This window comes from Halonotius sp. F2-221B (assembly GCF_046719765.1).
Classification (GTDB): Archaea; Halobacteriota; Halobacteria; order Halobacteriales; family Haloferacaceae; genus Halonotius.
In genome coordinates, this window is sequence record NZ_JABEBY010000003.1 from 111,475 (window position 1) to 166,068 (window position 54,594).

Annotated in this window: 61 protein-coding genes (2 of these 61 cut by a window edge); 36 read left to right on the forward strand and 25 right to left on the reverse strand. The window is 63.5% G+C overall.

Annotated elements, in window-relative coordinates; translation table 11 throughout:
• The 4 genes from HKK80_RS02920 to HKK80_RS02935 form a co-directional block, all read left to right on the forward strand.
• On the forward strand, window positions 1–210 hold the 3' end of the coding sequence (locus HKK80_RS02920) for a pyridoxal phosphate-dependent aminotransferase (protein ID WP_411798115.1). Its footprint begins 894 nt before the window's first position; only the last 210 of its 1,104 coding nucleotides appear in the window; its start codon lies off the left edge, out of view; the stop codon is at window positions 208–210.
• 71 nt (window positions 211–281) lie between these two features.
• Window positions 282–1,454 (forward strand): ArsA family ATPase, encoded by a 1,173-nt coding sequence (locus HKK80_RS02925; protein WP_411798116.1) that lies wholly within the window; start codon window positions 282–284, stop codon window positions 1,452–1,454.
• A gap of 49 nt (window positions 1,455–1,503) precedes the next feature.
• A complete protein-coding gene (locus HKK80_RS02930) occupies window positions 1,504–1,884 on the forward strand; it encodes a MarR family transcriptional regulator (RefSeq protein ID WP_411798117.1) in 381 nt (126 codons plus the stop codon).
• Window positions 1,881–2,252 (forward strand): hypothetical protein, encoded by a 372-nt coding sequence (locus tag HKK80_RS02935; protein WP_411798118.1) that lies wholly within the window; start codon window positions 1,881–1,883, stop codon window positions 2,250–2,252. Before HKK80_RS02930 ends, HKK80_RS02935 begins: the two co-directional genes overlap by 4 nt.
• Window positions 2,253–2,267: 15 nt before the next feature.
• Here HKK80_RS02935 and HKK80_RS02940 read toward each other — a convergent pair whose 3' ends face one another.
• The 3 genes from HKK80_RS02940 to HKK80_RS02950 all read right to left on the reverse strand — a co-directional run bounded on the left by HKK80_RS02940 (window position 2,268) and on the right by HKK80_RS02950 (window position 4,918).
• Complete coding sequence (locus tag HKK80_RS02940; RefSeq protein WP_411798119.1) at window positions 2,268–3,092, reverse strand: SDR family oxidoreductase; 825 nt, start codon at window positions 3,090–3,092, stop codon at window positions 2,268–2,270.
• A gap of 75 nt (window positions 3,093–3,167) precedes the next feature.
• Window positions 3,168–3,923 (reverse strand): endonuclease V, encoded by a 756-nt coding sequence (locus tag HKK80_RS02945; protein WP_411798201.1) that lies wholly within the window; start codon window positions 3,921–3,923, stop codon window positions 3,168–3,170.
• Window positions 3,924–3,979: 56 nt separating this feature from the next.
• On the reverse strand, window positions 3,980–4,918 hold the full coding sequence (locus HKK80_RS02950) for a rhomboid family intramembrane serine protease (protein WP_411798120.1): 939 nt from the start codon (window positions 4,916–4,918) through the stop codon (window positions 3,980–3,982).
• Window positions 4,919–5,410: 492 nt separating this feature from the next.
• Between HKK80_RS02950 and HKK80_RS02955 the strand changes: the two genes are divergently transcribed.
• Complete coding sequence (locus HKK80_RS02955) at window positions 5,411–5,764, forward strand: PadR family transcriptional regulator (RefSeq protein ID WP_411798121.1); 354 nt, start codon at window positions 5,411–5,413, stop codon at window positions 5,762–5,764.
• Between the two features lie 18 nt (window positions 5,765–5,782).
• On the opposite strand, the gene HKK80_RS02960 is transcribed toward HKK80_RS02955, so the two are convergent.
• On the reverse strand, window positions 5,783–6,382 hold the full coding sequence (locus HKK80_RS02960; protein WP_411798122.1) for a rnhA operon protein: 600 nt from the start codon (window positions 6,380–6,382) through the stop codon (window positions 5,783–5,785).
• On the reverse strand, window positions 6,375–6,965 hold the full coding sequence (gene rnhA, locus HKK80_RS02965) for a ribonuclease HI (protein WP_411798123.1): 591 nt from the start codon (window positions 6,963–6,965) through the stop codon (window positions 6,375–6,377). Before rnhA ends, HKK80_RS02960 begins: the two co-directional genes overlap by 8 nt.
• 140 nt (window positions 6,966–7,105) lie before the next feature.
• On the opposite strand from rnhA, the gene HKK80_RS02970 reads away from it, so the two are divergent.
• A complete protein-coding gene (locus HKK80_RS02970) occupies window positions 7,106–8,068 on the forward strand; it encodes a transcription initiation factor IIB (RefSeq protein ID WP_411798124.1) in 963 nt (320 codons plus the stop codon).
• A gap of 213 nt (window positions 8,069–8,281) precedes the next feature.
• Window positions 8,282–9,556, forward strand: coding sequence for a DNA repair protein NreA (gene nreA / locus HKK80_RS02975; RefSeq protein ID WP_411798125.1), 1,275 nt, complete (start codon window positions 8,282–8,284; stop codon window positions 9,554–9,556).
• On the opposite strand, the gene HKK80_RS02980 is transcribed toward nreA, so the two are convergent.
• A complete protein-coding gene (locus HKK80_RS02980; RefSeq protein ID WP_411798126.1) occupies window positions 9,553–10,002 on the reverse strand; it encodes a DUF302 domain-containing protein in 450 nt (149 codons plus the stop codon). The two genes, nreA and HKK80_RS02980, sit on opposite strands and share 4 nt — an antisense overlap.
• A gap of 39 nt (window positions 10,003–10,041) precedes the next feature.
• On the reverse strand, window positions 10,042–10,329 hold the full coding sequence (locus tag HKK80_RS02985; RefSeq protein ID WP_411798127.1) for a DUF5789 family protein: 288 nt from the start codon (window positions 10,327–10,329) through the stop codon (window positions 10,042–10,044).
• 215 nt (window positions 10,330–10,544) lie between these two features.
• On the opposite strand from HKK80_RS02985, the gene HKK80_RS02990 reads away from it, so the two are divergent.
• Window positions 10,545–11,666, forward strand: a complete 1,122-nt coding sequence (locus HKK80_RS02990; RefSeq protein WP_411798128.1) for a ribonuclease BN — start codon at window positions 10,545–10,547, stop codon at window positions 11,664–11,666.
• 32 nt (window positions 11,667–11,698) lie between these two features.
• On the opposite strand, the gene HKK80_RS02995 is transcribed toward HKK80_RS02990, so the two are convergent.
• Both HKK80_RS02995 and HKK80_RS03000 read right to left on the reverse strand, forming a co-directional pair.
• Complete coding sequence (locus HKK80_RS02995) at window positions 11,699–13,483, reverse strand: helix-hairpin-helix domain-containing protein (protein WP_411798130.1); 1,785 nt, start codon at window positions 13,481–13,483, stop codon at window positions 11,699–11,701.
• Window positions 13,484–13,554: 71 nt separating this feature from the next.
• Complete coding sequence (locus tag HKK80_RS03000) at window positions 13,555–13,992, reverse strand: DUF5788 family protein (RefSeq protein ID WP_411798131.1); 438 nt, start codon at window positions 13,990–13,992, stop codon at window positions 13,555–13,557.
• Between the two features lie 147 nt (window positions 13,993–14,139).
• Between HKK80_RS03000 and HKK80_RS03005 the strand changes: the two genes are divergently transcribed.
• The 8 genes from HKK80_RS03005 to HKK80_RS03040 all read left to right on the forward strand — a co-directional run bounded on the left by HKK80_RS03005 (window position 14,140) and on the right by HKK80_RS03040 (window position 22,227).
• Entirely contained in the window at window positions 14,140–15,492 is a 1,353-nt protein-coding gene (locus HKK80_RS03005; protein ID WP_411798132.1) for an alkaline phosphatase family protein, read from the forward strand.
• Between the two features lie 390 nt (window positions 15,493–15,882).
• Window positions 15,883–17,223 (forward strand): ATP-binding protein, encoded by a 1,341-nt coding sequence (locus HKK80_RS03010; protein WP_411798133.1) that lies wholly within the window; start codon window positions 15,883–15,885, stop codon window positions 17,221–17,223.
• 244 nt (window positions 17,224–17,467) lie between these two features.
• Window positions 17,468–17,899, forward strand: coding sequence for a DUF5791 family protein (locus HKK80_RS03015; protein WP_411798134.1), 432 nt, complete (start codon window positions 17,468–17,470; stop codon window positions 17,897–17,899).
• 1 nt (window position 17,900) lies between these two features.
• Entirely contained in the window at window positions 17,901–18,791 is an 891-nt protein-coding gene (locus tag HKK80_RS03020) for an SDR family oxidoreductase (protein ID WP_411798135.1), read from the forward strand.
• Window positions 18,792–18,884: 93 nt separating this feature from the next.
• Window positions 18,885–20,063, forward strand: coding sequence for a DHHA1 domain-containing protein (locus HKK80_RS03025; protein WP_411798136.1), 1,179 nt, complete (start codon window positions 18,885–18,887; stop codon window positions 20,061–20,063).
• A 101-nt stretch (window positions 20,064–20,164) separates the two neighbouring features.
• Window positions 20,165–21,268: an aldo/keto reductase gene (locus tag HKK80_RS03030; protein ID WP_411798137.1), complete on the forward strand. Its 1,104-nt coding sequence runs from the start codon at window positions 20,165–20,167 to the stop codon at window positions 21,266–21,268.
• 42 nt (window positions 21,269–21,310) lie between these two features.
• Window positions 21,311–21,682 carry a methylglyoxal synthase gene (locus tag HKK80_RS03035; protein WP_411798138.1) on the forward strand — a complete coding sequence of 124 codons (372 nt, stop codon included), beginning with the start codon at window positions 21,311–21,313 and terminating at the stop codon, window positions 21,680–21,682.
• A 35-nt stretch (window positions 21,683–21,717) separates the two neighbouring features.
• Complete coding sequence (locus tag HKK80_RS03040; RefSeq protein ID WP_411798139.1) at window positions 21,718–22,227, forward strand: hypothetical protein; 510 nt, start codon at window positions 21,718–21,720, stop codon at window positions 22,225–22,227.
• Here the strand turns inward: HKK80_RS03040 and HKK80_RS03045 are convergent.
• A complete protein-coding gene (locus HKK80_RS03045; RefSeq protein WP_411798140.1) occupies window positions 22,224–22,718 on the reverse strand; it encodes a hypothetical protein in 495 nt (164 codons plus the stop codon). The two genes, HKK80_RS03040 and HKK80_RS03045, sit on opposite strands and share 4 nt — an antisense overlap.
• Before the next feature lie 69 nt (window positions 22,719–22,787).
• Window positions 22,788–23,210 carry a DUF371 domain-containing protein gene (locus HKK80_RS03050; RefSeq protein ID WP_411798141.1) on the reverse strand — a complete coding sequence of 141 codons (423 nt, stop codon included), beginning with the start codon at window positions 23,208–23,210 and terminating at the stop codon, window positions 22,788–22,790.
• Between the two features lie 146 nt (window positions 23,211–23,356).
• On the opposite strand from HKK80_RS03050, the gene truD reads away from it, so the two are divergent.
• A complete protein-coding gene (truD, locus tag HKK80_RS03055; protein ID WP_411798142.1) occupies window positions 23,357–24,733 on the forward strand; it encodes a tRNA pseudouridine(13) synthase TruD in 1,377 nt (458 codons plus the stop codon).
• Between the two features lie 56 nt (window positions 24,734–24,789).
• On the opposite strand, the gene HKK80_RS03060 is transcribed toward truD, so the two are convergent.
• On the reverse strand, window positions 24,790–25,626 hold the full coding sequence (locus HKK80_RS03060) for a universal stress protein (RefSeq protein WP_411798143.1): 837 nt from the start codon (window positions 25,624–25,626) through the stop codon (window positions 24,790–24,792).
• Window positions 25,627–25,991: 365 nt separating this feature from the next.
• On the opposite strand from HKK80_RS03060, the gene HKK80_RS03065 reads away from it, so the two are divergent.
• The 4 genes from HKK80_RS03065 to HKK80_RS03080 all read left to right on the forward strand — a co-directional run bounded on the left by HKK80_RS03065 (window position 25,992) and on the right by HKK80_RS03080 (window position 28,601).
• A complete protein-coding gene (locus HKK80_RS03065; RefSeq protein ID WP_411798144.1) occupies window positions 25,992–26,141 on the forward strand; it encodes a hypothetical protein in 150 nt (49 codons plus the stop codon).
• Window position 26,142: 1 nt separating this feature from the next.
• Window positions 26,143–27,174, forward strand: coding sequence for a sulfite exporter TauE/SafE family protein (locus HKK80_RS03070; RefSeq protein WP_411798145.1), 1,032 nt, complete (start codon window positions 26,143–26,145; stop codon window positions 27,172–27,174).
• Between the two features lie 222 nt (window positions 27,175–27,396).
• Window positions 27,397–27,801 carry a helix-turn-helix domain-containing protein gene (locus HKK80_RS03075; RefSeq protein ID WP_411798146.1) on the forward strand — a complete coding sequence of 135 codons (405 nt, stop codon included), beginning with the start codon at window positions 27,397–27,399 and terminating at the stop codon, window positions 27,799–27,801.
• Between the two features lie 89 nt (window positions 27,802–27,890).
• Window positions 27,891–28,601 (forward strand): type 1 glutamine amidotransferase, encoded by a 711-nt coding sequence (locus tag HKK80_RS03080; RefSeq protein ID WP_411798147.1) that lies wholly within the window; start codon window positions 27,891–27,893, stop codon window positions 28,599–28,601.
• Here HKK80_RS03080 and trxA read toward each other — a convergent pair whose 3' ends face one another.
• Window positions 28,602–29,039 carry a thioredoxin gene (gene trxA / locus HKK80_RS03085; protein WP_411798148.1) on the reverse strand — a complete coding sequence of 146 codons (438 nt, stop codon included), beginning with the start codon at window positions 29,037–29,039 and terminating at the stop codon, window positions 28,602–28,604.
• A 199-nt stretch (window positions 29,040–29,238) separates the two neighbouring features.
• Between trxA and HKK80_RS03090 the strand changes: the two genes are divergently transcribed.
• On the forward strand, window positions 29,239–30,150 hold the full coding sequence (locus HKK80_RS03090) for an NAD(P)/FAD-dependent oxidoreductase (RefSeq protein WP_411798149.1): 912 nt from the start codon (window positions 29,239–29,241) through the stop codon (window positions 30,148–30,150).
• A gap of 27 nt (window positions 30,151–30,177) precedes the next feature.
• Here the strand turns inward: HKK80_RS03090 and HKK80_RS03095 are convergent, their stop codons facing one another.
• The 4 genes from HKK80_RS03095 to HKK80_RS03110 form a co-directional block, all read right to left on the reverse strand.
• Window positions 30,178–31,611: an ATP-binding protein gene (locus HKK80_RS03095; RefSeq protein WP_411798150.1), complete on the reverse strand. Its 1,434-nt coding sequence runs from the start codon at window positions 31,609–31,611 to the stop codon at window positions 30,178–30,180.
• Window positions 31,612–31,711: 100 nt separating this feature from the next.
• Window positions 31,712–32,242, reverse strand: coding sequence for a DoxX family protein (locus HKK80_RS03100; RefSeq protein WP_411798151.1), 531 nt, complete (start codon window positions 32,240–32,242; stop codon window positions 31,712–31,714).
• A 244-nt stretch (window positions 32,243–32,486) separates the two neighbouring features.
• Window positions 32,487–32,717: a hypothetical protein gene (locus HKK80_RS03105; RefSeq protein ID WP_411798152.1), complete on the reverse strand. Its 231-nt coding sequence runs from the start codon at window positions 32,715–32,717 to the stop codon at window positions 32,487–32,489.
• 299 nt (window positions 32,718–33,016) lie between these two features.
• A complete protein-coding gene (locus HKK80_RS03110) occupies window positions 33,017–33,853 on the reverse strand; it encodes a hypothetical protein (RefSeq protein WP_411798202.1) in 837 nt (278 codons plus the stop codon).
• A gap of 105 nt (window positions 33,854–33,958) precedes the next feature.
• Between HKK80_RS03110 and HKK80_RS03115 the strand changes: the two genes are divergently transcribed.
• Complete coding sequence (locus HKK80_RS03115; protein WP_411798153.1) at window positions 33,959–34,348, forward strand: CopG family ribbon-helix-helix protein; 390 nt, start codon at window positions 33,959–33,961, stop codon at window positions 34,346–34,348.
• Between the two features lie 178 nt (window positions 34,349–34,526).
• Window positions 34,527–35,408 (forward strand): ZIP family metal transporter, encoded by an 882-nt coding sequence (locus HKK80_RS03120; RefSeq protein ID WP_411798154.1) that lies wholly within the window; start codon window positions 34,527–34,529, stop codon window positions 35,406–35,408.
• Window positions 35,409–35,420: 12 nt separating this feature from the next.
• Here HKK80_RS03120 and HKK80_RS03125 read toward each other — a convergent pair whose 3' ends face one another.
• Together HKK80_RS03125 and HKK80_RS03130 are read right to left on the reverse strand one after the other, a co-directional pair.
• The gene (locus tag HKK80_RS03125; protein WP_411798155.1) at window positions 35,421–35,996 is read right to left on the reverse strand and encodes a DUF1684 domain-containing protein; all 576 of its coding nucleotides are present in this window, start codon (window positions 35,994–35,996) and stop codon (window positions 35,421–35,423) included.
• A gap of 79 nt (window positions 35,997–36,075) precedes the next feature.
• Entirely contained in the window at window positions 36,076–37,767 is a 1,692-nt protein-coding gene (locus tag HKK80_RS03130) for an FAD-dependent oxidoreductase (protein WP_411798156.1), read from the reverse strand.
• Between the two features lie 206 nt (window positions 37,768–37,973).
• On the opposite strand from HKK80_RS03130, the gene HKK80_RS03135 reads away from it, so the two are divergent.
• Window positions 37,974–39,218, forward strand: coding sequence for an FAD-dependent oxidoreductase (locus tag HKK80_RS03135; protein WP_411798157.1), 1,245 nt, complete (start codon window positions 37,974–37,976; stop codon window positions 39,216–39,218).
• A 180-nt stretch (window positions 39,219–39,398) separates the two neighbouring features.
• Here HKK80_RS03135 and HKK80_RS03140 read toward each other — a convergent pair whose 3' ends face one another.
• Complete coding sequence (locus HKK80_RS03140) at window positions 39,399–39,971, reverse strand: DsrE/DsrF/DrsH-like family protein (protein ID WP_411798158.1); 573 nt, start codon at window positions 39,969–39,971, stop codon at window positions 39,399–39,401.
• Between the two features lies 1 nt (window position 39,972).
• The gene (locus HKK80_RS03145; RefSeq protein WP_411798159.1) at window positions 39,973–40,218 is read right to left on the reverse strand and encodes a sulfurtransferase TusA family protein; all 246 of its coding nucleotides are present in this window, start codon (window positions 40,216–40,218) and stop codon (window positions 39,973–39,975) included.
• Window positions 40,219–40,488: 270 nt separating this feature from the next.
• Between HKK80_RS03145 and HKK80_RS03150 the strand changes: the two genes are divergently transcribed.
• Genes HKK80_RS03150 through HKK80_RS03170 form a run of 5 tightly spaced genes read left to right on the forward strand, consistent with a single transcriptional unit; the run spans window position 40,489 to window position 44,672 of the window.
• A complete protein-coding gene (locus HKK80_RS03150) occupies window positions 40,489–41,682 on the forward strand; it encodes an MBL fold metallo-hydrolase (protein WP_411798203.1) in 1,194 nt (397 codons plus the stop codon).
• An 8-nt stretch (window positions 41,683–41,690) separates the two neighbouring features.
• On the forward strand, window positions 41,691–42,182 hold the full coding sequence (locus HKK80_RS03155) for a YeeE/YedE family protein (RefSeq protein WP_411798160.1): 492 nt from the start codon (window positions 41,691–41,693) through the stop codon (window positions 42,180–42,182).
• On the forward strand, window positions 42,179–42,655 hold the full coding sequence (locus HKK80_RS03160; protein ID WP_411798161.1) for a DUF6691 family protein: 477 nt from the start codon (window positions 42,179–42,181) through the stop codon (window positions 42,653–42,655). The genes HKK80_RS03155 and HKK80_RS03160 overlap by 4 nt, the downstream gene beginning before the upstream one ends.
• 30 nt (window positions 42,656–42,685) lie before the next feature.
• Window positions 42,686–43,885, forward strand: coding sequence for an anion permease (locus HKK80_RS03165; protein WP_411798162.1), 1,200 nt, complete (start codon window positions 42,686–42,688; stop codon window positions 43,883–43,885).
• Between the two features lie 55 nt (window positions 43,886–43,940).
• Window positions 43,941–44,672, forward strand: a complete 732-nt coding sequence (locus tag HKK80_RS03170) for a DUF2103 domain-containing protein (RefSeq protein WP_411798163.1) — start codon at window positions 43,941–43,943, stop codon at window positions 44,670–44,672.
• Between the two features lie 6 nt (window positions 44,673–44,678).
• On the opposite strand, the gene HKK80_RS03175 is transcribed toward HKK80_RS03170, so the two are convergent.
• Window positions 44,679–45,251: a hypothetical protein gene (locus tag HKK80_RS03175; protein WP_411798164.1), complete on the reverse strand. Its 573-nt coding sequence runs from the start codon at window positions 45,249–45,251 to the stop codon at window positions 44,679–44,681.
• Window positions 45,252–45,513: 262 nt separating this feature from the next.
• Between HKK80_RS03175 and HKK80_RS03180 the strand changes: the two genes are divergently transcribed.
• Both HKK80_RS03180 and HKK80_RS03185 read left to right on the forward strand, forming a co-directional pair.
• Window positions 45,514–47,286, forward strand: a complete 1,773-nt coding sequence (locus tag HKK80_RS03180; RefSeq protein ID WP_411798204.1) for a cbb3-type cytochrome c oxidase subunit I — start codon at window positions 45,514–45,516, stop codon at window positions 47,284–47,286.
• Window positions 47,287–47,337: 51 nt separating this feature from the next.
• Window positions 47,338–47,844 carry a hypothetical protein gene (locus HKK80_RS03185; protein WP_411798165.1) on the forward strand — a complete coding sequence of 169 codons (507 nt, stop codon included), beginning with the start codon at window positions 47,338–47,340 and terminating at the stop codon, window positions 47,842–47,844.
• 14 nt (window positions 47,845–47,858) lie between these two features.
• Here HKK80_RS03185 and HKK80_RS03190 read toward each other — a convergent pair whose 3' ends face one another.
• Complete coding sequence (locus tag HKK80_RS03190; protein ID WP_411798166.1) at window positions 47,859–48,053, reverse strand: hypothetical protein; 195 nt, start codon at window positions 48,051–48,053, stop codon at window positions 47,859–47,861.
• On the opposite strand from HKK80_RS03190, the gene HKK80_RS03195 reads away from it, so the two are divergent.
• Together HKK80_RS03195 and HKK80_RS03200 are read left to right on the forward strand one after the other, a co-directional pair.
• Complete coding sequence (locus HKK80_RS03195; protein WP_411798167.1) at window positions 48,046–48,363, forward strand: cox cluster protein; 318 nt, start codon at window positions 48,046–48,048, stop codon at window positions 48,361–48,363. The two genes, HKK80_RS03190 and HKK80_RS03195, sit on opposite strands and share 8 nt — an antisense overlap.
• Before the next feature lie 102 nt (window positions 48,364–48,465).
• Window positions 48,466–48,735, forward strand: coding sequence for a DUF5816 domain-containing protein (locus tag HKK80_RS03200; protein WP_411798168.1), 270 nt, complete (start codon window positions 48,466–48,468; stop codon window positions 48,733–48,735).
• A 33-nt stretch (window positions 48,736–48,768) separates the two neighbouring features.
• Here the strand turns inward: HKK80_RS03200 and HKK80_RS03205 are convergent, their stop codons facing one another.
• Window positions 48,769–50,448, reverse strand: coding sequence for an ATP-binding protein (locus HKK80_RS03205; RefSeq protein ID WP_411798169.1), 1,680 nt, complete (start codon window positions 50,446–50,448; stop codon window positions 48,769–48,771).
• Window positions 50,449–50,570: 122 nt separating this feature from the next.
• Here HKK80_RS03205 and HKK80_RS03210 point away from each other — a divergent pair, with 122 nt between their 5' ends.
• A complete protein-coding gene (locus HKK80_RS03210) occupies window positions 50,571–51,491 on the forward strand; it encodes a MinD/ParA family protein (RefSeq protein WP_411798170.1) in 921 nt (306 codons plus the stop codon).
• A 44-nt stretch (window positions 51,492–51,535) separates the two neighbouring features.
• Here the strand turns inward: HKK80_RS03210 and acs are convergent, their stop codons facing one another.
• A complete protein-coding gene (gene acs, locus HKK80_RS03215; RefSeq protein ID WP_411798171.1) occupies window positions 51,536–53,527 on the reverse strand; it encodes an acetate--CoA ligase in 1,992 nt (663 codons plus the stop codon).
• A 153-nt stretch (window positions 53,528–53,680) separates the two neighbouring features.
• Between acs and HKK80_RS03220 the strand changes: the two genes are divergently transcribed.
• Window positions 53,681–54,594, forward strand: partial view of an FIST signal transduction protein gene (locus HKK80_RS03220; protein WP_411798172.1) — the 5' portion only. The gene runs 184 nt beyond the window's last position; 914 of the gene's 1,098 nt are visible here — the first part of the coding sequence; its start codon is at window positions 53,681–53,683; its stop codon lies off the right edge, out of view.

Here is a 54,594-nt window from a genome sequence, read left to right on the forward strand (position 1 = left end):
ACACCCGACGGCGCGTTCTACGTGCTCGCGCGGTTCGACGACTTCCCCGGCACGATGGCGAACGTGAAGACGCTGATCGACGAGGCCGGCGTCGCGGGGATGCCGGGCGCGACGTTCGGGACGGCCCGCAAGGAGTGGATTCGGTTCGCGCTGGTCACACCGCGCGTCGAGGCGGCCGCCGAGTGCCTGGTCGACTATTTTGCTGACTGAGGAGTGACGACCCCGCTCGCCGACTGTGCCCAACCGACGGCTACACAAGTCCACGCTGTCTGGAGGGGGATATGAGCGATATCGATGTCGAGGCGGTCGAGGAAGTCGACGACGAGGGCGACGAAATTGACGAGTCAGTTGCCATTGACGCCACCGACAGCGACGACACCGAGGTCGAAGTCACGGCCACGACGACTGACCTCCCGGACGGCGTCGACGCCCCCGAGTACGTCCTCTACGGCGGGAAGGGCGGCGTCGGCAAGACGACGATGGCCGCCGCGACCGCGCTATCGAGTGCGGCCGGCGGCGAGGCGACGCTCGTTGTCTCGACCGACCCGGCGCACTCGCTGTCGGACACGCTTGACACCGACATCCCGGCGCGGCCGACTCGCATCCGCGAGGGGATCCCGTTGTGGGCCGCCGAGATCGACCCCGACGCCGCGATGGAAGACGGCGTCTTTGGGGCCGACGGCGAGCCGATGGGCGGGATGGGCGACCTCGGCGACCAGCTCGGCCCGATGGCCGAAATGCTCGGCGGGATCGACGATGACGACGAGGCTGGCCTCGGGGCGATGATGGGGATGGGCGGGTCGATGCCGGGAGCCGACGAGGCGGCGGCGATGCGACAACTGCTGGAATACCTCGATGATCCACGGTTCGACCGCGTCGTCGTCGACACCGCGCCGACCGGCCACACGTTGCGCCTGCTTCAGCTTCCCGAAATCATGGACTCGATGGTCGGCCGGTTCATGAGCATTCGCCAGCGCATGAGTGGGATGGTTGACGGGCTCAAGGGCATGTTCGGCGGCGGCGAGGACGACCCCGACCCCTCGGCCGATCTCGAAGACCTACGCGAGCGGATCGAACGGCTGCGGGCGGTCCTGCGCGACCCCGACCAGACTGATTTCCGGGTCGTGATGATCCCCGAGGAAATGAGCGTCGTCGAGTCCGAACGGCTCGTCGGCCGCCTCGGCGAGTTCGGGATTCCGGTGCAGACGCTGGTCGTCAACCGCGTCATGGAGAGCGTCGACGACATCACCGACGCCGAGATCGACCCCGAATGGATCGTCACGCCGAACCTCGAAGACTGCGAGTTCTGCCAACGACGGTGGCAAGTCCAGCAGGACGCGCTACAGGCAGCGACCGACCTCTTCCGCAGTCGGACGGTCAAGCGGGTACCATTGCTCGCTGACGAAGTCCGTGGTGAGGCTGCGTTGCGCGTTGTAGCGGCCTGTCTGCGGTAGTCGGCGCGACCAAAGCTATTTTCGTTACGGCTCGTTACAGACTGATACAATGGCGATCCCGAAAGACGAGTTCGACCGGCTCAAAGACCGCGACGACGATCGCGCAGTCTACGAACAGGGGACGAACGCCCACACGATCCTCCAGTTCCTTGCGACCCACTCCGAGCAGGCGTTCCCGCCGAAGGAGATCGCTGACGAAACTGGTATTCCACCGGGCAGCGTCCGCGGGACGCTCTCCCGGCTCGCGGAGACGGATCTCGTCGAACACGCCGACAAATACTGGTCGATCAACGAGGCCGAACTCGCCACGCATCGGGCCGCACTCGTGAGCCAGCAGGCTATCGACACCGATCGGTACGGCGGCTACGACCGCGAGGCCGAGGCCGACAACGCCGAACTACCGCCGGATCGAGAGCGACGCGCGGAATGACTCGCGGCCAGCTCCCGAATCGCATCCGACGCGGCGATGTCGTCTGGGCCGAAGACCCGTTCGGCTTCGAGGCGAATGACGGAACGAACGATCCAGATGATCACCCCTACGTCATCATCAGCACGGACGCTCACTCGTTCCACGGCACGGAATATCTCGCTATGCTCATCACGACGACGGAGCGAGACGAGGCTATCAGCATCCAGAACAAGGACTGGAAACACGGCTCGCTCTCAAAACCGCCGTATATTTCGCCGTGGACGGTCGTGACGGTGAAGGATTCCGATCTATTCGGTTACCAGGGGCAGATAGAAACCGTCGTCGTTGATTCCGCCGTCGAACAGTTGCCACCGTACGTCGGGCTGTAAACAGCAATCAGTCTGTCAGCCCAGCCGGCGTAACCACGACCACAGCGCGTCGCGCGCGCTGTCGGGGATGAACCGGGCGAGAACGGAAGCGGACGCGAGTGTCCCAACCGGAATCCGTGCTGGCGGTTTGGTCGAACTCGCGGCGTTGACGATATCCTCGGCGACACGCTCAGGTTCGACCGATCCCGGCCCATCACCGCCGATGGCTTGGGTGTCGTCGAACATCGTGTAGAACTCCTCGTAGGCTCCCGAACGGTCGATGGTGTCGACCTCGTCTTCGGCGCGCTCGGTGAACCCCGTCTTGACCGGGCCGGGTTCGATGACAACCACGTCGATATCGAAGGGGTCGACCTCGGCGCGCAACGCGTCGGACATCGCCTCGATGGCAGCCTTCGAGCCGCAGTAGACGCCGCCGCCGGGGAAGGCGACGCGGCCGGCGACCGAGGAGACGTTGATGATCGTGCCGTCCTCCTCGCGGCGCATATGCGGGAGGACAGCCTTGATGAGGCGGTGGGGGCCGTAGACGTTGACCGCGTACTGCTGTTCGATCTTCTCCATCGGCACGTCCTCAACGGGGCCGAACTGGCCGTAGCCCGCGTTGTTGACGAGACAGGAGATGACGCCCTCCTCGTCGAGAATCCGATTGACAACGCGGTCGATGTCGGCCTCGTCGGTCACGTCAAGCGCGGCGGTCTCACAGCCGGCGTCGGCAAGCGGTTCGATGTCGTCGGGATCGCGCGCTGTCGCATACACCGTCCACCCCTCCGCGGCGAACGCCAGCGCGGTCGCCCGCCCGATCCCGGATGAACAGCCGGTGATGAGTACCGTCTTCGGTTGCACACTCTCACGTTGCTGCCAGGGGTGTTAATTATGCGGCTTCTTCGAGCCGTCGACGCACCTCCGCCGACACCGCGATTACGATAACTCAGCCTTGATCTCGGCGGCGTAGCTGTCAGCCAGCCGTGTTGGCTCGGGGAGCTTGTAGCCATCACAGAGCGCGGCGACGAGGTCGGTGGTCGTCTCGGCGGCGACGCGGTGCCCAGGACTGACGTACAGTGGGTTGATGTGGCGGCTGGGTGAGTCGTACTGTCTCGACTGGTAGGCGTAGCCGATGACCGTGCCATCGGTGCAGTCGACATCGTCGTCGGCTTCGATTGGCGTCCGCCAGCCGGTCGGTCGCCCGTCGACCGACTCGTGGGGCGTCCCACAGAGCAGGCTCTTGGCGATCCCGATACTCGGGGTGTCGAAGCCGACGCCGATGTGGGTCGCCAGTCCAGCCTGTCGGTAGTGGATGCGGCCGCTGCCGTCGAGACAGAGCAGGTCGGGCGTCCGATCCAGTGTTTCGAGTGCAGCCACGATGGGGCCACCCTCACGAAACGCCAGCAACCCCGGGATGTAGGGGATCGAGAGGTCGGTCACGGCGTGGGCGCGCTCGACGACGTCGCCGGCTTGCAGGACGACGACCGCGCTGATCGCTCGATCATCGAGAAAGGCTTGGTCGACGCCAGCGACGAGCGGGGCGTCGACGGATGCGGTGCTGTCAGCATCACGTGCGGTAGTGGTCAGTTGTTGCTGGGACGGCTCCGAAGGAGTTCGAACTGTGGCCGGGTCGAACCCGAAGCGATCCGCGAAAACGGCGTTGTCGGCAATCTCCCGCTGGAGCGACTCCATTTCTGCCTGCGACAGCGACGCGTCCGGCAGAAATTCGGGGCGAACGAACTCCACGATTAAAACCGTCCGCGACCGGGGCCACCAGGGCCGCCCGGCCCACCGGGCCCACCCGGGCCGCCAGGGCCGCCACCGAACTGGAGTTGGTTCGGCACCCGAACCTCGCCTTTGAGTTTGCGGCCGTACCACAGTCCGATGACGAGGCCGACGAGGTGGGCGAAGTGGGCAACGTTACCCATCCCGGCCGAACCGGCCGCATCTGGGTTGACAAAGAACAGCACCGAGATGAGCGCGAAGCCCGCGGTGAGGATGTACAACGGGAGCGGAATCACGAAAAACAGCAGTACCTTCAGATCCGGTTTGAGGACGGTGAGGACACCCATAATCGCAAAGACCGCGCCGCTGGCCCCGAGCACGCGGGAGGTCTCACTCATGACCAGCGAGATGCCGACATGGCCCAAGCCAGCGAGGGCACCCGCCGCGAGGAAGAGGGCGACAAACTTCTTTGAGCCGGTGTAGCGTTCGACCAGCGGGCCGAAGAAAAACAGCACGATGCTGTTGGCCGCGAGGTGGTAGAGCCCGCCGTGGGCGAAGATCGAGGTAATCCACGTCCAAATGTACTCCGGATGAACCGTTGAGAGCGTGAACAGCGCGTAGGAGACATCGCGGCCGGCGAAGACTCTGACAAGCCCTTGCAACAGGAACGTAATCCACATCAGCCCCAGCAGCGTGTAGGCCGCGTTGCCGCGGAAATAGCCAAGCGGGCCACCGACGCTCCGCAGTTTGTTGAGGAGTCCCTGTGTCGTCGATGTTCCCCCTTGGTTCGCAACCGAGTCATCGAATCCGCTGTCGAAGACCCCATCGGGATCGTTCCAATCATCGAGCCCCGGACAGTCGTGGTTCTCCGGCAGCCGATGGTCAGCACAAAAGGTGTGGCCACACCGCTGGCACTGATACGGCATGTTCACCTCGGCACCACACTCGTCGCAGTTGGCCATTACCAGTAGCTAACAGCGGTGGGATAAAATGCGTTTGGCTCTGTGGTATCGTCGACATCACCGGGCGAACGACGGGATCACGACTGCGTCGTGTCGTCGCTGTCGGCCGTCGGCTGCTCGGCGGTCGCCGACTCGAAGTTCGTCGGGACGACCGTCAGATGCTGGATGCCGAGTGAATCAGTGCTCGCACTCATACCATAGTAGTGTAGCCGCCACACGCTAAAATAATTACCCATGCGCATATCGCATGCGGCCCCGGAGAGGATATGCACACAAAGCATACCAGCAGCAGGTGTTTTCGCGGTGCGTCCAAAAGCGAGGATAACAAAACACAATCTATTGTACTAATTCAATGAAAAGCTACTATGAACCCCGGTTCTGGACAACAATCTATAGTATTTTGCTGTTATACCGCCGAGTTGTGAGATAACGGGCGGTTCGAATTGTTGGTTTTGCAAACTGTTAAATAGATACATGACATATCAATAGAGGATGTCAGAGGCACAATCAATCAGCGACGGTTCGGGCAAAGTGCGGGATCTCACCGCGTTCCAACAGAACATTCTCGCCATCCTCGCCGAGGAGGCACGCTATGGGCTGGCGATCAAACGAGAACTCGAAAACTACTACAACACGGAAGTTAACCACGGACGACTGTACCCCAACCTTGACGACCTCGTCGAGGAGGGGCTCGTCGAAAAGAGCGAACTCGACAAGCGAACAAACGAGTACGAGCTCACCGACGCCGGCTACGATGCCATCCTCGATCAGTTCGAGTGGACGCTCTCGAAGTTCGTCACCGACGAGGAGCGCGCCGACGACGTGCGCGCGCTGATCGATCGGTAACGCGTCACCGACAGTCACCTACGTTTTCGCCGACCGTTCCGGGCACTCCGTGTCGGCGACCGCAAACAGATACTCCAGAGAGGCATCCAACGCGGCCTGCTGGTCGGCGTCAGCCCAGACGTTTCGCGGATAGTACTCCTCACGAAACTCGGTGAGATGCTCGGCCGTCGCGGTCTCGATGCGTTGACAGTAGTGGTTCCCCATAAAATCCGCAAACGCCTGGGCGTTGGCCTCGTGAATCGGCCCATAGGCATCGCCGACAGCGTCGACAAGGGCGGCGTTATCGGCCGCAACGGCGGCCCAGTCATCGTCGCCGCCACCCGAAAGCGGGATTTCAACCGCACGGTCGGTGTCATCGATGCGTTCGAGTTGGACGGTATCGCCGTCGAGCCACTCGTCGGGGTACAACACAAGCGTATCATCTTCCTCACGAACCCGGGCCGTGTAGTCGTGGGCCGCAAGCGTCTCATCGCGGTCAGCACGGTATGCCTCCCGTTCGGGGTCGGCAGCGGCCTCGCGGGTTAGCCGCGTCAGCCGCTCGGCGTCGTCGATGACGGCGTCCGGAAGCGGTGCCGCGTCGTCGGACTCAGTGTCAGCTGTTGGATCTGTATCAGTCATCGAAGGCCTCGTTTGCGAGCTCGTCGGCGCGTTCGTTTACCTCCCGCGGGACATGGGCGATCGACCAGCGGTCAAACTCGGTGAGCAGTTCGCGGACGCGGACACGCCGCTCCCGAAGCGCGGGATCGTTCGTCTCCCACTCACCGCGGATCTGCTTGACGATCAGCTGGCTGTCACCGCGGATGTCGGCTTCGTCGATCCCAAGATCGCGGGCCGCCTCGACCGCCCGAAGCAACGCGGCGTACTCGGCTTGGTTGTTCGTCGCCTCGCCGATCTGTTGGCCGCCCTCGGCGGCGATCCCGTCGCCGGTGACGATCACCCAGCCGACCGCCGCCGGGCCGGGGTTGCCGCGGCAGGCCCCATCAAAGTAGACGTGGGCGCGACCGCCGCCGTCCTCCAACAACAGCGTCAGGTCGACCGGGTCGGCACCCTGCACCACAACCTTGTCGTCGTAGGCGACGGCGACCGCCGCGCCGCGTTCGGCCCGCCAGCGCTCGTGGTCGGTGTTCCCCGACTCGACGCTGACGCCGGCCGCCCGGAGCTTGTCGGCCGCCGCGTCGGGATCGCAGCTGATCGTCGGCATAGCTGTGGGGTCGGTCGGGAGGCTAAAAGATAGTTCGCTCTCGGCAGAAAAATTTGGGGTTTTGAGAACATATCTACGGGATGGTATCCCACCACATACACAAGGTTTAACAATAATCAGTCGACAACCATATAAGTGTAATGACACGGTCCAGCCGCCAGCGATCCAACCGGGAGTCCCAACGTCAGGAGACCGAGGCCGACGAGGAGGAGATCGACCTCGACAACGTCGATCCTGACGAGGTCAAGCGCACGGCCGACGACGAGCTCATCCACGAGCCGACCGGTCTCATTCTCGAAGAAGATCAGATCGATCGCGGCCCGGAGTGGCGGGCGTTCAACCACTCGGAACGACAGGAGAAATCCCGTGTCGGCGCGCCGACGACGAAGACGATGCACGACAAGGGGTTGACGACGACCATCGACTGGCAGAACAAGGATGCCTACGGCCGGTCGCTGTCATCGGAAAAGCGGAGTCAGATGCACCGGCTCCGCAAATGGCAGGAGCGCATCCGCACGAAGGATGCCGGCGAACGGAACCTGCAGTTCGCACTCAGCGAGATCGACCGCATGGCAAGTGCGATCGGCGTCCCCCGCTCGGTACGGGAGGTTGCCTCAGTCATCTATCGCCGCGCGCTCAACGAAGACCTGATCCGTGGCCGTTCCATCGAGGGCGTCTCGACGGCCGTGCTGTATGCGGCCTGCCGAAAGGAAGGCATCCCGCGCAGCCTCGAAGAGATCGCCGAGGTATCCCGTGTCGAACGCAAGGAGATCGGGCGGACATACCGCTACATCTCCCAGGAACTCGGCCTCGAAATGCGACCCGTCGATCCGAAGAAGTACGTCCCCCGCTTTTCCTCACAACTCGAACTCAGCGAAGAAGTCCAGGCGAAAGCCAAGGAGATCATCGACACGACCGCCGAGCAAGGACTCCTCTCCGGCAAATCGCCGACCGGCTTTGCCGCCGCCGCGATCTACGCTGCCTCGCTGCTGTGCAACGAAAAGAAAACCCAGCGTGAAGTCGCCGATGTTGCCCAAGTGACCGAGGTCACGATCCGCAACCGATACCAGGAGCAGATCGAGGCGATGGGCATTCCGACCTGAACGACTGGCTCTGTTTTCGCGGCAGTATTCGGACTGACAAGCAGGCAACTAGATCGGCTGGCCAATCAGCCGCCTCCCTGGCGGAATGAAAGGGCGAGTCCCGGGAGCCGACAGCGACGAGGGCTTTCAACACGATACAGCAGATTCGTAGCTGGACACGACTTCACTGACTGACCGAATATTGAAGCCGACTGCCGCCCCACCATCGTATAGATGCGGCTCTCGGAGTTCATCGAGATCGAGAAAAACGAGCGCGCCGAGCGTCGCCGCCTCGCTGGCGAGAAGTCCTACGAGATCCTCGACCGCCTCGACGGGGTCGGCGACCAGTTCGCCGACATCAGCGGCGGCGACGCTGTCGGCAGCGTCTCGCCGTCGATCTTCGTTGGCCGCTCCGGCTACCCCGAGGTCTCGACAGGTCTCCTCTCGCCGGTCGGCAACGAAAGCGACGCCGGCCAGTTCGTCACCGACGGCGCGTGGTACGAGGAGGGCGTCAGCATCGGCGACGTGTTCGAACGCCGTACCTCGCTGCTGAACGCGAACCAGACCGCGCCCGTCGAGACCAACGTCCACGACACATGGGAGGGCTTCCTCGGCGTCCAACGCGAGGTCGCCCTCTCCGACCGACCGGTCGGGATCGAAGTTGGCCTCGGCGGCACGCCCGAACTCGATCTCGCCAACAGTGTCGACGAGGTGTCGGCCCCGACCGGCCCGCGAGCGCGGGCCAACGACGCCACCCTGACCGAGAACCCCCACGTCCCGCGACCCGTCAAAAAGACGCTCGAAGACGACGACTGGCGGGCGAGTGGCGCGATGAACTACCTCTACAACCGCGGGTTCGACGTGTATGAGATCAACACGATCCTCTCGGCGGGCGCGCTCGGCCAGCAAGCAAATCGGCGGCTCGTCCCAACGCGGTGGTCGATCACCGCCGTCGACGACACGGTCGGCAAATATCTGCGTGGCTCCCAACGCAACGCCACGAGCGTCGACACCGTGTCGGTCTGGCACAACGAGTATCTCGGCAACAGCTTCTGGATCGTTCTCGCATCGGGCCAGTGGGAGTTCGAACTCGTCGAGTTCAAAGCTCCCGGCAGCGTCTGGAACCCCGATCCGACCGCGGGCGTCTGGCTCGCCAGCGACTACGAGGGCAGCGAGGGCCGCACCGGCTACGTCGAGGAGACAGCAGGGGCGTACTACGCCGCCCGACTGGCCGTCCTCGAATACCTCGATTCGATCGATCGGCAGGCGAAAGTCCTCGTCCTCCGGCACGTCTCCGATGACTACTGGGGGCCGGTCGGCGTCTGGCAGGTTCGGGAGGCGATCCGGCATGCCTTCGACGGCGACCACGCCGAAAGCGAGACGTTCGACGACGCCGTCGCCGGCATCGCCGAGCAGCTCCCGGTGAGCCTCGCCGACCTGCGGCGGAAATCGACGCTTGCTGCGGGCCGACAGACCGGCCTCGACGCATTTGGCGGATCGCCGGATTAGCTGGCGGCCAACTCTGTGAAGACGGCCTCGACCATCTCGCCGGTGTCGTCGATGATAGCATCCATGGCCTCGTCGTCGGTCGGCAACCCAAGCAGGCGGGCGATCTTCATGATACTGAGGTGGTAGACGCGCTGAACGCCCGGTGCTTCCTCCCAGATGATCATGTTGCAGGGAAACAGCGCGCCCATCCGCTTGTCGGTCGCATCAAGCGCGCGGTCGGCCATCGCGGGATTGCAGGCCCCCAACACGTAGTAGGGGTCGCGGTCGGCAGCGACCTTCGCGTTGAGCAGCTCCGAGGGCGAAAACTCGACTGGAACCCCGAACCCGTTGTCGAGACAGACCTCGCGGATGTATTCGATGGCGTCCTCGTGTTCCATCTCGAGGGTTGCCTGGTTTTCGCCGTACTCAGCGGGATCGATAGCTGCGGGATCGAATGGGAGTGTCATACCTAGTCGTCGTGGCGCGGATACAAAAGCTGGCGGCTGCTATTCGGTGGCGACGGGCTCGTGGCCGACCACGTCGCGGACAGCAGCGATGAAGGTCTGTCGGCGGTCGAAGTAGGTGTCATCGACCGACGCAAGGATCGTCGCCAGCGACTGGGGGCCATCCGGCGTTCGGATGTCGGTCTCGCCAAACTTTTCGAGTATGTCGCTTTTTGTCTGGGGCCATGTAAGCCGGGCGGCAACGCGGGCGATCGGCGCGCCCTCGACGGCACGGCCGTCGCCGAGCTGCACCGCCGGCGTCGCCTCCTCGTCGGCGTCCTCGTCTGACATGGCCGCGAGTTTGATCGGTATCGTCCTAATCGTTTCGATCATCCTCGTCCTAATCGTTTCGATCATCCCACACCACCCGACCCCTGACAGACACCGCCACAGAAGCCGAGCAAATCACCGGATGGCGGTCACCGCGCGCCTCACAGCCAGCTGATGTATTGTGCGTGCCAACTGTCTGACGTACTGTTTTGTACCAGGCCCACATACGTCCGGTCATGACCGCGCTTTCGGACGCCTATGCGGGAACCGTCGCCGACCAGCGAGGGCGGGGACGGCTGTATCTCGGTGTGGGACTCTTCGTGGCCGGCGCGATCCTCGTCGTCGCTGGCATCGTCGCCGCCGGGTCGGGGCTGTTGACCGCTCAGGGCTACTCGCTGGGCGAGGCCCGGTGGCTCGCCGGGATCCTCGGCGGCGTCGGCGTCCCGGCGGTCTTCCTTGGGATCTTTACCATTCTGCCGGCCGGCCGGACAACACGGGGGGCCGCGCTCATCGGCGCGTCGATCGCCATGTTCGGCGTCGCGCTGTTTGCCTACGCCTACCCCTGTCAGTGGATCGGCAACACCTGCGCGACAGGCGGCCCGAACCTGACACTGCCGACCGCCGGCATCTACTTTCTCGGCACGCTGACGACCTTCTGGTGTCTGTTCACCGGGGTTGCCAACTTCAAAACGCGCAACGATCCGGGCGGGACGGTACGGATGGAGATCCGCAACATCACCCAGCAGGGCGACGCTGGCGACGACGACGATGGCTTCGGCGGCCTCGGCGGCGTCGGCTTCTTCGGCACCGACCCCGACGGCGACGTGGCGACCCAGACCAACGCCCCAGGATCGGCACCAGCCGGTGGGGCGGCCGCCACCAGCGACGGCGGCGCGGCGACCGAGCAGCTCTCGACGCCGGCGGGGAGCGACACGGCACAACCGGGGTCGACAGCGAGTGCGTCGACAACGGGTACGTCGACAACGCCAAACACGGGGTCGCCGACGAGCAGTCAGTCCGAGGCGACGAGCAGCCAGTCAGCAACAACGAGCAACCAGTCCGCAGCGACGACCAACGCACAGTCAACAACAGGTGGGTCGACCACGACTGACAGGACAGACGGGTCGACAACGACCACCAGCAGCGTCGACAAGGTGCAACCGAACGCCAGCCGCGGGCCGACCAGCGGGGTACCGTCCCGCTCCGACGACAGCACCGAGGCGTCGATCGACCGCTACTGTGGCAGCTGCGCGCAGTTCCAGTACGTCCGCACCGACAGCGGGATCCAACCCTACTGTGCCCACCACGACGAGCTGATGGACGACATGGAGTCCTGCGAGTCGTGGGAACCGCGGTGAGGTATCGGTCTCTTTTGCGGCGGCGTCGCTGATCAGTGAAGGAAGGCTGCGAGTTCGTCGCTGGAGTTTGTGTTGAGTACGTCGGCCGCTTCCGCCCAGCCGCGGCGGGCCGTTCGGACACCGTAGCGGACGTGCTCGAAGTCAGCGGGCCCGTGGGCGTCGGTGTTGATCGCCACCGTCCCGCCGGCCTCAACGACCGCCCGCACCGCCTCGCCGTGGAGATCGAGCCGCATCGGGTTGGCGTTGACTTCGAGGGCGGTGCCGTGCTCGGCAGCCGTTTCGGCAAGCGCGGTGAGATCGACCGAGAGCCCCTCGCGGCTGTTGATCATCCGGCCCGTTGGGTGGCCGATGATGTCGACGGCGGGGTGTTCGGCAGCCCGACAGAGTCGCTCGGTCGCTGCCTCGGTGTCCTGATCAAGCGCGCTGTGTGGGGAGGCGACGACGAGATCCAGTTCCGCGAGTAGGTCGTCGTCGGTGCTCAGCGAGCCGTCGGCGGCGATGTTGGTCTCGACACCGTGGAACACGTCGATCGCGGCGTCGTCGCGTGCCTCCTCGACGGTGGCCATCTGCTCGCGGAGGTCGTCGTCGGTAAGGCCGATCGACTCGATGATTCCCGGTCCAGAGGCGTGGTCGGTGACGCAGTGGTAGTCGTAGCCACGGTCGGCGGCGGCCGCCACCATCTCGGCGATCGAGTGTCGGCCGTCCGACCACTCGGAGTGGGTGTGGCAGTCGCCGCGAATGTCGTCGGTCTCGACGAGCGTCGGGAGCGTGCCCTCGGCCGCGGCTTCAACCTCGCCGGTGTCCTCGCGAAGTTCCGGCGGTACCCAGTCGAGACCGAGTTCGTCGTACATCGCGGTCTCGGTCTCACCGGCGAGGCGAACGCCCGCGCGTTGGCTGTCGGCTTCGCCTGCTGCGTCGGCGTCAGCGTCGGCGTCATCGCTGTCATCGATATCAGAGACATCGAACAGGCCGTACTCGTTGAGCTTGTACCCCTGGTCGATGGCGACGTTGCGGAGCGTCACGTTGTGATCTTTGCTACCGGTGAAATACTGGAGGGCCGCGCCGAACTCCTCGGGGACGACGACCCGAAGATCGATCCGGACGTTGTCGGCGCGGACGCTGGATTTGTGGCTGCCGGCCTCGATCACGTCGTCGGCGTCGTCCCACGCGGTAAAGGCGTCGACGACGGCCTCGCTCTCGTCGCTGGCGACGAGTACGTCGATGTCGCCGACAGTGTCCTTCCAGCGGCGGATCGAGCCGGCGACATCAACGCGGTCGACGGCGTCGTGGGCGGCGAGATAATCGGTCACCGTATCAGCAACCGGCCGGGCGTCGCCGAGCCGTTCGCGCTGCTGGCTCTGGCGGGCAAAGGGGATGTTGTCGAGGATGTTCTGTTCGGTCTTTGCGCCGAACCCCGTGATCTCCTGGATCTCGCCGGCCTCGGCGGCCGCCTCCAGTTCGTCGAGATCGGTGATCCCGAGTTCCTCGTAGAGCGTGCCGACTGTCTTGGGGCCGACGCCTTCGACGCTGGTGAGGGCGTCCATATCGACCGGCATCGACTCCCGGAGGTCTTCGAGCTCGCTGATCTCACCGGTCTCAACGTATTCGACGATCTTCGAGGCGATGGCGTCGCCGACGCGGTCGATCTCGCTGACGGCGTCCTCGCCGGTCGCCGCGAGCTGTTCGATCGGTTCCGGATACTCGGCGACGTTTTCGGCCGCCCGGCGGTAAGCGGTCGGCTTGTACTCGGCGCCCGTCGCTTCGAGGCGGTCGGCGAACTCAAACAGCAGGCGGGCGACCTCGTCGTTGTAGCTCATTGCGTGTGGGTTGTGGAGCCGGGCACTTAGCTCCGGCCGCTGGACTAGTTCGGGACGACGCAGGACAGTTGCTATCGCCGATTCCGGCTGTTGTCGTCTTCGTGACCGAGTGCCTTCTTGAGAAAGTTCGTCCAGCGCTTCTTGTCGGCCGCCTCCTGTCGCTTGGCTTCGGCTTCGAGATCGACCGGCTCCAACTGATCGAGGGCGTTGAGCGCGCGGTCGATGCCGACGATGGCCTCGACCTGATCTTGGCCTTCCTCGTAGCTGACCTCGTTGTTCTCGATCAACTCAACGCGCTCGACGCGCTCACGGCGGAGATTGCGTTTTGCGGTCTCGACCCGTTCGCGTTCGCCCGACGGGATCGTCTCGCGGCGTTTGATCTCGAAGACAAACGCCCGGAGATCGATCGTCTCCCCTTGGATCTCGATCCCCTCCGGCAGCTGGTGGCCAACCGTTGCCCCGTCGCGGCCGATCCGTTCGAGGAGCTGTTTTTGCTGGTAGGCCTTCACAGTCGCACTCAGGGCTCGGGGTACTTGCCTCCACCGCCACACGACTCGACAGGGGGTACCTCCACCGCCAAACAGCAGCTGTCACCGACAGCGGCCCAAATGAGCCGAAAACTGAACCTTCTTATGTGACTCACCAGTAGACAGCATATGGGTTTGTTCGAACGGCTACGCGGTGATGACGGCCCCCGCGTTGCGTTCATCGGTATCGACGGTGTGCCGTACAGTCTTCTTGCGGAGCACAGCGACCGCTTCCCGAATCTATCCGCGCTGATCGAGGAAGGGTCGGCGGGGCCGATCGACAGCATCGTCCCGCCGGAGTCGAGTGCCTGCTGGCCCGCGCTCACGACGGGCGTCAACCCCGGCGAAACCGGTGTGTATGGCTTCCAGGATCGGGAAAACGGCTCCTATGAGACCTACGTGCCAATGGGCCGTGACGTGCAGGCAACCCGGCTGTGGGATCGCGTCACCGAGGCCGACCGGGAAGCAACGGTGATGAACGTGCCCGTGACGTTCCCGCCACAGCGCAACGTCCAGCGGATGGTTTCGGGCTTTCTCTCGCCGAGCGTCGAGAAGGCCAGCCACCCCGAGGAGCTAACCCAGACGCTGGAGGATGGCGACTACATCATCGATGTCAACGCCAAACTCGGCCACAAAGATGATAAAAGTGAGTTTGTCGACCACGCCCACAAGACCATGGATCGGCGGTTTGATGCCTTCGAACACTATCTGTCGGCCGACGACTGGGATCTCTTCTTTGGCGTCTTCATGACGACCGATCGGATCAACCACTTCCTGTTCAAGGATTACGAACACGACGGCGAGAACCGGGAGGCCTTCTTCGAGTTCTACGAGCAGCTCGACGACTACATCGGCCAGATCCGGGAAATGCTGCCGGATGACGTGACGCTGATGATCGCCTCCGACCACGGCTTTACCAGCCTCGATTACGAGGTACACTGCAACACATGGCTCGAAGAGGAGGGCCTGCTGTCCTACGAGGACGACGACCACAGCGAACTCGGCGATATCGCCGACGATGCGACCGCCTACTCGCTGATCCCGGGGCGGTTCTACATCAACCTCGAAGGCCGGGAACCCCGCGGAAGCGTTCCCGAATCCGAGTACGAGGCGGTTCGAGCGGATCTCAAAGAGCGGCTCGAAAACCTGGAGGGCCCCGACGGCACGCCGGTTTGCGAACGGGTCGTCGAGAAGGAAGACGCCTTCCGCGGCGACCACGACGATATCGCCGCCGATCTCGTGGCGATCCCGAACCACGGCTTCGATCTGAAATCCGGGTTCAGCGGCCACGACGCGGTCTTCGATACCGGCCCGCGCAACGGGATGCACAGCTTCGATAACGCGACACTGCTGATCGACGACCCGGAGGCAACGATCGAGGACGTGGATCTCTACGATATCGCGCCGACGATCCTCGATCTGATGGAGATCGACTACGAGCGCACCGACTTCGACGGCGCGAGTCTGCTAAAACAGGCCTGATACTGTATATTGGAGACGGTTGCCGGCTCGACCGCCCACCGGGCGGCGGTCGAACGGGAACGTCCGACAGCAACCCGTATGAGACGACAGCGATACCGTTGACGCGTGGCTCCGTCGTTCGATCCGACGCCGCTGAAACCGCCGAAAGCAATATCCTGTGGATGCATCTCTGTTACTCTCGCTGAGAGATACATGGTTAGCGGCGTTGTGTGATGTGTCTACGCAGAGTATATAAACTATATACCCAAAAAGCGGTAATATTATACTCTGCGCTGATAATAGATACGGGACTCATCACGCTGATGCTGGAAAAACAGGTACCGCTGACCGGAGTGTCCACAAAGAACCACCAGCCGGGGCGGTGGCGAACTCGCCAGGGAACCACGCTGTATGGATTCACATAACAGCGACTCGCTGAGCGAGACCGAACGAAGGATCATCGATCTCTCGGTAGAGACCCCCACGATGACCAACGCGGAGATCGCTGATGAGGTTGGTGTCCGGGTGGCATTCGTCCGCGATGTCCGTGATGAACATCTGGATGTGTCCAACGACGACGCGGTGGCTGTACCGTGGTTGGATGCCGATGCTTCTGCACCGTATACTGTCGCCAACGGCGAGACGGAGCGTGACACCACCGAGGCGGAGGCCACTGCAACGGAGGAGTTCAACCACCAGCCACAAACGAGGTACAGACTAAAACATCTCTTTACATCCCTTCCGGATCCCGTGGTCGAAACCGAGTTTGTGGGCGGCGACCCGATCGTTCGTCGCGTCAATACCGCATTCGAAAACGTCTTTGAGTACGATGATAGCGAGATCATCGGACAGCCGCTAACGGAGTTTGTCGTGCCGACGGGTTCCCACGGGGATGCAGTGGAGTGTACACGCCAGAGCGACGACGAAACGCATACCGAACGCATCGTGACACGGGAAACGGCAACTGGTGTCCGGCCCTTCCTGCACCGACACGTTCCCTACGAACATCGGGGCGATCAGTACGCATTCGAACTCTACAGCGACGTAACCGAACAGCAACGCCGAAAGGCGGAACTCGAACGACGGAACGAGCGGATCCGAGAGAGAAAAGAGCAGTTCGAGCAGTTCGCCTCGATTCTGTCGCACGACCTCCGAAACCCGATCAACATTGCGTCAGGCTATCTCGAACAGATAAAGACCGACGCAAACGCCGATCAGGTCGAGGTTATCGAACGCGCCCACGAGCGGATGCGAACGCTCATCGACGAAACACTCACCCTCAAAGAGGAGTCGGAACTGGTTGCGGAGACGACCTCGGTGTCGATCACGGCACTCGCTGATTCGGCGTGGGATCTCGTCGAAACGGGCGATTCGGAACTCTGTGTCGTTGACGAATTCGAGTTGCAGTGTGACCGCGATCGGCTGTCACGACTGTTAGAAAACCTCTTCCGGAATGCGATCGACCACAACGAGCGGCCAGTGACCGTCCGGATCGGGATCCACGACGAGATGACAACGTCAACACGGGCCGACACCCGAAACGCGTTCTATGTGGCAGACGACGGGTGTGGGGTTCCGGAAGCCAGACGCGAGCGGGTGTTCGACGTCGGGGAAACGGACGCACGGGACGGAACTGGGTTGGGATTGGCGATAGTAGAGCGCATCGCCGACTCCCACCAGTGGGATCTACAGCTCATCGAAAGCTTCGATGGCGGTTGCAAGTTCGTCATTTCGAACGTGGATATAGCGTGAGCCATCGCACACGGTACGGTATCTTGCGGCGATGCTCAGTGGCTGATCGTACGCTGTACACGTAGTGGATTGCGACTCAATACGGTAGCCCAACATGCTGGTTGCTGCTGCCGGCGAACGGGATGCGGACTGCTGCCGGAGAATAGAACCGACGAACTGTTTCGGCGCTTCGGTAAAACCGACCGCCAGAACAGCGATTCCGACGAGCGACAAGGGTTTTCACCGTGCTGGCGCAACGCAGAGTATGTTACACACTGTTGCCGACGACACCGACGACCTCTCTCCGGACGGCTTACTCGGGGCCTACGGGCGGTACCTTCGAACCGTCCTCGATGCGGTCGGCGTCGACATCGCGGTCGCCGAAACCGACCTCGACCGCGAGACCATCGAGGCCGTCGCCGACGGCGAGGTCGCCGACCTGACGCTCACCGAGGCGGCCGCCATCGCCGCCCTCGACGACGACGCGCCCGACGCCGAGGCCGTCGTCCTCGAAACCCGCGACCACCTGCTGATGGGGATGACGACCGCCGTCCTCGATGTCGACGCCATCGCCGCCGAACTCACTGTCGACCTCACCGGCCAGGAAGTCCAGCAGGCCATCGAAGGCCGCATCGAGATGAGCCTGACCGAACTCGCGGCGATCCAGTCGGTGATCGAACAACGGCTGGAGGCGTGAGATGCGGGTCGTCATCCTCGGCTGTGGCTACATCGGGATCGAACTCGGCCGCCAGCTCACCACGGCAGGCCACGACGTGATCGGCGTCCGCCGATCGGAGTCGGGCTGTGAGGCGATCGAAGACGCCGGCTTTAGCCCCCATCAGGCCGATCTCACGGAGGGCGACGACCTTGCGGGGCTCCCGGACGCCGACTGGGTCGTCTTCGCCGCCTCCTCCGGTGGGCGAGACGCCGCAGCAGCACGAAAGATCTACGTCGACGCGCTGGGCGACGCGATCGACAGCTACGGGGCCCGCGAGTCGCCGCCGGATGGCCTCATCTACACCTCCTCGACCGGCGTCTACGGCGACCACGATGGCGAGTGGGTCGACGAGGAGACGCCGCTGGAGCCGACGACCGCCAAGACCGAGGTGCTCGTCGAGGCCGAACGCATCGCCCGCGAGCGCGCCGCCGCCCACGGGATCGACGGCACCGTTGCGCGTTTTTCCGGGCTGTATGGCCCGGATCGTTACCGATTGGATCGGTATCTCGACGGGCCGGTGACGGAAGGCTATCTCAACATGGTACACCGCGTTGACGCCGCCGGTGCGGTCGCCTTCCTGCTGACCGAGGATTGTGCGCGCGACGAGGTCGTGCTTGTCACTGACGACGAACCAGCCGACAAATGGGAGTTCGCCGACTGGCTGGCCGACCAGTGTGGTGTCGAGACACCACCCAAACAAACCACGGAAGAACGCCTCGCGGAGAGTGACCTCTCGGATGCGGGTCGCCGGCGCGTGCTGACGAGCAAACGCTGTTCGAACGACTACCTCCGCAAGCTTGGCTACGAGTTCACGTATCCGACCTACCGCGAGGGGTATCGGGACGCGGTCGACACCTACACCGCCGAGTAAGCCACCAGCGTCGTCGGTTGGCGGGCAGGTTCGGTGTCAACAAACAAGAGACCGACACGAACGTTCTTCATGTCGGCCGCAGATAGGCGTGGTATGGAGCAGTCTATGGCCGTCGAGGGAGCCCTCTCGGCGGCGGCAACGGTCGTCGAGAGCCGGCCGCTGCTTGTCGCCATCGCGCTCGTCGTCATCGCCGGGCTGGCGGTGGCTGCCTACCGCTGGCTGCGGACGACCCCCGGCGAGCGGTTCGCCGAGCTGGTGGCCGACCGCGAGGCGGCGGTCGTGCTCATGCACCCAAACCCCGATCCCGACGCGATGGCGGCGGCGATGGGTGTCGCCGCCCTCGGCCAGCAGGTCGACACCGAGATGACGATCCAGTACCCCGGCCAGATCCGCCACCAGGAAAACCGGGCGTTCCGAACCGTCCTCGAACTCGATATCGAGGCTGTCGACCACGTCACCGAGCTGGCCGCCGAGGATGTGATCCTTGTCGATCACAACGAGCCCCGCGGCTTCGATGGCTGCGATGGGATTCTCCCGTTGGCGGTTGTCGACCACCACCCTGGCGACGGCAGCGGCGAGCAGTTCACCGACGTGCGTACAGATTACGGCGCCTGTGCAAGCATCATTGCCGAGTATTTCCGGGACATCGGCGCGGTGCCGGTGCCGGCCGACGAACACGCCAGCGAGACCAACGCCACCCGTGTCGTCCCCTCCTTTACCGCGACCGGCCTGCTGTATGGGATCTTAGCGGACACCCAACATCTAACCGTCGGGGCGTCGGCCGCCGACTTCGACGCCGCCGCCTACCTCCAGCCCGGTGTCGACGAGGACAAACTCGACCGGATCGCCAACCCCGAGGTCGACGCCGAGGTGCTGGAGATCAAGGCCCGCGCGATCGCCGGCCGCCAGACCCAGGGCTCGTTTGCGGTCTCGGATGTCGGCACCGTCACCAACGCCGACGCGATCCCACAGGCCGCCGACGAACTCATCCGCCTGGAGGGGATCACCGCGGTCGTCGTCATCGGCGAGCGCGAGGGGACGATCCACCTCTCGGGTCGCTCCCGGGATGACCGCGTCCACATGGGCCGGGCCTTAGAGGAGGCGACCGCCGACGCCAAAACCGCGAGTGCCGGCGGCCACGCCCGGATGGGCGGCGGTCAGATCGCCCCCCAAACCGAGGTCACCGATGGCGGCGAAACCGACCAAGAGCCGGCGATGAACCGGGATCGACTCGTCGAGGAGATCTTTGCCTGCCTCTCGGGGGACGTGTGAGCGGCCGCGGCGCGGCCAGCATGTGAGCTGTCGCAGGACGACGGCTGACACGCGCTGACCGCGATCCCGACGCTTATTCGCCATGGGCCGAAAGCGAGGGTATGGCAACCGAACGCGGGACGTGGAACTACCGAGACCGCTTCGGCGACAGCTTTGGCCGCACCTACTTCCGGCGGTTCCCGCCCGGCGTCGCCGGCTCCATCGGCCTCGGCACCTATCTCGGCGAGCCGACCGACGCCGTCGACGACGACTACCGCGAGGCGATCACCGCCGCCCTTGAGAATGGGATCAATCTCATCGATACGGCGATCAACTACCGCTGTCAGCGCAGCGAGCGCGTTGTCGGCGACGCCCTCACCGGAAGCGATGTCGACCGCGATGAGATCGTTGTTGCCACGAAAGGCGGGTTTCTCCCCTTCGACGGCGAGCGACCCGCCGAGCCGGGGCAGTACATCCGCGAGCAGTATGTCGAGCCCGGGATCGTCGATCCCGAGACCCTCGTTCGGGGCAGCCACAGCATCGAGGCCGGCGTCATCGACCACCTGCTCGACCGGTCACTGTCGAATCTCGACCTCGACCGGATCGACTGCTACTACGTCCACAACCCCGAAACACAGCTACTCGACCGCGAGCCGGAGGCGGTCTACGACAGCCTCGAAGCCACCTTCGAGCTGTTGGAACGGCGGCGGGCGGCCGGCGATATCGGTTGTTATGGGGTGGCAACGTGGGAAGCGTTTCGGGTCGAGCCAGAGGCTGAGCAACATCTCTCGCTGCCGACCCTGCTGGATCGAGCCGCGCAGGCCGCCGAGACAGTCGGTGTCGACGACCACGGCCTCCAAGTGTTACAACTGCCGTTCAACGTTGAGATGGCCGACGCCTTCAGGCGGGCGACCCAGCCGGCCCCACCCGACGCCGACGCGGAGGGGCCGGTCAGTGTATTGGAGTACGCCCACGCCGCCGGGCTCCACGTTGTCACCAGCGCGAGCCTCGGGCAGGGCGCGTTGGCAGCGTCGCTGCCGGCGGCGATCGCCGCGGAGTTGGCCGGCGATACGACCGCCCAGCAGGCGATCAACTTCGCCCGGAGCGCGCCCGGCGTGACGACCGCCCTCGTTGGCATGGCCTCCCCGTCCCACGTCGCCGAAAACGCCGCCGCCGGCACGTTCGATCCGCTGGGCGCGAGTGCGTTCGACGCGATCTTTGAGTAACACCGGGAAGTTTCAAGCCCCCGGCGAGCACAGCGACAGTCGATGCGATTGGCACTGATCGCCCACGATGAAAAGAAGGATGACCTGATCGAGTTTGCTCGGGAACACGAAGACTGGCTCTCTGAGGCCGAACTGATGGCGACCGGCACGACCGGCAAACGGCTGATGGAGGCGACCGACTTAGAGGTCGAACGGAAGGCGTCGGGCCCCCTCGGCGGTGACATGCAGATCGGCGGCGAGATCGCCGACGGCGACTGCAAGGGGCTGATCTTCCTTCGGGATCCACTGACCGCCCAGCCACACGAGCCGGATGTCTCCGCGCTGTTGCGGATCTGCGATGTGCATGACACGCCGCTGGCGACAAACGAGGCCTCAGCCACGTTCCTGCTGGAGGGACTGTTTGGGGATCGCTGAGGAAGCTTTTGTACACGCGCTCATAATACGCTGCTATGGTCGCCCCGAGGACGCGCCGGCTGTGGGCCGTGGCGGTGAGCCTCCTGCTCGCCACAAGCCCGGTTGCGGCCGTCGGTGCTGGAGCCGGCGGTGCGGCGGCGATCAGCCCGTCACCGGCCGACCCCACCATTCCGCTCCAGCAGACCGACGCCCCCGACAACAACGCCTGCTTCCCGGAGGGTGGCTACAATTTCACGATCGGCACACTCGGCCCACAGATCGAGATGGTCGTCCACCTCTCGTTGCTGACTAATCTTGGCGGGCCGGGCACCCTTGGGGTTGAGCTTGCGGGGACAACCGCGGAGGACGTGCCGCCGATGATCGAGCTTCGGACGGGCGTCGTCTTCCGTGGAGTGACCGATGTCGATCGGTTCCTCAGCGACCCCTTCGGGCTGTTTGCGATCGCCTACGAGTACCGGTTTAATCTCCCGCTGGGCGGCAGCGGCGTCGACTACGAGTCCGATGAGCCGCCGATCTCCGGGCCGGTCGGCGACGCCGACTGCTAGTCTGAGCCGCTGAGAACCGCCCGAACGTCCTCACCCGAGTAGGTGGCAAGCTCCGCGAAGTTCGCATCGAAATCCCCGACCTTGGCGTTGATCGTAAGCCGTGTGAGTCGGTCTTGTACCGACTGTGATAGGAGAATCCCGCCGTCGCGGAACCCGACGCGTTCTTCGACACCAGGCCGCAGATCGAACACGCGATCGACGGTTCGAAGCGGCTCGGACTCTGACTCCCCGTACAGAAACGCTCTGAGCGTGATCGGCTGTCGTTCATTGCTGGTGTTTTCGGCGGTCACGCGAAAATCAACGGCTGATCCGCGATCACGGAGTGTCGCATCACGAAACACAATCCCGGAAAACGGATCGGTCTCCGCGGTCTCATTTTCCGCATCCTCAAAGCCCGGAAGTTGTGGATCGAGTTCCGGCGGCTCGCCGAGACAGCCGGCCAGCCCGGCCGACGCCCCGAGGGCGGCGAGAACCGCACGTCGACGTGGCATATGGGCGGCTATGACCGCGGGCGGTAAAACAACAGCGTCGTCAGCTGGCAGCCCTCGGCCGTCAGTGGGCTACGTTGTCACGCGGAATTCGACGGTCGCTGTCGCGCCGTCGGCGAGTGCCGCCACCAGTTCGCGGTCGATGTCGGCGGCCGCGGCGTCGGCGTCGATCATGACGGTGCGGTCGTCGGTGTACGTGGAGGTGCGGGCAACCATGCTGCGGTCGTCATCGAAGGTTAACTCGGGGTGGCCGCGGCCGGTGATCGTCTGGCTGTGGTCGCCGGCCTCGATGGTGACCGTGATCTCAGCGTCAGCCGATTGGGCTGCCGCGACAAACGCGGGATCGAAGTCGGCTGGCACCTGATCGGCCTCGATCCCGAGGATGCAGTCGCCGGCAGGCGTGAGCCAGTCGTCGCTGGTGAACTCAAGGGTCGACTCGTGGGTCGCTTTGACGTGCTCGTGGCCGTGAGCGGTGATCGTCTCTGTTGCTGCCATATCCGGGCTCGCTCGGGACGCCGCAAGTATCGCTCGGTTCGCTATCGCCGCACGCTGCCGCCTCCGCCGAAAGGGACAGATCGATGTGGGAGCCCGGTCGACAGGAGGTATGCACAACAACCGCCGGTCGCCCGGAGTGGTCGGCGATGCGTGAGGCCCACCCCATCGAACAGGCAGTCGGCATCGACTACTACGTCAGCGACGCCGACGGGATCGGTGGTCGACTCCGCGTCGAGCCCGAGGATTTCCAGGTTGAGGAGATCGAGAACTTCGAGCCCGAACCGATCGACGCCGACCCCGGAGCCTACCCCGAGATCCTGCTGCGGGCGACGCTGCGGTCGTGGGACACCAACGATTTCGCCAGCCGACTCTCGGATGCCCTTGAGATCAGCCGCGAGCGGATCTCGTGGGCCGGCACGAAGGACAAACACGCGGTGACGACACAGCTCTTCTCCGTGAGCAACGGCGATTCCGAGGCCATCGCCGACCTCGATATTCAGGCCGCCGATATCGACGTGCTCGGTCGAACCGGCCGGCCGATCTCGTTCGGTGATCTCCACGGCAACCGATTTCAGATCCGGGTGCGGGAGGCTGCCACCGACGCAGCCGAGCGCGTCGAAAAGATCACCGATGATCTGCGAGCCTTCGGTGGGAACAAGAAAACGAGCGACGAGGGCGACGACACCGCTGTCGCCGGGATTCCCAACTGGTTCGGCCAACAGCGGTTCGGTAGCCGCCGGCCGGTGACCCATGAGGTCGGCCGCAACATCGTTGCCGGCGAGTGGCGTGAGGCGGTGTTGTCGTACGTCGCCAATCCGTTTGAAACCGAACCCGAAACAACGCAGGCGGCGCGGGCGTTCGTTGCCGCGGAGGCCGAAAGCGACGATCCCGACTGGGCAGCGTGCCTCGATGAGATGCCGGGCCAACTCGGCTACGAGCGGTCGATGCTGCATCGGCTCGCCGAGGACGGCGCGTCCACAGCCGCCGATTTCCGGCACGCACTCGAAGCCGTTCCCTGGAACCTCCAGCAACTGTTTGTCAACGCCGCTCAGTCGTCTCTGTTCAACCAGATGCTTTCGGAACGCCTGCGCCGCGGGCTGCCGTTTGACCGCCCGGTCGCCGGCGATGTCTGCTGTTTCGTCGACAGCGACGCTCCCGAGGGGGTGTATGCCCCGGACACCGACCGCCTCCAGCGCGTCGCCGACAACCGGGTCGACGTGATGGAACGCCACTGCGATCGCGGGCGGGCGTTCGTGACCGCACCGCTGGTCGGCACCGACACCGAGTTGGCCGACGGCGAACCCGGCGAGATCGAACGAGAGGTGCTTGCGGATGCGGGCATCGAGCCGAGCGACTTCGAACTGCCGGGAGAGTTCACGTCAAGTGGAACCCGGCGGGCGATTTTGGTGCGTACCGATCTCGCTGTCGATCCCGACGACCTGACGTTTGCGTTCGCGCTGCCGAGTGGCTCGTATGCGACCGCGGTGCTGCGAGAATACCAGAAACGCGGGCCGATGGAATAGAGGGGTTGTGTTGAGGAAGCAGAACGGACGACCGCAAATCGGTCGCTACCGCGGTCTCAGGCTGTTCGCGGCGGCGGCACCATGTAGACGTTGCTTGACGCCTGGGCGATGATCGTCTCGGAGACGCTGCCGATCAGCAGCCGCCGGAGGCGACTTTGGCCACGGGAGCCAAGCAGGATCGTCGTCGGCGTCACCTCGGCTTCGGCTGCGAGGATCTCCTCGGCCGGATCGCCGTACCGAACCTGGGTGTCGGTGTCGATATCCCACTGGTCGAGGCGACCTTCGAGTGTCGCCAACTGGTCGGCAGCATCGGTCTCGTCGGGCTCTTTCGGCGATTCGACGTGAACCAGTGTGGCCTCCTGAGTCGCATGGCGGAGATACGAAAACGCGTCGAAGGCGCGGTCGGCGTTCTCCGAGAAATCCGTCGCATACAGAACGCGCTGAAAGAGGTGTTCCCGAAGCACGTCGGGATCGTCGGCCTCGCGTTCGATCCGGTTGACCAACAGCGGGACGACCGTCGTCCGGGAGAGGTTGCGCGCGGTTGAGCCGAGCACACGGTTTGCCAGTGGGCTCTGCCCGCGAGAGCCAACGATCGTCATGTCGGCGCGTTCGGCGTCGGCGATACCGTTGATCCGGCGGTGTGGCGTGCCGCGCACCACGTGGGTCTCGGTGCTGAAGCCGGCTTCTTGCATCACGCGCTCGTATCGATCGAGCCCCTCGCGTCGCCGCTCCTCGAAGTTCATCCCCGGCATGCCGGCATGCATATTTGAGGGGATAACCGTGACCAGATGGATCGCCTCGACGCCGATGCGTTCGAGACACTCCAGACAGGTTTCGTTGTGGATCGCCGCCTCGCTGGCCGCCGAGAGGTCGGTCGCGTAGATCGCGCGCATACCAGCAGCTACACCGCCGATCCTTAATATTGTTTCTATTGATCAAGACTAACGGGCCTGTGAGCGGTTTGTGCGCTCGCCCGAGGCGCGGCGTCAACAACCGGTATCGACCAACGTCGGTGGCAACAGGAGATATGTCAGCGCGCGTAATTGAGAGGTCGGCGGTTTGGAACCCGATTTTTGCGACACGCCGCGGCGGCTGTATTTTGATAACGTATGGAGATATTCACGTGGGATAGCCGTTGCCGCCGCGTTAGTAATATTGTTCAGTGAACCCAAAACTATTATCACGCTGCTCCGACTACGAGCTACTGAGCAGAACAGTATGTACCACACAAGACTACGGAGCAACGGGGTGCAGCGCGATGATTGAGGCTGGGTCGCTGTCAGCCGGCGTCGACGGTGCGATGCTGATCGGCGCGGTGCTGCTAGAGGCGATCATCCTCTATGGCGTCTACGGCGTCGTTGAGGATCTGCTTGGCCAGCGCGTTGTGAACCGACTCAGGACAACATAAGATGGAGCTACTCGGGCTTAGTTTGGCGATGGTGGGGCTGTTCGTCGGGTTCGGCCTCCTGATCGGCGTGCTGTTTGGCTTCTTCGGGATGGGTGGGTCGTTCCTCGTCACCCCGGCCCTGTTGGTCATGGGGTATCCAACGCGTGTGGCCGTCGGGAGCGGGCTCGCGTTCGTGTTCGGTACCTCGGTGATCGCCACGCTGAAACACCGCGATCTCGGCCAGGTCGACTACAAACTCGGGCTGTTGATGATCGTCGGCACGACCGCGGGCATCGAGGTAGGCAAGGAGATCGTCGTCCATCTCGAAAGCCTGGGGCTTGCTGGCTCGATCATCAGCGTGACCTACGTCTTCCTGCTTGGCGGGATCGGCGCGTTCGTCACCTACGAGGCGGTTAAAGGCGACAGCGACGGCGGGATCGACCATGACGCCGCCGAGGAGCCGGCCGACGCCGACGACATCCCCGATATCGCCAAGACGATCCAGTCGTACCGCGTCCCCCCGATGATCGATCTTCGGGGTGGGATCACCGTCTCGCTGTGGATGATCCTCGGGGTCGCGTTTGCGACCGGGCTGCTATCTGGCTTTCTCGGCGTCGGCGGTGGCTTCATCCGGATGCCGGCGTTGTTCTATCTCATCGGCGTCCCGGTGCCGATCGCCGTCGGGACGGATCTCTTCGAGATCGTCTTCTCCGGTGGGTTGGGGAGCTTCCTCTACGCGCTCGACGGGGGGGTCGATCTCTCGATCGTCGTCCCGCTGTTGGCCGGGAGTGCCTTCGGGGCACGGGTCGGCTCGGCGGCAACCAGCATTGTCGACGAGGAGGAGATCAAGGTCTACTTCGGGCTGATGCTGCTCGGTGGCGCGCTGGCGGTGGCGATCCGCGAGATCGGCAAGATCTACGAGCTGCCGATCCTCAACCGTGTGAGCCTGGTACTGATCCTTGGCTCCGCGCTGCTGGTCAGCGGGGCGGTCGTCTACAGCAGCATCACCGCACTGCGGGAGGAAAGCCGAACCTCCTCGCCAACCGTGGAGTGAGGGTTCGACGATGAAGTGACGGCGACGACGGATCGGCGTTGACGACGGCGAGAGGGTGTCGGCGACGAATCGGCGTTGACAGCGGCCAGAGGGTATCGAGGACACCGAGCGGTCACGGGTACGCCACCGCTCTCGATCGATTCGATCGAATGACGCCTTTGTGTATAGAATTGTATTTTGTGCACAACACTTTTGCTGCCACAGCGAGTAGTCTGTACCACGATGGTTGATTCAATGGCCGAGCAACTCCGGTCAGATATGCAGTGTGAGGATCTCCTGGCCTGTTTCCACGGCCTGAAGCCGCTTGATCGGGAGTGTTTTCAGGCGTTCGTGACGGCCGAGAAGCCGCTGACGGTCGATGAGGTTGCCGACGCTGTCGATCGGGAGCGGTCAACCGCCTACCGGTCGGTACAGCGACTGCTACAGACCGGGTTCCTGGAGAAAGAACAGATCAACTACGACGCCGGCGGCTACTACCACGTCTATATCCCAACCGACCCTACCGTCATTGCCGACGAGATGCAGCGACTCCTCAACGACTGGTATGCCCAGACCGGCCAACTGATCCAGGAGTTCGAGGAGAAGTACGCTGACGCCACGCCGCCCACAGCCGAGATAGAATCCTGAACGCCCGGCAGCGACCCTCACACCACAACCACGGGCGCACAACCTGGCCAGCGCAATCCCCGACCCGCAACGAGATCGATCACAGACCCATGGATCCGCATATCGCCATCGTCGATGCCTCACTCGGCGAGACACCGGCCGAACGAAACCTGACCCGCGAGATCGACGCCGAGACGGCGGTCTACAAGGCCAGCGAGGGCGAGCGGCCGCCGATGCCGGGGCACCGCGATCGAAGCTACGACGCTGTCGTCATCAGTGGCTCCCAGACCTCGGTCTACGATGACCACGACTGGATTCACGAGTTGACCGCGTGGGCTCGTACCACACAGCGGGCGGACGTGCCGATGCTCGGGGTGTGTTGGGGCCACCAGTTTCTTGCCCAAGCCTTTGGGGGGCGGATCGTCGATATGGGCGCGTATGAGATCGGCTACCGATCGATCGACCAGCGCGGCAACGACCCGCTGTTTGCCGGCATCGACTCGCCGATGACGGCGTTTGAGACCCATTCGGATCGTGTCGCCGAGCTGCCGGCCGGAGCCGTCGAGTTGGCACGCAACAACTACGGGGTACAGGCGTTCCGACTGGGGGCCAGCTACGGGGTTCAGTTCCACCCGGAGTACGACCGCCAAACAGCCGAGTGGATCCTTGACTCAAAGGATCTCGACGAGGAAACACACGCGGACGCCGCCGCAACAGTCACCGACGACGCTATCGCCGCAGCCACCGAGGCAGCCGGCGTGTTTGATACCTTTCTCGACATCGTCGCCGACCACAGCCGCCAGCCTGGTCGGTCGTGGTAGCTACTGGACAGATTCGATCACGTTCGTCAACTGGGCCGCGCTCTTGACACCGACCAGACGCTCGGCCGGCTGTCCGTCGCTGAAGACGACCATCGTCGGGACGCCTTGGACGCCGTGCTGTTGGGCGAGTCGCTGATGGCGGTCGATATCGACCTTTGCGACGGCGGCGTCCGTCTCGGCGGCAACCTCCTCGACGATCGGTTCAAGCTGTTGACACGGGCCACACCAGTCCGCATAGAAATCGACGAGGACGACAGCATGTCGGGCCGTTACCTCGTTGAAATGGTCAACACCGTCAATATGGATCGGTGTCTCCGGGGCGGCGTCTGAACTCACATCGGTGTCGGCATCGCTCGACGGCTCGCCGTCTTGGAGGCTTTCCATCAGTTCCTGTCGCTTCTGTTCGCGGATCTCCTCGATCGAATCAGCGTCGCTCATCACCGTTGGATAGGGGTTTATGATATATTATGTTTGTGCTCAAAACATGCAAGATAGTGTTAATGAGAAATAGCCAAACAGGTGCATAGCCGGATTTAAAGCCATAAAATGACTCAACGGCGAGGTTATACCGGCTTAGTTGTGCGCGAGTGGTGAAACACAGGGACTAAGTCAATCCACGGTCTTGTATAGTGTACGCATGTCTGGAGTCGCAATCATCGGTGGTGGCCCGGCTGGGTTGAGTGCAGCGATCTACACGGCGCGTGCCGACAAACGGACGCTCGTCTTCGATGACGGCGGCGGCACGACGCGGGATGTCAGCCGGATGGAGAACGTCTACGGGTTCCCCGATGGCGTCACCGGCCCGGAGTTGGTCGAAGTTGGCCAGGAACACGCCGAAAAGTACGGTGCCGAGCGGATCAGCGAGGAGGTCGTCCATATCGAACGCACCGACGACGGCTTCCGCGTCGAGACGACCGCCGACGAGTACGCTGTCGACGGGGTGATCCTGGCGACCGGTGCGGATTACGAACGCCCGGCGATCGCCGATGTCGAGGCCTACGAGGGCCAGGGCGTCTCCTACTGTGTCGAGTGTGACGCCTACTTCTATCGTGATCGACCGGTTGCCGTCGTCGGCAACGGCAACTACGCCGCAACGGAAGCCCTGATGCTGCTGGATTACACCGACGATGTGCGGCTGCTTACCAACGGTTCCGACTTCGACGCTGATCCGGAGCTCCAAGCAAAAGTTGACGCCGCGGAGATCCCGGTTCGCACCGATCGACTCGATCGGCTGGTTGGCGACGACGGCTTAGAGGGAATTGTCACCACCGACGGCGAGACGATCGCTGTCGACGGGCTGTTTGTCGCCCTCGGGACGGCCGGCGGGACTGATCTCGCCGAGATGCTCGGGATCCCGGTCGACGGCGATGAGATCGTCACCGAACCGGATCAGTCGACGACCGTCGACCGCGTGTATGCGGCCGGCGACGCCACCGGCGGCCACCAACAGATCGCCACCTCCGTCGGCGAAGGGGCCCGCGCCGCGATCAACCTCTTAGAGGCGTTCCGCGGGGCTGACTACGTCGATTACAAGAAGGTACCAGCCTGATTGAGTTGCTGCTGGGAGGCAGCCATCTCACTCCGCGCGTGGGAGCGTCACGGCAAAAACCGCACCCTCGGGATCGTTGTCAGTGACCGACACCGAGCCGTCGTAGGTCGACACAAGCGTCTCGACCAGATAGAGGCCAAGACCGGTACCAGCACTGTCAAGGCCGGTTTCACCCTTCCCGAAGATTTCGGCCTTTTGATCGTCGGGAACGCCGGGGCCGTTGTCCGCGACCTGCACGGTCACCGTGTCGGCTTTGGCGGCGGCTGAGACCGTGACCTTGGGTACCGGCTTATCGTTGTGCTGGATCGCGTTTTTCAGGAGGTTCCGGAACACGGAGCCAAGCATCTCGTTTCCGGCGACGGTGGCATCCGGAATCCTGCCGTCAACGGTGATGCTGGCGGCGTCGTGTGCATCCCGGATGCTGTCGACCTCGCCGTCGAGAACCGGTCGCAGCCGAACCGTCCCAACTGAGGTGTCGGTATCGAGCAACACATCCGACATCTCGCGGGCGGTCTTCGTGAGTTCGATCGCGTGCTCCGCGCTTTCACGGATCGTCTGGACGTGCTCGTCGTGGTCGGCTGTGGCCCCATCTGTGAGCACATCGCTGTACGCTAAGATGAGTTGGAGGTCGTTGCGGATGTCGTGGCGAAGCACCTGGTTGAGCGTCTCAAGATCGTCGCGCTGGCGTTTGAGCCGCTGCTCGTAGGCGACCCGCTCGGTCGTGTCGATGAGGCTTTCGACCAACTGAACGACCTTCCCGTCGTCGTTGACGATCGGGGCGGCATGCACCTCATGGACGCGCTCGGTGCCATCGGCGTCGTAGTGGGTGTGCTCGACAGTCGTTGGCTCCCCAGTTTCAACGACCTCTTGGAGCGGACAGGGTACCGGATCATCCCCCTCGTCACACGGCCGGTCGCGGTCGTGAGTCACCGAGTAGCAGGTCGTGCCGGGATGGCCGTCGGCCAACGAGTTCGCGTGCTGGATGGTGTAATCGTCGACGTTGAGGACGTAGAGGGGATGGGGAACGGCTTCGATAACCGTCTCCATCGAGGCGGGCCCATCGTCGTCAACGACCGGGGTGGCTGTCTCACGGTCGTGGAACCCCCAGTGGGTGGCACAGAGCGTCCCGCTGTCGTCGTAGGTGGCCTGGCCGCGCAGCGAGATGGGAACCGTCCGCTCGTCGGCCGTGGTGAGGATGGCCGGGCGGTCGTCGACACGGCCCGTGTCGGCACACGTCGCCAGCGTGTCGGCGACGCTATCGGCTGGAACCGAGAGAATCGTCGTCAGATCGCGGCCGACCAGTGTGTCGCGGTCGATCTCAACACGGTCGATCAGTCGATCGTTGACGGCGGTGATCTCACCGTCGGGATCGACCGCAACGTACGGATACGGGATGGCAGCGGTTGACGACTCAACGGAACCAGCATCGCCGCTACACGTCGAGTCGGCCGTCTCTGTCATATTTGAACCAATGGTCGATAGAAAAAAGCAAGCGGCGGCTGTTCTCAGCTATCGGGAACGAGACGGCGAAAAACGGTCAAACGCCGGAACCCGCAGCCGGCTACCCGAGGAGGTAGCGCAGCCACGGTCGTTGCCTGACGAACTCGGTGTCCTCGATGACGCCGTCAACGCCGACCACGCGGCCAGCGGCGAAGATGCCGACGATGGCGAACAGGAGCAGTCCCATCAGATCGCCGTTGACGTAGCCGTGGGCCCAGTCGGCGTTCCCGAGGTAGAACAGCACCATCAGGAAGCCACCGAAGAAGGCGGCCAACCGCGTCAGCGCGCCGAGGATGATCCCAAGGCCGATGAGGAATTCCCCAAGTGGGATCATGACGTTGGTAACCTCAAGCAGCCACGGCGTCTCGGCGACGAAGCCGAAGAGCCACGCGATCGGGCTGTCGGCGTTGGCGAGGTAGCCCGTCGCGTCGAACGGTTCGCCGGCGACAAAGGCGAACTTCGTCCAGCCGGCATGGAGGAACCAGTAGCCGGTGATGAGCCGCACCGCCAGTAGTAGATAGGTCGCAGCCGATCCGGCATCATCGAAGGCATCTGTCCGGCCGAACAGCGACGTGGATTGTGTTGTTGTCATTGGGTCTCCCTCACAGGTACAGCTTCAAGCTGTATTGTATAAACGTACTAGACCGATTCCCGACAGATGGGAATATAGGCAACAGAACACAAATCGGCAGGAAACCGGCTGTACAGCGGAGTATCGCCACCCACAAAAAAATCAACCGCGTTTTTCCACATACATATAAGAAAAACGACTAATAGAACCGGTACGTATGCGTGGCTGGAAGGGCGGAAAGAAAGTATGGTGAAACCGGCAGCGATCAGTCTTCGAGGCCGAAATCCGCAAGCGAGTGGGTGTGGTGCCACATCGAGACGACCTCCTCAACGTCGAACGTGAGGACACCGTCGGTCAACTCGATCCGAACAGTATCATCGCTGATCTCCGTATCGTGGAGATGCATCTCCAGTGGCTCCTCAAACTCCGAGACGGCAAGCATCAGTTCACCTTTCGATTCGAGTTCCGCCTGTAGTTCGTCAGCTTCGACTACCATTGCAGTTACTCAAAGGGTATAGATAAAATAAACTCTTTTTTGCTTTCCCAAAAATATATTTTCGTCGTAACGTATTAGTATAGGAAGTAAGTCATGATATAAATATTCTTGTGATTTAGACACAAGACTATCTTTAGATTGCCGAGCACCGAGGTTGCCAGAGAGCAGTCGCCGGGGGGCGGACAGCGGGGGACACATCCCTGAGAGCCATCATGAAGAAGAGCAGCATTGCGACACCGGTTTCGAACGCATATGCCGGGCGAATCGACAGCAGACGGTGGAGTAGACAACACTCAGAGTCAGAACACGCCGGCAATGAAGCCAAGACCCATGATGATGAGCACGGCAGCGGAGACAACCGGGAGGTACGGCGTGTACTGTGAGACGGTCTCCTCGTGGTGTTGATAGCCCGCAATCAGCAGCATCGTCAACCCGACGATACCACAGATAACGGTTATTGCGTACGCGCTCATCAACGAGAGACAGTGATTCGAGCCAGCACAGAGGGCAATGATCTCGAACTCCTCCTCATGGGCGAACCCAAGCAGGAAGGCAAACCACGCAATCCCGAACAGTCCACGTTCGGCAACGTCAGTGGAGCCACTGTGAGTGTGTTCATCTCCACCGACGACCGGGAGCGCGCGTGTTAGCCGCGCAGTGAGGCCGTCGTCGGCCGGTGACTGTGAATGCTCATCGTGGGTGTCGTGGGTATGGCCGGCTCCGGCATGGCTCTCCGACTCGTGGGCGGAATGGTCGTCGTGGGCGTGTTCGTGACCGGTACTGCCGTGAGAGTGCCCGTGACGGTACTCCCGAATCCCAAGGCCAATGAGAAGTACTCCTGCAATCAGGCTGACCGGGCCACCGATCTGGACACCACCCAGCACGGTGAGTGGATCGTTGACCTGTGTGAGACTGAAGTAGGATTTCGCATAAAAGAACACGCCGACCATGGCAAGACTACTGATGAGATGCCCGACGCCGATAAGCAGACTCGCCGCCAAGCCGGAGAGCCACTTGTTCGTCTGATCCAACGCGTAGGAGGCGGCAACAGGCCATCCGTGGCCGGGTTCGATGCCGTGGACAGCACCGAGTGCGACCGAACCGAGTAGCAGGCCGACGGCGTCTCCTGGGATCATCGTCATATTCGTCGCTCGGCGAGAACGCCGAATAACGGTTGTTAATACCCGATCGGGGGGAACATCATACGCAGGCTCTTGTGTCCGGCTCTCGGAGGTGATCGTATGCGAACGAGTTTCAACATCCCCGATAGCGTTGTCGCGGAGTTCGATGAGGTCTGGCAGGAGGAAGGCTTAGATAACCGATCCCGGGCGGTACGTGAGGCGATCCAAGAGTATATCGAATCACATTCTCGACTTGAGAGACTCAGCGAGGACGTGATCGCGCTTATCGCCTTCGACTACCGTCACCACGAGGTGATCGAGGAACTCCACGGGGTGCAACACAGCTATCAGGACGTGATCAGCAATACGAGCCACACCCACCAAGGCGAGTGGTGTCTCGAATCCCTGTTTTGTCACGGAGCCGGTGGGCGAGTGCGAGAACTCACCTACGACCTTCGTGACTTCGATGGGGTAAATCGCGTGAAGCTCATGATTCTTCGAGACGAGTAGAGGGTTAGTATTGTAGTAATTCTCGATTCTATATAGACATACGCGCAGCAATAAGTATAGGATAAAAATGTATGGTAGTTGAAATCACGTTCTTACCGCGCTGAATCGATTTCCACGGATCGCTGTGTGTCGCCACATGAATTAATAATAACCAGTGCGTAGTTACTAATGTAGAGCAATGACAATACAACAAATACTATCGTCGGTGCAGACAGCACAGCGAACACACGCCACCCCTGAACGGGCAGTCGGAGTCGCCGGCGTTGTGGCACTTGGGGGGCTCTCCGTGCTCGCCTACAGCGTCGGGGTCACATGGAAGCTCCTGGCGATCTCGTGGGTGGCCTTCGCCGCGATGGCGATCGGCGCGCCACTGGGGGCGCGAACCGCCCAGACGGCCCAGCCCGTCGAAACCGTCTGGGGGTACGGTCTCGCCAGCGGCGCGATGGTGACCAGTGCCGCGCTGTTCCTGATTCCGCAGGCGCTCGGCCAACACGGGCGGTTTGGGAGCCTTGGGATCGCGGCCGGCTTCCTGGCTGGCTACGTCGGCCACGCACTCGGCCACCGTCTCACGCATCTCAACCTCCCGATCGAACAGACGGCCGCGGAGCTGACCGTCCATGCGCTGGCCGCCGGTGCGATCATCGGGGCCATCTACACCGCGATGCCATCGCTGACATCGATTCTCGGCGTCGCCCTTGTCTCACACAAGGCACCGGCCGGCTACGCCGCCGCCCGCCGGCTGGCTGACCGGGATCGGTCGGTCGTCACACTCCTGTTGCCGGCGGCGGCTGTCGGCCTGATCGCGCTGCCGGTCGGAATGACCGGGTTGTCGCCGTCGCCGATGCTACGTGGCCTCCTGTTTGGCTTCGGGGCTGGCGTCTTCCTCCATGTCGCCGTCGATCTCCTGCCGGAGTGTACCGCCGGCAGTGACACGTGCCCCGTCGACGCTGCAGGCGACAGCGACGCCCACCGCTTCCAGGATCGGCTGCGCACCCACGCCGCGGTGAGTTCACTCGGCGGGGCGGCAGCCGTCGTCGCTGCGTGGCTTGTCGTTGTCTAACCACCTGGACGGTCAGCGAGGCTCAGCAGGCTCGCCGGGGAAGTCCTGTTCGCCGGCCTCGATGCGGACATCGAGCCAGTTTTCCGGCGGAATCATCGGACACTCGTAGGCGTGGTTGTAGGCACACGTCGGATTGTACGCCGCGTTGAAATCGAGAATCCACCCGTCGTCGACGCGGTGGGTGTCAGGTTCGAGATCGAGATATCGACCCGCTCCGTAGGTCGTCTCGCCGCTCGTTGCGTCGCGGAACGGCACCCAGAAGCGGTCTGCCTCCCGATCCGGTCGGTACGCCTGCAGGGTATACGTTTCACCGTCGATCTCGAAGCTGAACGCGCCCCACCGGAGATACGTCTGTTCGCCGTCGGCTGTCGTTTCGACGGTGACCGATTCTTTCGTCTCGTGTTCCTCCAGCGGTAGCACGAAGCGATAGGCTGGATCGGGCTCGTAGTAGGCAAGGCCCGGAAACGACGCGCCGCGCTGCTCATCGGGCAGTGGCGATCTCGGCGAGTTCTTAAACTGATCGCGTTTGGCCTCGCGCTGCCGTCTGATGTTGTCGGCCCATCCCTCAGGCGGTGATTCTGCTTCCATACATCAATATTGTTTCTCTAACACAATAACGCTACTGGCAGTGAACCAGGATAGCCCGAGGCGGCTCCAGTGACGGCGGTTACTGTTCTGCTGTCACCGGTTCGGTGTCGGCGGCGTCGGCTTCGTCGTTGCCCACCGCGGCCTCGTAGCGGTAGTAGCCGCCGGTGAGGCTGCTCGCCTCGATGCCGTGTTCCGCGAGGATCCGGGTCGCCATGTAGGAGCTTTTACCGATCTTACAGTAGGTGAACACCTCGTCGTCGGGGTCGGCGTCGGCAGCCCAGTCCCGGAGTTTGCCGAGCGGAACGTTCTCGTCGCCGTCGATCCAGCCCTGGGCCTCGCGCATCTCGGGTGGGCGGGTGTCGATGACTGTCGCGTCGTCCTTCTGGTTGAGGAACTCATCCAGGTGGACGATGTCGGCGACGCCCTCCACGACGTTTGCGCCGATCATCCCCAGCATGTTGACCGGATCCTTCGCGGCCGAGTACGGCGGGGCGTACGCCAGATCGTAATCCCGAATATCGAAGACGGTGTCGTCGTGGGCGATAGCCGTCGCCAACACGTCAGTTCGCTTGTCGACGCCGTCCTCGCCGATGGCCTGGGCACCGAAGAGCGTCCCATCGTCGGGATCGAAGAGGAGCTTGAACTGGATCTCGGTCGCGCCGGGGTAGTATTCGGCATGATTCGGCTGGCTCGTATAGACTGCCTCGTAGGCCTGTCCGCGCTCGTCAAGTGTCGCGGCGGTGTCGCCGACGGTGCCGACATCGAGGTCGAACACCTTGGCGATCGCCGTATCCAAGACGGGATCGAGTTGGTCGTCGTGGCCCGCGATATCGTTGGCCGCGACGCGACCCATGCGGTTGGCCGGGCCGCCGAGCGGCACCCACGCGTTCCCGTCGGCGCGAGCCGCTGGGGGTGCGGCCGCATCGCCGACCGCATGGATCGCCGCCACCGAGGTTCGCATTCGCTCGTTGACGGCGATCGCGCCGCTGTCGTGGAGGTCGACGCCCGCCGATTCGGCCAGTTCCGTTCGGGGGGTGACACCGGTGGCGACGACGACGAGGTCGAAGGTGTGATTGCTGTCGTCCATCGTGGCGACGACCGTCCCGTCACCAGATTCGGTCAGGTCGTCGACGCCGGTTTCCAGTCGAAGGTCGATCCCTTCGTCGCGGAGGTGGGACTCGACCATCGCCGCCATCTCCGGGCCAAGCGTGTTCGGCATCACCTGATCGAGTAGCTCGGCGACGACCACGTCGTGGCCGGCTTCATGGAGATTCTCGGCGACTTCGAGCCCGATGTAGCCGCCGCCGATGACGAGTGCGCGCTCGGCGTCGGCGACCGCCTCGCGGATGCCTGTCGCATCCGAGACGGTGCGGAGAGTGTGACAGTGTTCCAGTTCGTCAAGATCGAACATCGGCGGCACGAGCGGTTCGGCGCCCGTTGCGACGACGAGGTCGTCGTAGGCGATCGTCATCGCCTCGCCGTCGGCGTCGGTGACCGAGACGGTGGCGGCGTCCGGATCGATCTCCGTCGCCGTGACGCCCGTGCGGATATCGAGATCGAAGGCGGCACTCAGCTGGTCGACACCCATCACCGCGAGCTGTTCCTCCGGGACGGTGCCGCTCAGGTGATACGGCAGCCCACAGCTCGCATACGAGACGTGCTCGCCCTGTTCGAGGACGATGATCTCGGCGGTTTCGTCGAGTCGTCGCAGCCGCGTCGCGGTGCTCATTCCGGCAGCGTTACCACCGACAATCACATACTGCTGTACCATGGGTGTATGGAGGGTACAAGACCGTATAAACATCCCTCGTTTTCCCAGCCAGAAGGAACACCGCAACCAACAGTCGAACAACCAACGCACGCCGTCCACCCTATCTCGACAGTTGTATTGTGGATTTTGTAAACATGTAATTTGCTATAGCCTCGTTATGAGACCGAAGAAACTGTTTTAGGGTTGCATAAACAAGATAGAATTGTATGATACGTACAACAGTGCTGGTCATCGGTGGTGGCGCGACCGGAGCCGGGATCGCCCGCGACCTCGCACTGCGCGGGGTTGATGTGACGCTTGTCGACCGCGATGGCCTCGACAGCGGGACGACAGACCGGTCACACGGGCTGCTCCACAGCGGCGCGCGCTACGCCGAAACTGACCGCCCGAGCGCCGAGGAGAGTATCGCTGAAAACCGGACCCTCAAAGCGATCGCCGGCGAGGCGGTACGGGAGACCGGCGGGCTGTTCGTCCAACTCGGCGACGACGACCCCGCGTACTTCGATCGGAAGCGCGAGGCCTGCGAGGATATCGGGATTCCAACCGAGGTCATCGACGGTGAAGCGGCGAAGGCACGCGCGCCGGGCCTCCCTGATGATGTCGAGCGGGCCTTCACCGTCCCCGATGCGATCACCTACCCCGCCCGTCTGGTTGCGATGAACGCGGCGGACGCCCGCGAGCACGGGGCAAGCATCTACCCGCATGCGCCGGTCGAGGAGATGACCGTCGAGAACGGCCGGATCACCAGTGTATCCGTCGGCGGGATGGTCAACGACGAGATCAGCGCCGAGTACGTCGTCAACGCCGCCGGGCCGTGGGCCGGCAAGATCGGGGCGATGGCCGGCGTCGACATCAACATGTTCCTCTCGCGGGGGGCGATGACCGCCGTCGCGTACGACGAACTCGACGTGGTGTTGAACCGCGCCCGCGAACCGAGCAACGCCGACATCGTCGTCCCACACGACTCGGAGGTGATCCTCGGGACGACGAGCGTGCCGATCGACGACCCAGACGACTACGACCGTGATTCCGCGGAGATCGACGAACTCCGCACCAAGAGCGCGGAGCTGTTGCCACCCGTCGAGAACGCGCCGGAACGACGGACGTGGTGGGGTGTCCGGCCGTTGTACGCGCCCGACGACGGGGCCGGTGACGGCCGCGATGTCTCACGGGACTTCTTCCGGCTTGACCACGCAAACGACGGGGTCGAAAACTTCGTCAGCGCGGTCGGTGGCAAGCTCACGACCTACCGGCAGATGGCCGAATCGACGAGCGATCTGGTCGCCGAGCGGGTGGGCGTCGACGCCGAGTCGACGACCGCCGAGCAGGAACTCATCGGCGCCGACGATCCCGAACTCCTCGATGCGTTCGTCGATGAGTTCAGCGCGGCCGGGATCGCCGACGCAGACACCGTCGCCACCGCGGATCGGCTGTCGCCGGCTGACGACTAAGCGGTCGGCGCGGCTGTCGTCGAGCTGTTAGAGAAGCAGAGGCGATTCAGACACGCAGTAGTCGTCCTTTTTCGAGACGGTGATCGAATAGCGACGCCGTTTGGAAGCGCAGCACAAAATAGTCGGTCTCCCGGCGGCGGCGATCCTGTTGCAACCGCTGGCAAAAGCGCGGTGGCTGGATTAGACCAGCAGTTGAATATCGGATTCGGCCATGTGCTGGAGCGCGGTGGCCGCGCCGACGCCGACGGTCACGTCGTCGTAGAAGTCGTCCTCGTCGTAGTCCATCAGCTCAATGGTCATCTGGCAGGCCTGGAGTTCGACGCCCTGCTCCAAGGAGAGGTCGATCAGTTCCTCGATGGTCGCCGTCCCGTTGTCGTCGATCCGGGACTGCATCATGCGCGTGGCGAGCCGATCCATCCCCGGCAGCGCCGCCAGCGCGTTCGGCATCGGCATGTTGGGGTTGCCGACCGCCGACAGCTGGAGGTTTTGTGACTTCTCCTCGTGGAGAATGTCGAGCCCCCAAAACGTATGGAAGACGACGACATCCCAGCCGAAGGCGGCAGCGGTGCTCGCCAAGATCAACGGCGGGTAGGCCATATCGAAGCTGCCCTGTGTCGCCACGATCGTCATCTTCTGTTGGTCGTCGTCGGCTTCGAGGTCGGCAACGGTCTCCTCTAGCTCCTCGACGCGGGCCTGGAGCTCGGCGGCGCTGAGTTGCGTTCCGTCGGCGGTGCTGGATGGCTCGGTACTCATATTAGGCCGTCTTCTCGACGTAGTGTTTGTACACGTCGCCGTCCTCGACCTGCTCTAAGAGCTCGACGCCGCTGGTGCCGGCGGCCCAGCCGTCGATGTCGCTCATGCTGCCCTTGTCGGTCGACAGCACCTCAAGAACGCCGCCTTCCGGCACGTCGTCGATGGCGGATTTTGTTTTGACGACCGGCATTGGACACGATTCACCCTTCACGTCAAGCGTCTCGGTAATGTCGTAGGTTACGCTCATGTGTGTGTGGACTCCGTTTGTATTGGAGTTACACTACAATATTGGAGCAGGATATAAAAGAATACCGATTAGTGTGCATCTCTCAAACTACTGCGGCCGTCACACCCACGCTTGCGTGCATGGAAAGGTGAATTTAGATGCCATTCCTCCCGAATTTGACGTTTTCACGGCCGTTCTCGCCGTAACTGGTGTGATCATCTATATTGTATGTATTGAGAATTACTATACAAACTCTTTTGTATCCCCACCCTGTAGAGAGTGATGTCTTACATGGACGCTGACGACTTTCCAACCCCGGACGCAGACGTGAGCAGTATCGAGCCGGAAACGCTGAAAGCCCGGATCGACGACGGCGAGGCGGTCACCATCCTCGACGTGCGGATGGCCTCCGAATACGAGGAGTGGCATATCGACGACGAGAGCGTCGAGTCGATCAACATCCCATACTTCGAGTTCCTCGACGAGGAGATCGACGACGCTGTCCTCGACCAGATCCCTGACGACCGCGAGCTTGTCGTCCTCTGTGCGAAGGGTGGTGCCAGCGAGTATGTCGCCGGCACCCTCCTCGAACGCGACTACGACGCGATCCACCTCGACGAGGGGATGAACGGCTGGGCACGGCTCTATGACGCCGTCGAGGTCACCGACTACGATGGCGCCGGCACCCTCCTACAGTATCAACGCCCCTCCTCGGGCTGCCTCGGCTACTTTGTCTACGACGACGGCGAGGCGGCCGTGATCGACCCACTACGCGCGTTCACCGACCGCTATCTCGACGACGCCGACGAGCTTGGTGTCGACCTGAAATACGCGCTCGACACCCACATCCACGCCGACCACATCAGCGGGATTCGTACCCTCGACGCGGAAGGCGTCGAAGGCGTCATCCCCGAGGCCGCTGTCGACCGCGGCGTCACCTACGCCGACGAGCTAACGACCGCCGCCGACGGCGACGAGTTCCAGGTTGGCGAGGCGACCATCGAGACGGTCGCCACCCCGGGCCACACCACAGGCATGACCTCCTATCTCGTCGACGACTCGCTGTTGGCGACCGGCGACGGGCTGTTCATCGAAAGCGTCGCCCGGCCAGATCTCGAAGAGGGCGACGAGGGCGCGCCTGACGCCGCCCGGATGCTGTACGACTCGTTGCAGGAGCGCGTGCTGACGCTGCCCGATGACACACTGATCGGCGGGGCACACTTCAGCGACGCCGCCGAGCCAGCCGCCGACGGCACCTACACCGCACCAATCGGCGAGCTTGTCGAGGAGATGGACGCCCTAACGCTGCCGAAAGAGGAGTTCGTCGACGAGATTCTCGCGGATATGCCGCCCCGGCCGGCCAACTACATCGATATCATCGAAACCAACCTCGGCCAGCAGACGGCCGACGACGAGGAAGCCTTCACCCTTGAGCTCGGCCCGAACAACTGCGCGGCCAGCCAAGAGTCGATGGCGGGGGACTAAGCCGACCGATGGTCGCCGACCTTCTCGTCTTCCAGACGCTCGCCGAGCTGTTCCCCAACGGGATCAGCCGGTATGCCATTGGCGGACTGTTCGTCGGGCTCGGCGCGGCCGCGATCTACGCCGGCACCGCGATCAACGCCGGGGCGAGTACGTTCCTTGAGTCGACGCTGTCGTACGTCTCCGACCGCCCGCGGTTCAGCCGGTATGTCCGATCGCGGGACTGGCGGCTCGTCTTCACGCTGGGGATCATCCTTGGGGCGGCTGTCTACGCCGTCATCTATCAGGGCGGCGCGTGGACGACCGAGGTGGCCCCATGGCGACTGCTCGTCGGCGGCATCTTCGTCGGGGTCGGCACCCGAATCGGGAAGGGCTGTACCTCCGGCCACGGTGTCTGTGGCGTCGGCTCGGCGTCGAAAACGTCGATAGCGGGCGTGCTCGCCTTCCTGTTGACCGCGATCATCACCGCCCAAGTCGTCGCCGCACTGGGGGTGACACCATGAGCACCGCCGGGGGCAACGAGGGCCGCCATCCCCTGTTCATGCCGCTGATCCTCGTCGGCGGGGTGATCTTTGGCTTCGGGCTTGGCTACAGCCATATGGCCCGCCCGGAGGTCGTCTTGGACTTCCTGCAGTTCGAAGATTTCGGGCTGCTGTTTGTCATGTTCGGCGGCGCGGCGGTCACCGGGCTCGCCTATGTGGTCGTCCCGCGGCTGTTTGACCGCGCGCCGCTGACTGGTGACGGCTTCGGTCGCCGGCTGAAATCCTTCGATCGCAACGTGTTGATCGGCGGCGGCATCTTCGGCGTCGGCTGGGGGCTGTCGGGCATCTGTCCGGGCGCGGGCTACGCCAGCCTCGGCGTCGGCAACCTCCCGATCCTGTGGGCGATCGGTGGCATGTTCATCGGCGCGTACGCCCAAGGCGTCTGGCGGAGTCGCACCGCACAGTCCGATGCCGCAGCCGCGAGTGCTGACTAACGGCTGCACGACACGATTCTCTCACAATTCATGGAACTTGCAGCTATCGCGTTGTTTCTCGTCGCTGGACTCGCCAGTCTGTTCATGGCGTGGGTGATCGGGGCCGGCTCAAGCGGCGCGACCCCCTTCGCGCCGGCGGTCGGGGCCAACGCCATCCCGACGATGCAGGCCGCCTTCATCGTCGGCCTGCTCGGCTTTGCCGGCGCGATCACCCAAGGGGCTAACGTTTCGGCGACCGTCGGGGGTGGCCTGATCGGCGGCGTTGAGATCCCCGCGGTCGGCGTCATCGTGATCTTGCTCGTCGGGGCCGGGCTGATGGCCGTCGGCATCCGCACAGGGTATCCGATCGCCACCGCCTTCACCGTCACCGGCGCGGTCGTCGGCGTCGGGCTGGCGATTGGGGGCGCGCCCGCCTGGGCTACCTACCAGCAGATCGGTGCCGTCTGGGTGTTGACGCCGATCGTCGGCGGCGGGATCGCCTACGGGATCGCCAGCGTGTTGCCGCGGCCAGACGCTCCCGAGACGGTCACCGTCCCCGTGTTGGCCGCTGTGGTCGGCGTCGTCCTCGCAAACGTCGAGTTCGCGTTTCTCGGCCCCGGCGGCACGATGGGATCGCTCACGGGCGCGGTTGGCCGACAGCTCGGTAGCGGCGGGGTCGTGACAACCGCCGGCGTCTCAGTTGCGGTCGCCGTGGTGATCGCCGCACTCGTTCGCTGGGATATCAGCCGCGATGAGGCTGGTGGGCTGCGACACGTCCTGCTCGTGTTGGGCTCGCTGGTCGCCTTTTCGGCTGGCGGCAGTCAGGTTGGACTCGCGGTCGGGCCGCTGTTGCCGCTGTTTGCGACGGTCGGTGCCCTCTCGCCAGCGGTGATCCTCGCCGGAGGTGGAATCGGCATACTCGCGGGCTCGTGGCTCGGCGCGCCACGGATGATCAAATCACTCGCCCAGGACTACTCCGATCTCGGCCCCCGGCGGTCGATCGCCGCGCTCGTCCCGGCGTTTCTGATCGCACAGGTGGCGGTGCTGTTGGGCGTGCCGGTCTCGTTCAACGAGATCATCGTCAGCGGGATCGTCGGCGGCGGTGCAGCCGTCGGCGGGGGATCGGCAGTCGATCCTCGAAAACTACTGGTCACTGTCGGCGCGTGGGCCGGCTCCCTTGGGCTATCCTTTGTCGTCGGCTACGGCGTGATGGCCGGGCTTCAGGTGGCGTCGTCGACCCCGCTCGCGTGATCGACCGGCAGCCACAACCGAACGGCGTTTTAGGCTCCACGGGATACAGACAGCCATGGAGTGCCGGCAGTGTCACACCGATCTCGATCGGCCGGGCGATTACTGTTTGGTCTGTGACACCGCCAACTGCGATGCCGTCGTCGCCGTCTTCGAGCGCGATGCAGCGACGCTGACGATGCTCGACGACGAAACAATCGTCGGCGAGACAACGATCACAACGGTTCCCGAAGTTGATGACACCCACGACGATCGCGCCACCGTCGTCGAACTCCGAAACTTCGCCGGCCGGGTCGCCGACGAGATCCGCCGGAAACGGCCAGAAACGGTCTTTGCTGCCGGCGAGCGCGACCCGCTGCGGGAGACCCGCAAACAACTGCATTACGAGTTTTATCGTGTACCCGACGAGAATCCCGTCGAGACGGTGCGCAACCGCCGCGGCGAGTCATCGCTTGCGGTCGTCGACATCCCGCCACGCGAAAAGATCGGCGGGAGCCACTCGACGATCATCGGTGATCGGGCCGGTCGCAACGCCATCAGCATCGTCGCCGACCACCCACATATCAAGAAGATCATCCCCGGGCCGATCGATGCCGGCGGCACGGGCTCACAGAGCAGTCTTCGCGCGAAGATCACCCGCGCCGACCACAACGGCAACGTCCGGATGCTGCTGCGGGATGGCTCCAGCGTCCAAGAAAACCGGTTGGTGACGACCGCACCGGATCTGGAAACCGGCGAGCGCGTCCGGGCGGCGCTCAACGAGGCCTTGGAGGACGCCGAACTCAAATAGCCGGACTCACTTCGAGCGGCGCGGCTGTCTCGACTGTCGACCCCGGCTGGGGCTGTCGCGTGGACACCGCCAGCCCAGCGGCTTCAGCTTTCCGCGGTAGAAGTCGGTCATGCTGTCGGCGAAAAACACCTCAAAGCTGCCTCGGTAGCGGGTGGATGCACTCGTTGTCGACAGCGGGGCCCGTCGGAGCACGATCGCAACCGAGCCGGCCGGAAGGGTGTACGCCGTGACCGATCCTTCGGCGACACAGGTTTGTCGGCGCGTCGCGCGGCCCTCGGTCGCGGCTGGTTGGTCGGGTTGGCTCGTCTCGCCGGCTTTGTATTTTCGAAGCTGCAGCTGTTGGGTGGAAAGCCCCTTGAGCTCGACACAGAGCTGTTTCCACTGCCGAACCCGGTAGCGAACATCCGCGGTGTTCAGGAGGTGCGTGTTTTCGAACCCGGTCGCAAGATGGGTTGTGAGCGTCTCGATGACCGATTCGAAGGAGCGATCGGTTGGATCGACGATAACAAGCGAGATCGCAGGGATGGTTCCATCCGGAAACCGATCCTCGTAATCCTTTAACAGCTGTTTGACCCCCATCTATCAGTCCCCCCGCGGCTAGCTGGGTATAGAATCAGCAAGTAGATAAGTCTGATTGTAGATCACTATTTACTCTGTCTCAGTGTCATGTTGACACCCTACCGTTGCACCCAGCAGACAGCGGGAGACACGAGCCGACGATCACACCGCGGTGACGGCGACGCCGGTCGCCCACACCGCCCCCAAACCCGAATCATTCTTAGGGTGCGATGTCCATACCAACTGTATGGAACTCAACGCGCAGATCGCGCTGACCGTGCTGATGGGGGTGTTCCTCGTCGCGGTCGCCACGTTCCTCACGCGGATCGAGAACTGGCGGTCGTACACCCCTGTCGGCGGCGGGGGCTCGTTCATCGAGGAGTCCGGCTACATCGACGAAGAGAAACCGGCCGGGATCGTCCGGTGGCTGACGACCGTCGACCACAAGGATATCGGCATCCTCTATGGGCTGTACGGGATTATCGCCTTCGCGGTTGGCGGGCTGATGGTCGTGATTATGCGGCTGGATCTCATCACCGCCAACTCGCTGCTCGGGACGGCAACCTACAACTCCCTGCTGACGAGCCACGGGATCACGATGCTGTTCCTCTTTGGGACGCCGATCATCGCTGCGTTTGCCAACTATCTCATCCCGCTGATCATCGGGGCCGACGATATGGCGTTTCCCCGGATCAACGCCATCGCCTTCTGGCTGTTGCCGCCGGCGGCGCTGCTGATCTGGGCGGGCTTTTTCGCCAAACCACTGGGTCTGTTCGGGCCTGCTCAGACGGCCTGGACGATGTACACGCCGCTGTCGCTTGGGGCCGCTGGGCCGAGTGCTGACGCCGTCGGCGGGGCCGGCGTCGACCTCATGCTGCTTGGCCTCCATCTCTCGGGGATCGCCGCAACGATGGGGGCGATCAACTTCATCGCCACCATCTTCACCCAACGCGGTGAGGAGGTCTCCTGGGCCAATCTTGACATCTTCTCGTGGACGATCCTCACCCAGTCGGGGCTGATCCTCTTTGCGTTCCCGCTGCTCGGCAGCGCGCTGTTGATGCTGTTGGCTGACCGCAACCTCGGAACAGCGTTCTTCCTGACTGACGGCGGCAACATCCTCTGGCAGCACCTCTTTTGGTTCTTCGGCCACCCTGAGGTCTACATCCTCGTGTTGCCGATGATGGGGATCGTCAGCTACGTCCTCCCGCGGTTTGCCGGCCGGAAGTTATTCGGCTTCAAGTTCGTCGTCTACTCCACGCTGGCGATCGGCGTCCTCTCGTTCGGCGTCTGGGCCCACCACATGTTCGCCACCGGAATCGACCCCCGCGTCCGGGCATCGTTCATGGCGGTGTCGATGGCGATTGCGATCCCCTCGGCGGTGAAGACGTTTAACTGGATTACGACGCTGTGGAACGGCCGGGTGCGGCTGACGACGCCGATGTTATTCTGTATCGGCTTCATCTCGAACTTCATCATCGGCGGCGTCACCGGCGTCTTCCTCGCGTCGATCCCGATCGACCTTGTGCTCCACGACACCTACTACGTGGTCGGCCACTTCCACTACGTCGTGATGGGTGCGATCGCCTTCGCCGGCTTTGCGGGCATCTACTACTGGTTCCCGCTTGTCACCAACCGGATGTACCAGGCCAGCCTCGGGAAGGCCCACTTCTGGCTCACGATGGTCGGCAGCAACATCACGTTCCTGGCGATGATCCTGCTGGGCTACGGCGGCATGCCGCGGCGGTACGCGACCTACCTCCCGGAGTTTGCGACGCTCCACCAGGTCGCCACGCTCGGAGCCGTCCTGTTGTTGATCGGCCAGATCATCTGGCTGTACAACATGGTTTCCTCGTGGTTTGAGGGCAAACGCGTCGAAAGCGGCGATCCGTGGAACCTCCGCCAGGACAACGTCCGCACCGTCGAATGGCAGTGGTTCGAGCAGAAACTCGACACGCAGATCGCCACCGACGGCGGCGACGAGGATGTCGCAACCGACGGCGGCGAGCCGGCCGATGAGGCAGAGACGGTCGACGACGAACGCGACGGCGACGCCTGATCGGCGCGACCGACACGGTCTTTTTTCACCGTTAGCTGTTGAGGGGGTGATATGCTGCGACGAGAAGCGAGTCTCGCATCCGGCGGAGTGCTCGCCACCGGCAGCGTCGCCGGCTGTCTGGGACAGCCGACAGGGTCAGCGAGTGACGACGAAGAGACAACGACGGATAGTGGGTCGACCGAGATCGCTGACGATGCTGCACTGGAGGCAACACTCGAAGTCGGCGACGACAGCCGGACGTTGTTTACGACCGCCGACATCGCGCGTGTCGGTGCCGTTTCAACACGGCCACAGACTGGGCCATCGGTACCGATCGAACTCACGGCGGCGGGAACTGAATCGGTCACCCAGACAGCCGCCGCTGTCGACCTCGATAGCAGCTACGAGGCGGCAACGATCACCATCACCCTCGATGGCGAGCGGATCAATCAGTTCGGGATCAACGCCGAGCTCGCAGCGGAGATGGCGGGCGGCGGGTGGAGCGGCCAGTTCGTCCTCACCTTTGTCGATGAGGCCGCAGCCACAGCGTTCCGTGATCGCCTGCTTGCTGAGGGCTAACTGCCGTGGGCTGACTACATCACCAGCACGATGCCGGTCACAAACATCATCAGCGCGATCCCGCCGAGAACGAGGCCGAGCAGGTCGCTGTCATCCATACCGAGAGTTAGGCTGCCGACCTCAAAACGACATCGGTCGGAGGAAACCGGAACAACATCGATCGGACGAAACGGGTAACTGCGTGCCGCCCCCACGCGGTGTATGGCCACAAACGTCGGCGGTCGGCGGCTCGTCGTCGCCCTCTACGGCGTGATCGTCTGTTTCACCGGGGTTGCCGGCTACCTCGCGGCGGGCGTCGTCGGCGAGATCGAGCCGCCCCGGTTTCTGTTTCTCATCCCGTTTCCGGCCACCCGGCTCGGACTGGCGGCCTACGGCGCGCTCACGATCGCGCTGATCCTTGGGGTGCTACTGATCGCCGTCACCGTCGTCGCCGACCGGGTTGACGACGTGGAGCCGACACGGAATCGCTCGACCGAAGCGGAGGAATCGACACCAGCCACCGAAGAAAACGACGAGTAATCGCAGGCCGAAAACAGCCGGCGGCAGTGTCCGACCCAAACATATGTCCAGTTCTCTGAGTGACGCGTGTATCTTTAGTAATTGTACATGATAGAACTGTGCATGAGTGTCGATGCCGGCGACGGCGACGTGTTGACCGCCGCGGTACGGACGGCCGACGGCACCGGATATGCGGCGTACAACGAGCGTGCCGACGGCTCGGTCGCGCCCTTCTATGTCGTCTACGCCGACAGCGACCGCACCGATCGGTACGGCTACATCTGCGGGGCCTGCGGCAGCCTTGCGGTCGGAATGGATCCGATGGGGCGACTCGACTGTGCGGAGTGTGACAACAGCCGGAAGGCCGCACAGTGGGACGCCGCCTATCTCTGAGTTGGCCCCAGCACACAGAGATCAATCACACCATTAGGCGTCGACGATCGGCGTGCCGGACAGCAGCACGCGAACCATACTCCCCTCCGCCGTCGACTCGAAGCTGAGGTCGCCGCCGAGATAGTCGACGATCCACGTCACGATCCAGAGACCGATCCCCGAGCCGTGGCGCAACGGAGTTTCGCTGCCCGCCTCCAGCACATCGAACTCGTGGGCCGGGATGCCGGGCCCGTCGTCGCTGATCTCGATGCGAACGACGCCGTCGTCGACGCTGATCGCAAGCTCGACGCGCGGGCGGTCGGCGTCGGTGTGTTCGATCCCGTTTTCGAGCAGTTCGGTGAGCAGCCGCCTGAGCAGCGGCTCATGAGAGACAACCCGGAGCGTCGCCGGCATCTGAACGGTGAGCTCACAGTCGTATGTCTCACGGAGCGAGCCGACAACCGAGTCGACAGTCTCACCGAGGGCAACCGCCTGTCGCTGTTGTTGGGAGGCCTCCAGCACCGTCTCGACCGCACGCGCCTTCGTCGCCGTCCGCTGGGTGTGTTCGATCTGGGTTGCGATCCGGTCGCGGAGCGTGTCGGTCTCGATCTCTTCGGTGTGAGCGAGGATCGTATCCAGATCGTTCCGCAGATTGTGTCGCAGCACGCGGGTGAGCACGGCAAGCTGTTGTTCCCGCGTTTGGCGGTCGGTGATATCCCGCAGCAGCACCGTTCGCCCGATCGTGGTCTCCTCGCCGTCGGCAACGGCGTCGATCGTCACCTCGTAACGACGGTGACCGTCGGCCGTAGCCAGGGAGAGCCGCGTCGGTGAGTCGGTCGGCAACGGGGTGATCCCCTGCAACACCGCACCCAACTCTTGGCCGATGATCGTCTCAGCCGAGCTGCCGACGATCCGGCTGGCCTCGGCGTTGGCATCGAGGATCCGGTCGTCGGTGTCGATGAGGAACAGCCCGACCGCAAGCGTTTCCAGCACCTCATCGCGGGCGACGGCGTCGGTCTCCGGAAACGCCGTAAACACCTGGTAGCGATCGACGGCGACCGCGACGCCGACAGCGGCGACACCAAAGCCGAGGAAGGTCACATCGACCGGCAGATAGTCAACAGTGTCACCGCCGGCCGTCGGGCGGCTGATCCGGCTGGCAAACGCCATGAGATACGGCGCGAGCAGGGCTATCGTGAGGACGGCAACCTGGCGGTAGCTGACCTGTCGATACCGGCGGGCAAGCCGGACGAGCAGGTAACAGCCAACGACGAGAGAGCCGATCAGGCCGAGTACCACCAGAATGACCACAAGCCAGTAGAGCCCGACGAGGCTGTCGGGGGCGGCTTCGCCGGCGGCCTCCCGAATCACGATCAGCGTCGGCAGCAGGGCGATCGGCGTCGCCGCCAGCAGCTCCCGGCGGCGGGTCACCAGCTCGCTGCGGCCGGTAAACGCGAGGGTATATCGCAGCCACAGGATCGGGCCGGCGACGGCGGCGGCGGTGATCGCCAGCCCGCGAAGGTCGCTGCCGAAAACGGGGAGCGAGGCGTCAACACCGAGGATCGACGGCCCCAACACGAGCGTTGCCCAGAGCGTCTGAGAACCCACCAGGAGGACAACAGGTCGGGCGACCGGGGTCGATCGATACCGGAGGATGTGAGCGAAGACGGCCAGCAGGCTCACCAGCGCGCTCACACGAAGGAGGGCCACGACCGGCAGGCTATCGAACGCCATCGGGTGGGCGTGTGTTCCGATACCGCCGGTTTACGCTTGTTGGTCGCGGCGACCGGTGGACGATCCCGATAGCCAACATATTAATGACATGATTTATACCGGTGTCGGTGTGAAAGGCGACTATGGGTGAGGGGAGAGTCATCGCAGTCGCAGGCGCAAAAGGCGGGGTCGGCAAGACGACGACCGCGATCAATCTCGGGGTCGCGTTGGCCCAGACCGGCCAAACTGTCGCCGTCGTCGAACTCGATCTTGCGATGGCGAACATCATCGATTTCCTGCAGTTTGAGCCCGACCGCACCCTCCACGACGTGTTATCCGGAACCGCGCCAACAACCGAGGCTCTGTATCCGATCGACGACCGGATGCACGTGTTGCCCTCCGGCACTGAACTGGCCGGGTTCAACGCGATCAACGTCGCTGCCCTCGCGCCGGTGATCCGCAGCCTCCGGCCGGCCTACGACTTTGTCCTGCTTGATACCGCAGCCGGCGTCAGCCCCGAAACGATCTACCCGCTCCGGCTGGCCGATGAGGTGCTGATCGTCTCGACACCCCGGGTTGCCGCGATCCGCGACGCCAAGAAGACCATCGAGCTCGCCGGTCGCGTCAACGGCGAGGTGATGGGCGTCGTCTTCGTCCGGGCGGGCTCCGGGCGCGCGCCGCCGCCCGAGCGGTTGGCGACGTTTCTCGAAACCGATCTGGTCGGCGTCGTCCCGGAGGATGGAACGGTCGCCGCCGCCCAGGATATGAGCGAACCGGTCTGTTTGTTCGACCCCGACAGCCCGGCGGCAACGGCGTACCAGGAGATCGCCGACAGCCTCGTCCTCACCGACGCGGCAGGTGGGGCGGACGACGGGGACGACGACACCGTCCTCGGGATGGGTGGTGTCGCCGATCTACAGAACGCCGAGAAGATCGTCGAAAACGCCGCCGAGGCCGATCCTGACGGGATGGGCGGGACGACCAAGCCGCTTGAGGGCAACGAGCTGTCGACCGGCGATCCCGACGACAACGGCTTCGAGTTCGTCAAGCGAAAAGGCGAGTAGCTGGCGGTAGCAGCACCGACTCAGTCGTCGCCGCAGCCCGCGAGTTAGTCGTCGCCGCGTGCGGCCGTCTGGATGTCGTCGACGATCTCGGGATTGCGGAGCGTGCTCGTATCACCAAGCTCGTCGTCGTTGGCGATGTTTTCCAAGAGGCGGCGCATGATCTTCCCCGAGCGGGTTTTCGGGAGCTCCGGCGTGAAGACAACCTTCTCGGGGCGGGCGATCGGGCCGATGGCGTCTTCGACACCCTCAATGATCCGATCGCGGAGCGTGTCGTCCTCCTCGTAGCCGTCCTCGGTGATGACGTAGGCGTACACCGCCTCGCCTTTGATCTCGTGGTCGCCGCCGACGACGGCGGCCTCGGCGACACCCTCGACGCCGACGATCGCGGATTCGATCTCCATCGTGCCGAGGCGGTGGCCCGACACGTTGAGCACGTCGTCGACACGGCCAAGGACGGTGAAGTAGCCATCCTCGTCGAGTTTCGCGCCGTCCTCGGGGAAGTATACCCAGTCGGCCGACTCGTCGCTGTCGACCTGTGAGTATTCCCGCCAGTACTCGTTGATAAAGCGGTCGTCGTTGTTGTACAGCGTGCGCAGCATGCCGGGCCACGGTTTGTTGACGACGAGATAGCCGGCCTCACCAGCCCCGACCGGGCTACCGCGAACGTCGACGATGTCCGCGCTGACCCCCGGCAGCGGCGGCCCCGCGGAACCGGGTTTCATCTCACCGATCGCCGGCAGCGTCGTCAGCATCATCCCGCCGGTCTCGGTCTGCCACCAAGTGTCGACGACGGGGCAGGACTCGTCGCCGATGTGTTGATAGTACCATTTCCACGCGCGTGGGTTGATCGGCTCGCCGACGGTGCCGAGCAGCCGGAGACTCGAAAGGTCGTGGGCGTCAGGGTACTCCGTGCCCCACTTCATGAACGAGCGGATCGCCGTCGGCGCGGTGTACAGCTGGTTGGCTTCGTACTCCTCAATGATCTCCCAGAGGCGGTGGCGGTCGGGATAATCCGGCGTCCCCTCGTACATCATCGTCGTCGTGCCCAAGGCGAGCGGCCCGTAGACGATGTAGGAGTGGCCGGTGATCCAGCCGATATCGGCCGCACAGAAATAGGTATCCGCGGGTTTGATGTCGAGCACCGCATGCGAGGTCCACGTCGCCCACGAGAGGTAACCACCTGTCGTGTGTTTGACCCCCTTCGGCTGGCCGGTCGTTCCGGAAGTGTACATCAGGAACAGCATATCCTCCGCGCTGCGGGAAACGGGGTCAACCGTCTCGTCGTCGTGGGCGGCGACGAGGTCGGCGTAGGTGTCGTGGCCCGAAAGATCGTGATCGAAGCTATCATCGTCGGGGAGGCGGTTGACGACGATCGTGTCGGTGTCGTGGTCGACGCCGGCCAGTCCCTCGGTTGCTTTCTCGAAGTGGTTCAGCGGATCGCCGCGGCGGTAGTAGCCGTCACAGGTGATCAGCTGTTCGGAGTCGGCGGCGTTCATCCGCGTCGCCAGAGCATCGGCCGAAAAGCCCGCGAAGACAACGGAGTGGGGCGCGCCGATCCGGGCACACGCCAGCATGGCGATCGGCAACTCGGGGATCATCGGCATATACAGCGTGACGATGTCGTCTTCCTCAACGCCCTGGGCGCGGAGGGCGGCGGCAAAGGCGTTGACCTCGTCATGAAGCTCCCGATAGGTGTAGGTGCGGTTTGCCTCGTCGGTCGGTTCGCCGACCCACTCGATGGCGGCCTCGTCGCCGCGCTCGTCGAGATGGCGGTCGAGACAGTTGGCGGCAGCGTTCAGCTCGCCGTCGGCAAACCACTCGTAGAACGGCGGGTTGCTGTCGTCGAGGATCTCGGTATATTCGGTGTCCCACTCCAGCATGTCGGCCGCTGCTGTCCAGCAGTCCGGCCAGTTGGCCGCAAACTCGTCGTAGATATCGGGGTCGGTGACGTTCGCCTGCTCGACGAACGAAGCGGGCGGTTCGAAGGAGTCCTGTTCGGCGAGTCTGGCTTCGAGTTCGACATCAGGATCAGCCATTGGTGTCTGATTTCAGTTGATTATCCATGATAAATCTACCCACCCGATTTCGACCGATCTGAATCGGGTCGGCGACCGGCCGAAGCCAACCTATACATCTATCAACAGGTGTCGCAAGATCTTAATATAATAACTAATAAGCATCAATAATTAATGAAGTGGGTCTACAGCTCGGCGACAGGTGAGGCGCTTCGATCCGAGCTTACCACGCTCGGATCACGTGAGGATGTTGCGGGGCTGGTGCTGTTGGCGACACCGTCTGTCGATGTGACAAACGAGGGGTTTGAAACAACGCTGCAGTCGGTGTCGGTGCCGGTCTGTGGCGGGGTCTTTCCACAGGTGATCGCCGACGGCGAGCGACACGACGCCGGCCTCTTGGCGATCGGCCTGCCGAGCGAGCCAACGATCACGGTTGTCTCCGAGCTGAGCGATCCCGACGCCTCGCTGCCGGCCAACGGCTCCGAGGCGGCGTTCGTCTTTGTCGACGCCTACGCCGACCCCGATGGGGTGGAATCGCTGATCGACGCGCTGTTCCGCACCTACAGCGTCGGGCTCAGCGTTGTCGGCGGCGGTGCCGGCCGGCTTGACGACGACGGGCCCTCGCTGTTCACCGCCGACGGCGTCATCGAGGATGCGGCGGTGATGGCGGTCGTCGATCAGGCGATGGGGATCGGGGTTCGACACGGTTGGGAGGAGCTCGCCGGCCCCTTCCGTGTCACCGACGCCGACGGCGGCACGATCCGCGAGCTTGACGGTGAGCCGGCCTTCGACGTATACCACGACGCGATCGAAACCAACACCGAGACGACGGTGCAACGGGACTCGTTTTTCGAGACCGCCACCGCCCACCCGTTCGGCATCAGCCGGCTGGACGGCGAGCCGATCGTCCGCGACCCCTTCGACCTCGACGGCGCGGCGATCAGCTGTTTCGGCCCCGTGCCGGAGGGTGAGTTTGTGACCGTTCTCTCCGGGGAGCCCGATACGCTGATCGGTGCCGCCGAGCAGGCGGCCGACACCGCACTCGACGATGAGACGGTCGCCGAAGATGCGGGGACGCTCTGTGTCTT

Bases quoted from the DNA above. Each gene is read 5' to 3' on its own strand.
- acs (WP_411798171.1), bottom strand. From the start codon at position 53,527: ATGGCTGATCCTGATGTCGAACTCGAAGCCAGACTCGCCGAACAGGAC.
- HKK80_RS03180 (WP_411798204.1), top strand. From the start codon at position 45,514: ATGGGGGTGTTCCTCGTCGCGGTCGCCACGTTCCTCACGCGGATCGAG.
- HKK80_RS03160 (WP_411798161.1), top strand. From the start codon at position 42,179: ATGAGCACCGCCGGGGGCAACGAGGGCCGCCATCCCCTGTTCATGCCG.
- HKK80_RS02945 (WP_411798201.1), bottom strand. From the start codon at position 3,923: ATGGAGTCGCTCCAGCGGGAGATTGCCGACAACGCCGTTTTCGCGGAT.
- HKK80_RS03140 (WP_411798158.1), bottom strand. From the start codon at position 39,971: ATGAGTACCGAGCCATCCAGCACCGCCGACGGAACGCAACTCAGCGCC.
- HKK80_RS02980 (WP_411798126.1), bottom strand. From the start codon at position 10,002: ATGACACTCCCATTCGATCCCGCAGCTATCGATCCCGCTGAGTACGGC.
- HKK80_RS03060 (WP_411798143.1), bottom strand. From the start codon at position 25,626: ATGCGCGCGATCTACGCGACCGACCTCTCGGCGGCCAGCGAGGCGGCG.
- HKK80_RS03010 (WP_411798133.1), top strand. From the start codon at position 15,883: ATGGATTCACATAACAGCGACTCGCTGAGCGAGACCGAACGAAGGATC.
- HKK80_RS03065 (WP_411798144.1), top strand. From the start codon at position 25,992: ATGATTGAGGCTGGGTCGCTGTCAGCCGGCGTCGACGGTGCGATGCTG.
- HKK80_RS02955 (WP_411798121.1), top strand. From the start codon at position 5,411: ATGTCAGAGGCACAATCAATCAGCGACGGTTCGGGCAAAGTGCGGGAT.
- HKK80_RS02935 (WP_411798118.1), top strand. From the start codon at position 1,881: ATGACTCGCGGCCAGCTCCCGAATCGCATCCGACGCGGCGATGTCGTC.
- HKK80_RS03015 (WP_411798134.1), top strand. From the start codon at position 17,468: ATGTTACACACTGTTGCCGACGACACCGACGACCTCTCTCCGGACGGC.
- HKK80_RS02930 (WP_411798117.1), top strand. From the start codon at position 1,504: ATGGCGATCCCGAAAGACGAGTTCGACCGGCTCAAAGACCGCGACGAC.
- HKK80_RS03105 (WP_411798152.1), bottom strand. From the start codon at position 32,717: ATGGTAGTCGAAGCTGACGAACTACAGGCGGAACTCGAATCGAAAGGT.
- trxA (WP_411798148.1), bottom strand. From the start codon at position 29,039: ATGAGCGACGCTGATTCGATCGAGGAGATCCGCGAACAGAAGCGACAG.
- HKK80_RS02985 (WP_411798127.1), bottom strand. From the start codon at position 10,329: ATGTCAGACGAGGACGCCGACGAGGAGGCGACGCCGGCGGTGCAGCTC.
- HKK80_RS03170 (WP_411798163.1), top strand. From the start codon at position 43,941: ATGGAGTGCCGGCAGTGTCACACCGATCTCGATCGGCCGGGCGATTAC.
- HKK80_RS03045 (WP_411798140.1), bottom strand. From the start codon at position 22,718: ATGCCACGTCGACGTGCGGTTCTCGCCGCCCTCGGGGCGTCGGCCGGG.
- HKK80_RS03125 (WP_411798155.1), bottom strand. From the start codon at position 35,996: ATGGAAGCAGAATCACCGCCTGAGGGATGGGCCGACAACATCAGACGG.
- HKK80_RS02950 (WP_411798120.1), bottom strand. From the start codon at position 4,918: ATGGCCAACTGCGACGAGTGTGGTGCCGAGGTGAACATGCCGTATCAG.
- HKK80_RS03030 (WP_411798137.1), top strand. From the start codon at position 20,165: ATGGCAACCGAACGCGGGACGTGGAACTACCGAGACCGCTTCGGCGAC.
- HKK80_RS03110 (WP_411798202.1), bottom strand. From the start codon at position 33,853: ATGATCCCAGGAGACGCCGTCGGCCTGCTACTCGGTTCGGTCGCACTC.
- truD (WP_411798142.1), top strand. From the start codon at position 23,357: ATGCGTGAGGCCCACCCCATCGAACAGGCAGTCGGCATCGACTACTAC.
- HKK80_RS03070 (WP_411798145.1), top strand. From the start codon at position 26,143: ATGGAGCTACTCGGGCTTAGTTTGGCGATGGTGGGGCTGTTCGTCGGG.
- HKK80_RS03155 (WP_411798160.1), top strand. From the start codon at position 41,691: ATGGTCGCCGACCTTCTCGTCTTCCAGACGCTCGCCGAGCTGTTCCCC.
- HKK80_RS03040 (WP_411798139.1), top strand. From the start codon at position 21,718: ATGGTCGCCCCGAGGACGCGCCGGCTGTGGGCCGTGGCGGTGAGCCTC.
- HKK80_RS03145 (WP_411798159.1), bottom strand. From the start codon at position 40,218: ATGAGCGTAACCTACGACATTACCGAGACGCTTGACGTGAAGGGTGAA.
- HKK80_RS03185 (WP_411798165.1), top strand. From the start codon at position 47,338: ATGCTGCGACGAGAAGCGAGTCTCGCATCCGGCGGAGTGCTCGCCACC.
- HKK80_RS03205 (WP_411798169.1), bottom strand. From the start codon at position 50,448: ATGGCGTTCGATAGCCTGCCGGTCGTGGCCCTCCTTCGTGTGAGCGCG.
- HKK80_RS03100 (WP_411798151.1), bottom strand. From the start codon at position 32,242: ATGACAACAACACAATCCACGTCGCTGTTCGGCCGGACAGATGCCTTC.
- HKK80_RS03090 (WP_411798149.1), top strand. From the start codon at position 29,239: ATGTCTGGAGTCGCAATCATCGGTGGTGGCCCGGCTGGGTTGAGTGCA.
- HKK80_RS03050 (WP_411798141.1), bottom strand. From the start codon at position 23,210: ATGGCAGCAACAGAGACGATCACCGCTCACGGCCACGAGCACGTCAAA.
- HKK80_RS03165 (WP_411798162.1), top strand. From the start codon at position 42,686: ATGGAACTTGCAGCTATCGCGTTGTTTCTCGTCGCTGGACTCGCCAGT.
- HKK80_RS02925 (WP_411798116.1), top strand. From the start codon at position 282: ATGAGCGATATCGATGTCGAGGCGGTCGAGGAAGTCGACGACGAGGGC.
- HKK80_RS02960 (WP_411798122.1), bottom strand. From the start codon at position 6,382: ATGACTGATACAGATCCAACAGCTGACACTGAGTCCGACGACGCGGCA.
- HKK80_RS03075 (WP_411798146.1), top strand. From the start codon at position 27,397: ATGGTTGATTCAATGGCCGAGCAACTCCGGTCAGATATGCAGTGTGAG.
- HKK80_RS03095 (WP_411798150.1), bottom strand. From the start codon at position 31,611: ATGACAGAGACGGCCGACTCGACGTGTAGCGGCGATGCTGGTTCCGTT.
- HKK80_RS03080 (WP_411798147.1), top strand. From the start codon at position 27,891: ATGGATCCGCATATCGCCATCGTCGATGCCTCACTCGGCGAGACACCG.
- HKK80_RS03035 (WP_411798138.1), top strand. From the start codon at position 21,311: ATGCGATTGGCACTGATCGCCCACGATGAAAAGAAGGATGACCTGATC.
- HKK80_RS03025 (WP_411798136.1), top strand. From the start codon at position 18,885: ATGGAGCAGTCTATGGCCGTCGAGGGAGCCCTCTCGGCGGCGGCAACG.
- HKK80_RS03195 (WP_411798167.1), top strand. From the start codon at position 48,046: ATGGCCACAAACGTCGGCGGTCGGCGGCTCGTCGTCGCCCTCTACGGC.
- nreA (WP_411798125.1), top strand. From the start codon at position 8,282: ATGCGGCTCTCGGAGTTCATCGAGATCGAGAAAAACGAGCGCGCCGAG.
- HKK80_RS02995 (WP_411798130.1), bottom strand. From the start codon at position 13,483: ATGAGCTACAACGACGAGGTCGCCCGCCTGCTGTTTGAGTTCGCCGAC.
- HKK80_RS03175 (WP_411798164.1), bottom strand. From the start codon at position 45,251: ATGGGGGTCAAACAGCTGTTAAAGGATTACGAGGATCGGTTTCCGGAT.
- HKK80_RS03135 (WP_411798157.1), top strand. From the start codon at position 37,974: ATGATACGTACAACAGTGCTGGTCATCGGTGGTGGCGCGACCGGAGCC.
- HKK80_RS03020 (WP_411798135.1), top strand. From the start codon at position 17,901: ATGCGGGTCGTCATCCTCGGCTGTGGCTACATCGGGATCGAACTCGGC.
- HKK80_RS03200 (WP_411798168.1), top strand. From the start codon at position 48,466: ATGAGTGTCGATGCCGGCGACGGCGACGTGTTGACCGCCGCGGTACGG.
- rnhA (WP_411798123.1), bottom strand. From the start codon at position 6,965: ATGCCGACGATCAGCTGCGATCCCGACGCGGCGGCCGACAAGCTCCGG.
- HKK80_RS03115 (WP_411798153.1), top strand. From the start codon at position 33,959: ATGCGAACGAGTTTCAACATCCCCGATAGCGTTGTCGCGGAGTTCGAT.
- HKK80_RS02970 (WP_411798124.1), top strand. From the start codon at position 7,106: ATGACACGGTCCAGCCGCCAGCGATCCAACCGGGAGTCCCAACGTCAG.
- HKK80_RS03005 (WP_411798132.1), top strand. From the start codon at position 14,140: ATGGGTTTGTTCGAACGGCTACGCGGTGATGACGGCCCCCGCGTTGCG.
- HKK80_RS03130 (WP_411798156.1), bottom strand. From the start codon at position 37,767: ATGGTACAGCAGTATGTGATTGTCGGTGGTAACGCTGCCGGAATGAGC.
- HKK80_RS02990 (WP_411798128.1), top strand. From the start codon at position 10,545: ATGACCGCGCTTTCGGACGCCTATGCGGGAACCGTCGCCGACCAGCGA.
- HKK80_RS03210 (WP_411798170.1), top strand. From the start codon at position 50,571: ATGGGTGAGGGGAGAGTCATCGCAGTCGCAGGCGCAAAAGGCGGGGTC.
- HKK80_RS03120 (WP_411798154.1), top strand. From the start codon at position 34,527: ATGACAATACAACAAATACTATCGTCGGTGCAGACAGCACAGCGAACA.
- HKK80_RS03150 (WP_411798203.1), top strand. From the start codon at position 40,489: ATGGACGCTGACGACTTTCCAACCCCGGACGCAGACGTGAGCAGTATC.